The following is a 54,362-nucleotide window of genomic DNA, read 5'->3' on the forward strand; positions in this document are numbered from 1 at the left end:
CGCACCCGTCCGGGCCGCCGCAACACCCGGCCCCGGACGAACATCCGCCCCAAGCACGAGGACGCCGCCGAGGGCCTCGTCCTCACCGTCGACCGGGGCCGCCTGACCTGTCTCGTCGAGGACCGTGTGGTCCTGGCGATGAAGGCCCGCGAGCTGGGCCGCAAAGCGGCGGTGGTCGGCGACCGGGTGGCCCTGGTGGGCGACCTGTCGGGCAAGAAGGACACCCTCGCGCGGATCGTGCGCATCGAGGAGCGGACCTCGGTCCTGCGCCGCACCGCGGACGACGACGATCCGTTCGAGCGGGTGGTCGTCGCCAACGCCGACCAGCTGGCCGTCGTCACCGCCCTCGCCGACCCCGAGCCCCGCCCCCGGCTGATCGACCGCTGTCTGGTCGCGGCCTACGACGGTGGTCTGGATCCGCTGCTGGTGCTGACCAAGTCGGACCTCGCGCCCCCCGAGAAGCTGCTGGAGCTGTACGGCGACCTGGACATCCCCTACGTCGTCACCAGTCGCGCCGAGCTGGAGAGCGGCGTCGCCGTCGACCGGGTGCGGGAGCAGCTCGACGGCAAGATCACGGCGTTCGTCGGGCACTCCGGTGTCGGCAAGACGACCCTGGTGAACGCCCTGGTGCCCGAGGAGCAGCGGCGTTCGACGGGGCATGTGAACGCGGTGACGGGCCGCGGCCGGCACACCACCACCTCGGCACTGGCGCTGCCGCTGTCGGGCAACGACGGCTGGGTCATCGACACGCCGGGCGTGCGGTCCTTCGGACTCAACCACGTGGATCCGTCCCGGGTCATCCACGCCTTCCCCGACCTGGAGCCGGGCACCGAGGGCTGCCCGCGCGCGTGCAGCCACGACGAGCCGGACTGCGCGCTGGACGCGTGGGTGGCCGCGGGGCACGCGGACCCGGCCCGGTTGTACTCGCTGCGGCGGCTGCTGGCCACGCGCGAGCGCAAGGAAGGCGACTGACCTCCGCGTTGTTTGTCCTGGCGTGCGGACGGTAAGTGCATAATCGCACCCAAGCCGGACGCGAGCCCGGCCCGGCCTGACGAGCACGCTGAGACTGATGAAGCGGTCACTGAACGTGGGATACGGGAGGACGACTCATGGCGTGGCTGCTGGTCATCGTGGCCGGGTTGCTCGAGACCGGCTTCGCGGTGTGTCTGAAGCTGTCGCACGGCTTCACCCGGCTCTGGCCCACGGTCGCCTTCTGCATCTTCGCCCTCGGCAGCTTCGGACTGCTGACCCTGGCGCTGAGACGGCTCGACGTGGGTCCCGCCTACGCGGTGTGGACCGGGATCGGGGCGGCGGGAACGGCCATCTACGGCATGGTGTTCCTGGGTGACCTGGTGTCGACGCTGAAGATCGTGTCGATCAGTCTCGTCATCGTCGGGGTGATCGGGCTGCAGCTGTCGGGATCGGCACACTGACGTCCCGTCAGACCTCCTGTCTCCGAAGGGCGCTGCGGACCAGATCGGCGACTCCGCCGTCGCCGGGCGGCGCGGCCACGCACGACAGGGCGAGCCGGACGGCGAGTTCACAGGAGCGGGCCAGGTCGGCGGAGTCGGACTTGGGCGTGCCGGGCCCGGCCAGGAGGCTGACGGCGCGGTCGCGGACGAGGGCGACGAAGTCACCGGGGGTGGGCAGCGGCCCGTCGGCGCGGCGCTGTGCCGGTACCGCCGAGGCGGACGGCACGGCGGTCAGGGCCGGGGCGGGCAGCCGCTCACTCCAGCAGCCGGTGAGCATGGCCCGTACGAGGACGTTGTCCCGGGCGGCCGACGCGGTCCACTCGGCGGTGGCGGTGAGCCGGTCACGCGGGTCGCTGTGCCCGGTGAGCGCCCGCTCCACCCCCGCGAGGTACCCGTCGGCCTCTCTGCGCACGAGCGCCCGGGCGAGACCGTCCTTGCTGCCGAACTCGTTGTAGAGGGTCTGCCGGGACACTCCGGCCGCCGCGGCCACGTCCACCATCCGGACGGCGGACCACGGGCGGCGCACCAGCGCCGTGTAGGCGGCGTCCAGTAGGGATTCCCGCGCTGCAGGCATCTTCGCCTCCCCTTGGGGCGAGCGGATCTGCGCCCAGATTTGACGCGCGTGGAACCACTGTCAAGGGTTCGCGAGCGCACCCGGGGGCGCGTTTCGGCCTTGTGGCGCGGGGCGTTGGGGCGAGAGTGGGCCGGCCCTCCACCCGTGCTCCTTCCACGCTGCTAGAGGCTGCGGGCGGTGATGTCGCCCTGGGAGGTGGTGGCGTGGATGGTCAGACCGGCGGCGGCGCCGTCGGTGTTGCTGAGCGCGTTGTGGATGCGGCCGTGGGCGGTGCCGGCGTCCAGGGTCGCGGAGACGCCGCGGGCGGCGCCGACGGTGATGTCGCCGGCGAGCAGGGTGAGGCGGGCGCCGGCGGTCTCGTCGAGCTTGACCTGGCCCTGCGCCGCCTCGAAGGCGACGTCGCCGAGCCGTCCGACGCCGCGCAGTTCACCGGCGGAGGCCTTGCCCGCCAGGTGTGAGCCCGCGGGCAGTTGCACGGTGACCTCGACGGCGCCGGAGTTCCCGAGCATCCGGTTCTTCGCCCCGGGGGCCGTGATGCGCAGGACGCCGTCGTCGTAGCGGACGTCGATCCGCTCGGCGGCCCGCACGTCACGGCTCCTGGCGGCGTCCGCGGGCAGGACCTCGACGGTGGTGTCGGCCCGGTCGGCGGCGATGAGCCGGATGCGCCCGGCGGGGACGTCCAGGACGGCGGAGACGGGGGCGGGGGTGTCGAACTTCTGCATGGTGCTTCTCCTTCGTTCGGTGCGCGCGGCGCGCTGTTTCCGATGATGGAAAAGCTACGTTGCATTCACGGAACAGGCAACGCTTTTGTTGCATGCAATGACGATAGATGCAGCTCAGAATGCATAAATCATTGCAACGGCTATGCCAACGAACGCAACACCGCACGCCACTCCGTTGCAATGAAGTGACGATGAACGCTATGGTGTGACCACCGCGCACCAAGAAGGAGGCCACGATGCCGGGAGGCAGACTCACTCAGCAGGAACGCCAGCAGATCGCGCTGGGGCTGGCCGACGGCCTCGCCTACGCGGAGATCGCCCGGCGCCTGGACCGCCCGACGTCGACAGTCACGCGCGAGGTCATGCGCAACGGCGGCCCCACGGCCTACCGCGCCGACCTGGCCCACCGCGCCACGGAACGCCGCACGCAGCGCCGCAGGCGGACCGTTCCCCGCGACCCGACGGCGCCCCCGCAGACCGACGGGCGGGACGCGGAGGCCCTCCGCGAGTACGAGGAGACGTTCACCACCGTCCTCATGGGGTCGGGCATGCCCAAGATGATGTCCAGGGTGATGGCCTGTCTCTGCATGACCGACTCGGGAAGCCTCACCGCGTCCGAACTCGCCCAGCGGCTCCAGGTCAGCCCGGCCTCCGTGTCCAAGGCGATCACGTTTCTCGACAGCCAGGGCTTCGTCCGCAGGGAGACGGGCGAAGGCCGCCGCGAGCGCTACGTCGTGGACGACGACGTCTGGTACCAGTCGATGCTGGCCAGCGCACGCGCCATCACACAGGTCGTCGGGGTGGCACGGCAGGGCGTGGGCGTGCTGGGCCCCGGCACCCCGGCCGCGGACCGCCTCGAGAACGTGGCCCGTTTCCTCGACTTCGTCTCGGAGAGCACGGCCCGCGCCGCGGAACAGGCACGCGACATCCTGCACACCAGGTCCCAGGCCGCTTCCCACGACACCCCCACCGCCGCAAACCCCCGGTAGCCCCACCCCCACCACGGCAGATAGGTTCGTCGCATGCCCGACTACCTCGACGACCTGCGTCTCGCCCACGTCCTCGCCGACGCCGCCGACGCCGCGACGACGGACCGGTTCAAGGCCCTCGACCTCAAGGTCGAGACCAAACCGGACATGACTCCGGTGAGTGAGGCGGACAAGGCCGCAGAGGAACTCATCCGCGGCCAGCTCCAGCGCGCCCGGCCCAGAGACGCGATCCTGGGCGAGGAGTACGGCGTCGAGGGCACCGGCCCCCGCCGCTGGGTGATCGACCCGATCGACGGCACCAAGAACTACGTGCGGGGCGTGCCCGTGTGGGCCACGCTCATCTCGCTGATGGAGGCCGGCGAAGGCGGCTTCCAGCCCGTCGTCGGGGTCGTCTCCGCCCCCGCCCTCGGCCGGCGCTGGTGGGCGGCGAAGGGCCACGGCGCGTTCTCCGGCCGCAGCCTCACCAAGGCGACCCGGCTGCAGGTCTCCCGTGTCTCCAAGCTCTCCGACGCGTCCTTGGCGTACTCCTCGCTCAGCGGCTGGGAGGAGCAGGGGCGGCTGGACGGCTTCCTGGACCTGACCCGCGAGGTGTGGCGCACGCGCGCGTACGGCGACTTCTGGCCGTACATGATGGTCGCCGAAGGCGCCGTCGACATGTGCGCCGAGCCGGAGCTGTCCCTGTGGGACATGGCCGCCCCGGCCATCGTCGTCACCGAGGCGGGCGGCACCTTCACCGGCCTCGACGCCCGCCCGGGCCCCCACAGCGGCAACGCGGCAGCATCGAACGGCCTGCTGCACGACGAGTTGCTGGGATACCTCAATCAGCGCTACTGAGCCCCCCGTTGTTACCGAGCGCCCCCTTGTTGACCCTCCCTTTACCTGCCACCCTGAGAGTCCCCCCCACTTGTGAATTTGTGAAATTCCGAACGAACGGCGGGGAGACTCCCAGGAGGTGGCTCCATCCATGCTCGTCCGTGACGCCATGAGCACTGTCGTCCTCACGATCGGCCCGACCCACACCCTGCGCCAGGCGGCGGCGCTGATGTCCGCGCGCAAGGTGGGGGCGGCGGTGGTCCACGACCCCGACGCCGGCGGCATCGGCATCCTCACCGAACGCGACATCCTCAACTCCGTGGGCCTGGGCCAGGACCCGGACACGGAACGCGCCCACGCCCACACCACCAACAACGTCGTCTTCGCCGCTCCCGCCTGGACGCTGGAGGAGGCGGCGGCCGCCATGGCGCACGGCGGCTTCCGGCACCTCATCGTGCTGGACGGCGACGAACCCGCGGGCATCGTCTCGGTCCGCGACATCATCCGCTGCTGGGCACCGGCACGCCAGCGGGTCCCGGCCTGACGCAAGGGACGGGCCGGGCCCCGAAGAGGGCCCGGCCCGTCCGCCACCGCAAGCGGTCCAGCGCTGGAGTTCAGCCGCGCAGGGCCTGGACCGCGACCTCCAGCCGCTTGCCGTAGTCTCCGTCGGCCCGACGGAAGTTGTCGATCGCCCGCTCGACGATGTCGTCGCGCGAGACCTTGGCGATGAATCCGGCCAGGTTGGCGACCAGGCGTTCCTTCTCGTCCTCGCTCATCAGGCGGTAGAGGTTGCCCGCCTGCACGAAGTCGTCGTCCTCGGCGTGGACCGGAGCCGGATGGTTGCCCGTCGCGCCGTTCACAGCCGTCGCGGACCACAGCGGACGGTCCGTCTGGTGCGGGCCGCCGAAGCTGTTCGGCTCGTAGTTCTTCGCCCCCTGGTGGCGGCCGTCGTAGAGGTGGCCGTCCCGGGAGTGGGTGCGTGCCACGGTGGCGTGCGGACGGTTCACCGGCAGGTGGTCGGCGTTGATGCCGACGCGGTAGCGGTGGGCGTCGCCGTAGGCGAAGAGGCGGCCCTGGAGCATCTTGTCCGGGGACGGCCCGATGCCCGGCACGAAGTGGGCGGGGCTGAAGATCGACTGCTCGACCTCGGCGAAGACGTTCTGCGGGTTGCGGTTGAGCTCCAGCCGGCCGATCTCGATCACCGGGTAGTCCGCGTGCGGCCAGACCTTGGTCAGGTCGAACGGGTTGAAGCGATATGTCGCCGCTTCGGCCACCGGCATGATCTGCACACCGACGGTCCAGCTCGGGTACTCGCCGCGCTCGATGGCCTGGCGCAGGTCGCGCTGGTGGGAGTCGGGGTCCTCACCCGCGAGCCGGGCGGCCTCGGCACTGGTCAGGTTCCTGATGCCCTGGTCGGTCTTGAAGTGGTACTTCACCCAGAAGGCCTCGCCGGCCGCGTTGCTCCACTGGAAGGTGTGCGAGCCGAAGCCGTCCATGTGACGGTACGAGGCGGGAATGCCCCGGTCACCGAAGAGCCAGGTCACCTGGTGCGTGGACTCGGGCGACAGGCTCCAGAAGTCCCAGACGTTGTCCGCCTCCGTCGAGCCGGTGTACGGGTCCCGCTTCTGGGTGTGGATGAAGTCCGGGAACTTGATGGCGTCCTTGATGAAGAAGACCGGGGTGTTGTTGCCGACGAGGTCGTAGTTGCCCTCCTCGGTGTAGAACTTCAGCGCGAAGCCGCGCGGGTCACGGACGGCGTCCGCCGCGCCCAGGTTGCCGGCCACCGTCGAGAAGCGCAGGAACACCTCGGTCTGCTTGCCGACCTCGGAGAGGAACGCGGCACGCGTGTACGGGGTGACGTCGGCGGTCACCGTGAAGGTGCCGTACGCCCCCGCGCCACGGGCGTGCACCACGCGCTCCGGGATGCGCTCACGGTTGAAGTGGGCCAGCTTCTCGAGCAGCAGCTGGTCCTGGACGAGCACCGGGCCGCCGACGCCCGCGGTCTCGCTGTTCTGGTTGTCGGCGACCGGAGCCCCGGCCTCCGTCGTCAGCGGTCCCTGTGTCACGTGCGCCTCCTGCACCATTCCTGACCGGTCCTGTCCACCGGCCGAAGTCGTTCTCGATCCTACAATGGACAATGTCTAAAGCAAGTCAACCTCTAAACTCACACCTGTTCGGGACCTGGTCCCCTTTGCTGTTAGGCTGGTGGCCATGAGTGACCTTCTGGAACGGCTGCGCGGACGCGGATGGCGGATGACCGCGCAGCGGCGTGTCGTGGCTGAGGTCCTCGACGGCGAACACGTCCATCTGACGGCCGACGAGGTCCATGCCCGGGCCGTCGCCAAGCTGCCCGAGATCTCCCGGGCGACCGTCTACAACACGCTGGGTGAACTCGTGACCCTCGGCGAGGTGCTCGAGGTCTCCACGGACCAGCGCGCCAAGCGGTACGACCCGAACGCCCACCAGCCGCACCACCACCTGGTCTGCGCGCAGTGCGGCGCGATCCGGGACGTCCACCCGACCGGCAATCCGCTGGCGGACCTCCCCGACACCGAGCGCTTCGGCTTCACCGTCTCGGACGTCGAGGTGACGTACCGCGGCGTCTGCCCGAACTGCGCGGCCGCCTGACCGCACGGAACGCGCAGAGAGCCCCGGCACCGATGGGTGCCGGGGCTCTCTGCTGCCGTGCCGTACGCCGGCGGGGCCTTAGGAGATCCCATGGCTCAGGGCCCTCGGGGCACGGGGACACGGGGACGCTCGAGCGCTCAAAACGCACCGAGGGCCGGAACCCTTTCGGATTCCGGCCCTCGGCCTTCAGTAGCGGGGACAGGATTTGAACCTGCGACCTCTGGGTTATGAGCCCAGCGAGCTACCGAGCTGCTCCACCCCGCGTCGGTGAATGCAACGTTACGTCACCGCAGAGGACGGATGCAAATCCATTCCCAGCGCCCCACCCGGGCCACCTCCCGCCCCCCTCCTCGGACCGGCCCCTCAGCCCCTGCCCGGGCCGGCTCCTGCACCCGGGTCAGCCGGCTCTCGCCCGGCCCATCTCCCGCACCCCCACCCGGGCCGCTCCCCGTCGCCGTCGCCCTACCCGGGCCGCTCCCCGTCACCCGTCACCCCACCCAGGCCGCTCCCCGTCGCCCGTCACCCCACCCGGCCCGCCCCGTCGCCGACACCCGGGCCCGGCTCCTGCGCGCCGCGAGGGCGTCGAGCGCGCTCGCGGCGCGGGCGGACGGACCTGGCCCGGCGGCAGGCCGCGGCGGGATGGCAGAGTCGCGCCGACAGCCTCGCCGCCCTGCAGTGTTCCCCAGCCCCCGTGCCTCCGTGCCCCAGGCCCCCAGGCCCCCAGGCCCCCAGGCCCCCAGGCCTCCAGGCCGAGGCAGCGGTCACGCGGACAGTTCCTGCCGCAGCGCGTCCCGCAGGCGCTCCGCCCTCTCGGCGACCGACGCCGGCCCCATCGACATGGCCCGGTCCGCCCAGCGCTGTCCCTCCGCCAGCTCGCCCCGACGCGCGTAGACCAGGGCCAGCCGCAGCGCCGCCCGCCCGTGACCGGCGTCGGCGGCCCGCGTCCACCACACCGCCGCCTCGGGCTCGCTCCCTTCCCTGGCCAGCAGCAGCCCGAGGTTGAACGCGCCGTTGCGGGACCCGGCCTCGGCGGCCTCCCGGTACCACCGCGCCGCCTCCACGACATCGCCCCGGGCCGCCGCCAGCATGCCGACCCGCACCTGCGCCCGCCGGTGCCCCTGGGACGCCGCCCGCTCGTACCACTCCTCGCACTCGCTCCGCCGGTGCACCGGCTCCCCGAGCTCGTGCGCGGGCTCCGGCGGGCGCCGCGCGTCGAGCACCGTCGCCAGGCGGTACGCGGCCTCGGCGCTCCCGCCCCCGGCCGCGCACCGCAGGTGCCGCTCCGCCTCCTGCTCGTCGCCCTCGCGCAGTCGCGCCATGCCGACCTGCAGCGCCGCCTCGGTGTGCCCCGCGGCGGCGGCTCGCTCGTACCAGCCCAGCGCGGCCTGCTCCTCGCCCCGCCCGGCGTGCAGGATGCCGAGGTTGAAGGCGGCGTCGACGCTCCCGGCCTCGGCGGCCTTGGAGAACCACGGCTCCGCGCCCGTCTCGTCGCCGCCCCGCAGCAGCAGGATCGCCAGCGCGTTCGCCGCCTCGCGGTGCCCGGCGTAGGCCGCGCGCCGGTACCACTGCTCGGCCTGCGGCGTGCGCCCCTGCTCGGCGCAGAGCAGCCCGAGGTTGTACGCGCCGTTCACGTCCCCCGCGTCCATGGCGGCCCGGTACCAGCGCTCGGCGGTCTGGGTCTCGCCCCGCTCGGCGTGCAGCGCCCCCAGCGCGTTCGCCGCGTTGCCGTCGCCGTCCTGGGCGGCGCGCAGCCACCACACGGCGGCGTTCTCGGTGTCTCCCGCGTCGCGCAGCAGGAAGCCGAGCGCGCACGCTGCACGCGCCTCGCCGTCCTTGGCGGACGTCAGGTACCAGCGTCCGGCCTCCTTGAGCTCGCCGCGCCTCTCCAGGATCGTCCCGAGGTGCAGCGCGGCCCGCCGGTGGCCGCGCGCGGCGGCCTGCCGGTACCACTGCTCGGCCTCCTCGGGCGCCTGGACACCGTTGTCGCCGCCGGCCTCGCGCGCCGCCTTCCGGTCCAGCGCCCGCGCGAGCCGGTACGCCGCCTCCCGGTGCCCACGCTCGGCCGCGGTCCGCATCCATCGCTCGGCCGCGGCGTCACCGCGGTGCTCCAGCAGATCGGCGAGCGCGTAGGCGCCCAGGGTGTGGCCCTGTTCGGCGGACTGGCGCAGCCAGTACTCGGCGGCGGGCTCGTCGCCGCGCTCGCGGTGGTGCCGCCCAAGGGCGTGCGCGGCCGCCGTGGAACCGGCGACGGCGGCGATCCGCCACCAGCCGGCCGCCTCGTCGGCGTACCCCCGCTGATGCAGGAGGACCCCCAGGTTGTTGGCGGCCGCCCGGTCGCCCGCGGCGGTGGCGGCACGCAGATGAGGCTCGGCACCGTCGAGGTCACCACGGCGCAGCAACATGGCCCCGAGGACACTCATCGCCTCGACGTCGCCGGCCTCCGCGGCGAGCCGCTGACGCAGCTCCTCGGCCGCCTCGTCGGCGATCTCCCCGGTCTCGTCCGGGGTCTCGGTGTCCTCCCGGCTGGAAGGCTGCACAAAACGCCCTGTCTCGAACAGAGTTGCCTTGTCCCCCATAACGTCCATCGTCGCACCACCTGCAACCTGGGTACACCTGGTATACCGCAGCCAGTGAGGTCACTTCAGCGTTTTGTCGACATGCCCACAGAGAGACAAGTCAAACACAGATCGGCCAACTCCCCCCGGCGGCGCGGCCACAGCCGACGCCAGCACATGCGTTCACACATCACGAAGGCCCGGATTCCTCTGTGGAATCCGGGCCTTCGGTGTCGCTCCGTCACTCGGACATCGCGACTTCAGTAGCGGGGACAGGATTTGAACCTGCGACCTCTGGGTTATGAGCCCAGCGAGCTACCGAGCTGCTCCACCCCGCGCCGTTGTGTTCACCACCGTATCACGGCGCGGGGTGGGCATTTGACCAGGCCAGGGGCCTAGCTGCTGGGCTTGGGACTCGGACTGCCGCTGGGGCTGCCGCTCGGCTTGCCGCCGGGCTTGCTCTCGCCGCCCCCGGCACCGCCCGACCGGCTCGCCTCGGACTGCGCGTCCTCGGCCCGCCGCAGCGCGTCCTCAAGGTCCTTCTGCGCCTTGCCGTACGCCTCCCAGTCGTTCTTCTTCAGGGCCTCCTGACCCGCGTCGAACGCCTTCTGGGCGTCCTCCAAGGCCTGTTGGACCGTTGGGTTGTCGGACGTCGGCGGTGGCGTCGTATCGCCCTTGTCCGGTGGCTCGGTGGTCGGGCCGTCCGCTCCGAAGACCTTGTTGAGGGCTTCGTCGAGGGTGTTCTCGAACGCCGTCTGGCCTCCGTAGGTGACCAGCACCTTGCGCAGCAGCGGGTACTTCAGCCCGCCACCGCGGACGTAGACCGGCTCCACGTACAGCAGTCCGCCGTCGAGCGGCACCGTGAGGAGGTTGCCGTACTCGACCTCGGAGTCGCCGCCTCTCAGGAGCCTGATGGACTCGGCGATGTCCTCTTGCGAGTTGAACTGGCTCTGGACCTGCTTGGGTCCGTTGACCGTGGTGTTGGTCGGCAGTTTCAGGATTCTGATCTTGCCGTAGTCGCCGGCGCCCGCCTCGGCGTCGACCGCCATGAACGCGCTGAGGTTGTCACGTCCGTTGGGCGTGAAGGTCGTCGTCAGCGAGAACGCCTGCGCCTGCTGGTCCGGCATCTTCATGCTCAGGTAGTACGGCGGCACCGCGCTGCCCGACCGGTTCGTCGGGTCGTCCGGCACCTGCCACACCTCGCTGCCGCTCAGGAACGTCGTCGCGTCCTTCACGTGGTAGCGCGTGAGCAGCTCCCGCTGGACCTTGAACAGGTCCTGCGGGTAGCGCAGGTGGTCCATCAGGTCCTTGGAGATCGCGCCCTTGGGCTCGACCGTGTCCGGGAAGGCCTTCATCCAGGTCTTCAGGACCGGGTCCTTGGTGTCCCACTGGTAGAGCTTGACCTTGCCGGAGTAGGCGTCGACGGTCGCCTTCACCGAGTTGCGGATGTAGTTGACCTGGTTCTGCTGGGCCACCACCGCGCGGTTGTCGTTGGTGGCGGTCAGCGAGTCGGCCGTGGTGTCGCCGAGGGTCGTACGCGAGGAGTACGGGTAACCGTTCGTCGTCGTGTACGCGTCGACGATCCACTGGATGCGCCCGTTGACCACCGCCGGATAGGCGTCGCCGTCGATCGTCAGCCAGGGGGCGACCGCCTCGACGCGCTCCTTGGGCGTGCGGTTGTACAGGATCCGCGAACCGTCACCGATGGCACCGGAGTACAGGATCTGCGGCTCGCCGAACGCCACCGCGTACGCGGCCCGGTTGACCGGGTTGGAGAGATCGACCCCGCTGTCGCCCTTGTAGCTGGTGGTCTTCTCGCCGTTGTCGTCGGAGTAGTCGATCTCCTTCTGGGGACCGCCGACGATCGAGTACGTGGTCGTCTTCTCGCCGTAGTAGACCCGCTGCTCGTACGTACCGAGGTCGCCCTTGGACGGCAGGTCGGACTCCGTGAAGTTCGGCCGGCCCTGGGCGTCGGCGCTGGTGCCCTCGGCGGCGACCACTCCGTATCCGTGGGTGTAACGGAAGTGGTTGTTGATCCAGTTCTTCTTCGGAATGCCCGCGAGGTTGATCTCACGCAGACCGAGGACCGTGTCCTGGTCCTTGCCGTCCTTGGGGTAACGGTCGACGTCCAGATTGGTCGGGAACGCGTAGTAGTTCCTGATCTGCTGGAGCTGCTGGAACGTCGGCGAGACGATGTTCGGGTCCATGATCCGGATGCTCGCCGTGGCGGGGACCTCGTCGCGCAGCGTCGTCTTGTCCTCGGTCTTGCTCGTGCCCGAGTAGTCCGTGACCTTGGTGCCGTCGATGCCGTACGCCTGGCGCGTGGCCTCGAGGTTCTTCTCGACGTACGGCGCTTCCTTGGCCTGCTCGTTCGGCTGGACCTGGAACTTCTGCACGATCGCGGGGTACAGCCCGCCGATGAGGATCGCGGAGAGCACCATCAGGCCGAAGCCGATCACGGGCAGCTGCCAGGTGCGCCGCCAGATGGTGGCGAAGAACAGCAGCGCGCAGATGACGGCGATGCAGAACAGGATCGTCTTGGCCGGCAGGTAGGCGTTGGCGTCGACGTACCTCAGGCCCGTCCAGTTGTCGGTCGCCCTGAAGTCACTGGACTTGACCGCCAGTCCGTACCGGTCGAGCCAGTACGCGACCGCCTTGAGGGCGACGAAGATGCCGATGAGCACCGACAGGTGCCCGGTGGCCGCGGCCGTGGCGCGGGCGCCGGGGCTCGTGACGCGCAGCCCGCCGTACAGGTAGTGCGTGAGCGCGGCGGCGATCACGGACAGGATCGCGGCGGCGAAGCCGAAGCCGAGCAGGAACCGGTACCAGGGCAGGTCGAAGGCATAGAAGGAGACGTCCAGGTTGAACTGGGGGTCCTTCTCCCCGAAGGGCACGCCGTTGACCCACATCAGCCACGTCCGCCACTGGCCGGAGGCGGAGGCGCCGGCGATCAGGCCCACGAGGGCGGTGATCCCGAGCAGCAGCCACTTCTTGTAGGGCGCGATGCTCATCCGGTAGCGGTCGAGGTTCTGCTGCTCCATCGACATGGCGCTCAGCGGCGGCCGCAGCCGGTGCGCCAGCCAGATGTTGAAGCCGACGGCGAGGGCCATGAGCAGGCCGAAGACGAAGAAGAGCCCGATCTTGGTCCACAGGGTGGTGGTGAAGACCGAGGAGTAGTTCACCGAGCGGTACCAGAGCCAGTCCGTCCAGAAGCCCGCGAACATGGTGAACGCCATGCCGAGAACGGCCAGGACGCCCAGCGTCATGAGCAGGGTCCGGACACGCCGGGACGGGCGGCCCACTCTCATCCGCGGCCCTGTCGGGCCTCCGCCGCGGTCCGGCATCTGGAAAGCCAAGGTGCGCACCTCGAAGTTCGCTGTTGATCGGTCAGGCCCGCGTCTTCACGGACCGTGCGTGGCCCCCGTGATCGTGGGCCCCCACCTATGCAACTTACTCACCGTTTACTCGGTTCCCGATTCCGGCCGGGAACGAGGCAGGATTGTGACCATGTCCAACACTCCCATGGCTGCGAACCCGCTCACCCGGGCCGTTCTCGAGATCGACGAGTACGTCTCCGGCCTCGGCTGGGACCAGTCAGCCCGCCTTTTCGCCCTCGTCGACACCGCACGGCTTCGGGCCGATGAGCCCTCGCTCGCCGACCGGCTCGGTCTGGGGGACGAGTCGGAGCATTCCGGCCTGACCCCGATCGAGCAGGACGAAGTGCCAACGGGCAAGCCGCTCGACGAGTTCCTCGCCACCATCGCCTGGCCCGACGCGGTGGCCGGCTGCGCCCTCGCCGTGGAGCGCCTGATGCTGCCGCCGTCCGCGGAGGCCCAGGTTCCGAAGGGTCTGAGCGAGGCCGAGCTCACGAAGTGGGTGGCCGACCACCCGGACCGCCAGGAGGTCCGCATGACGGTCGCGGTGCTGCGCGACGGCGCGCGTGAGTCGGCCCTGCGGCTGCGCGAGAAGGACTCCCCCACCGAGGTCCTGACCGGCTCCGACCTGGTCCCGGGGCTGGCGGAGGCGCTGGCGGCGACGTTCGAGGAGTAGCCCCCCAGGGTCCAGGAGTGGTCCCGCGGGACCGTGCGGTGTGCCGCCCCGGTCTTCGGTCCGGGGCTACTTACCGCACTTCGGCAGGTCGGCGGTGTCGCCGCCGCGGATGTCCTTCAGGGCACCGAGGGCGTCCTTGATCGTGCCCACCTTGACCAGGGTGAGGCCGTCGGGGGTGTCCTTGGCGGCGGCCGCGCAGTTGTCGGCGGGCGTCAGGAAGTACTGCGCGCCCTTGGCCCGCGCGCCCACGGTCTTCATCTCGATGCCTCCGATCGGCCCGACCTTGCCGGCGTCGTCGATCGTGCCGGTGCCGGCCACGAACTTGCCTCCGGTCAGGCTGCCCGGGGTGAGCTTGTCGTAGATGCCGAGCGCGAACATCAGCCCGGCGCTCGGACCGCCGACGTCCGCGAGCTTGATGTCGATGGTGAACGGGAAGGTGTGGTCGGTGCCCGCGGAGATCCCCACGATGGCGCGCTTCTCACCGGTGTCGTCGGACGTCGTGGTGGTCATGGTCACGTCCTGCGACCCGGTCGGCGTCCGCTTCTCCTTCTCCGCGGCGGTCTGCTCCTTGGCGGGGATGATCGTGAAGCGGACCTGCTGACCCGGCTTGTGCCGGGTGACGAGCTTGGCGACGTCGGCCGGTTCCTTCACCGCCGTGCCGTCGACGGCCTTGATCACGTCCCCGGCGTGCAGCTTGCCCTCCGCGGGGGATCCCTTGACGACCGTGGAGACGATCACCCAGGACTTCACGGGGACGTCCAGCTGCTTCAGGGCGGCGACCTTGGCGCTCTCCTGGGACTGGCTGAACTCCTCGGCGTTCTCCTGGGTGGACTGCTCCTCGGTCTTGCCGTCCGGATAGAGCGTCTCGTGCGGCACGACCTTGTTGTCGTGGGCGAGCCAGCCGTAGACGGCCTCGACCAGGTTCATCCGGTAGTCGGCGCTCGTCACCCGGACCGTCGTCATGTTCAGGTGGCCACTGGTCGCGTAGGTCTTCCTGCCCGCGATCTGCAGCACCGGCTCACCGTCGTGATCGCCCAGCGTGTTCACCGTCGGCCCCGGTGACATCTCCGAGTACGGCACGGGGATGAACACTCCCGCGCACAGGAGCGCGATCAGCATCAGGGTGGAGGCGAGCATCGTCGCGGTGCGGCGTGGCATGAGTCGACAGTACGGGACGGTCCTGTCAGCGCACCGTCAGGGCCGCCCGTCCGGGGCGACCCTGACCTGCACAACGCGTGTGACCTGCTGTTTCCTCGGCCGTCAGGCCCGCGTTCGGGGCTTCTCCATGGCCTCGCGGAAGCGGGCGTAGCCGATGAGCTCGGGCCCGTCGTTGCGGACCTTGCGGGTCCGGTTGGCCCAACTGCCCCAGAGCCCCGCGCCGATGGCAGCCACAAGCGGAATCAGCAACCAGGCGAGCGCCGCCATGCCGACCTCCAACCCCTTCGAGCATCCGCAACTGACTGATCAGCAGATTAACCATCCGCAGTGACAACGCTCACGCCAGGGGTGCGGTTACGCAACCGGAGGCCGGCCTCCGGAACCGGCACGCGGGCTGACGGGCTCAGAAGGCGGACCCACCGGCTCAGGCCGGCGGACTTACGGGGGCGGAAGGCGGACTCCAGGGGCAGCGGGCGGACTCAGGGGGTCAGCAGGCGCCGACCCACTCCTCGGTGCCGTCGGAGAACTTCTGGTGCTTCCAGATGGGCACTTCGTGCTTGAGGTCGTCGATCAGCTTGCGGCAGGCCTCGAAGGCCTCTCCGCGGTGCGGGCAGGAGACGGCGACGACGACGGCGAGGTCCCCGACCCGCAGGTCGCCCACACGGTGCACGGCCGCGAGGGCCCGCACCGGGAACTCGGCGGCGACCTTCTCGGCGACGCGCCGCATCTCGGCCTCGGCGCTGGGGTGGCACGTATACCCCAGCTCGTCCACGTCGGCGCCTCCGTCGTGGTTCCGCACGGTCCCCACGAAGAGCGCGGTGCCGCCGGACGCGTCATCCCCGACGGCCCGGAACACCTCGTCCAGGGAGAGGGCCGAGTCCCGGATCCCGATCAGCTTGATCGGATCCTGCGCGGCCTGCTCACCGGGGTGATCGTTCGTGGTTGCCATGGGTCCATCGTGCCGCACGCGACCGGCAGCGCGGAATAGAGCTATCGACCGGCACGCGCGCGTACGCGTTTGGAGCCTCCTACAGGGGCGGCACCTGCGGTGCCTCCCCGCAGGCACATCACGCTGCCGAAGCGTCCCTCGGATCCGCCTGAGCGGAGGGGGGTCCTCAGATCCGCCGCCGGGCCTTGCGTGCCCGCCGCACCACAGCGGCCGCACCGAGCAGCGCCACCGTCGCGCCGGCGGCACCCGCGGCCGTCGCGTCCTTGCGGCCCAGCCGCCGTCCGGCGACCGTGTGCCGGCCGGAGACCTCCTCCAGGAGTTGCGCCAGCACCTCCTCGTTGGTGTACCGCGGCCGCCACCCGGCGTCGTGCAGCCTGCTGCCGCTCACCACCCAGGGGTACATCGTGTACGCCAGGTCCCCCGCGGGCGACGGCGTGAGCCCGATGCGGTGCAGCCGCGCCGCCGCACCCAGCGCGACCGCCGACGGCAGCTCCATCCGCCGGATCCCGCTGAGCTCCTCGACCTCCTCCTGCTCCAGCCAGCCGTCGCAGCCGACGGTCAGCTCGCCGTCGACCTTCTCCAGAACGGCGTACTCCAGCGCGCTGCACAGGTCGTCGACGTGGCAGAACTGCCATGCCGGCCGCGACCCGGCGACGACGAGGAGCCGAGGAGATTCGAAGTACCTGGTCAGCGCCGTGTCGGTGCCTCCGACCAGCACGGCCGGCCGGACCACGGTGACATTGAGCCCGGGGTGCGCCCGGGGCGCGCGCCGCGCGAGCCGTTCGATCTCCAGCAGGTCGCCGACGCCCGTCGCCTCGGCCGTGGCGCGCAGCTCGGCATCCTCGGACAACGGCAGCTCGTTGTCGGGCAGCGCCCCGTAGACCATCGCCGAGGTGCACAGCACGACCCGGTGCACTCCGGCGGCGGCCGCCGCCGTCAGAACCGTCTGCGTCCCCCGTACGTTGTAGGCCGTTCGGGCGGCTGCGTCGGTTTCCAGGTCGAGGTCGAGCGCCAGGTGCACCACCACGTCGGCCCCGCGCAGTTTGTCCGCGATGGCCGGGTCCCGCACGTCCAGGATGTGCCACTGGGCCGCAGCGCACTCGCCGCGCCGCTCGTCGATGGCGAGGACCTGCTTGACCTCGTCGGATGCGGCCAGCCGCTCCGTGAGCAGGGCTCCTACGCCGTACGCGGCGCCGGTGACCGCGACGACGGGGCCGCGCGCCGCGGGACTCGCGGAACTGGTTGACTGGTTTCGCGCTGCGCGAACCTGCGGATCTGGGGAACTCACCGGGCGTCTCCAGCGGTTGTCTTCAGTACGAGCGCGTCCGACGCGTGCGTACCAGGTGGCATCCATCCTGCCGCAGGCCGTCACCCGGCGAAGCACCGAGGCCCGATCCGCCCCGGGTGTCTACGCTGGGTGGTGTTGTCGGGCAGCCGTGCCGCCGGAAAGAACCGGCGGCCCTACCAGCCGAGGAATCCCGTGAGTGACACCCCATTCGGATTCGGCCTTCCGCCGGAGGAGCCGGACGACGGCGACGAGGGCAAGAAGAAGGACCAGCAGAGCGGTGGTGGTCAGGGACCGGCCAACCCGTTCGGTTTCGGCGGCCTGCCCGGAGCCGGTGGCTTCGGCCAGGGCCCCGGTGGCCCTGGCGGCCCCGGTGCGGACAATCCGTTCGCAGCCATGTTCGGGTCGCTGAACCCCACCGACCTGGGCGCCGCGTTCCAGCAGCTGGGCCAGATGCTCTCCTACGAGGGCGGCCCGGTGAACTGGGACATGGCCAAGCAGATCGCCCGCCAGACGGTCTCCCAGGGCAGTCCCGACGGCACCAAGGACGCCAGTGTCGGCCCCGCCGACCGCAAGGCCGTCGAGGAAGCCGTCCGCCTGGCCGACCTGTGGCTCGACGACGCCACGTCTCTGCCCTCCGGCGCCGCTTCCGCGGTGGCCTGGAGCCGCGCGGAGTGGGTCGAGGCCACCCTGCCCGCCTGGAAGGAACTGGTCGACCCGGTGGCCGAGCGCGTCGGCACCGCCATGGGCGACGTCCTGCCGGAGGAGATGCAGGCCATGGCCGGCCCGCTGATCGGCATGATGCGCTCGATGGGCGGCGCCATGTTCGGCACGCAGATCGGGCAGGCCGTCGGTGTGCTCGCCGGTGAGGTCGTCGGCTCGTCCGACGTCGGCCTGCCGCTCGGGCCGGCCGGAAAGGCCGCGCTGCTGCCGGTCAACATCGAGACCTTCGGCAAGGACCTGAGCGTCCCGCAGGAGGAGGTGCGGCTGTATCTCGCCCTGCGCGAGGCCGCCCACCAGCGCCTCTTCGCGCACGTGCCGTGGCTGCGCTCGCACCTGTTCGGCGCGGTCGACGGCTACGCCCGCGGGATCAAGGTCGACACGGCCAAGCTGGAGGACGTGGTCGGCCAGTTCGACCCGCAGAACCCGGAGCAGCTGCAGGAGGCCCTCCAGCAGGGCATGTTCCAGCCGGAGGACACGCCCGAGCAGAAGGCCGCCCTGGCCCGTCTGGAGACGGCTCTGGCGCTCGTGGAGGGCTGGGTCGACGCGGTGGTCCACGCCGCCGCGAAGCCCCGCCTGGCGTCCGCCGACGCGCTCCGCGAGACGCTGCGCCGCCGCCGCGCCTCGGGCGGTCCGGCCGAGCAGACGTTCGCCACGCTGATCGGCCTGGAGCTGCGTCCGCGCCGCCTGCGGGACGCCTCCCGTCTGTGGGCCTCGCTCACGGACGCGCGCGGGGTCGACGGCCGGGACGCCCTGTGGCACCACCCGGACATGCTGCCGACCGCGAGCGACCTGGACGACCCGGACGGTTTCGTGCACCGGGAGCAGATCGACTTCTCCGAGCTGGACAAGATGCTCGGCGAGGCGGCGGACAAGCCCGACCTCAAGAAGAAGGACGAGGGCGAAGGCGAGAACAAGGGCGACGACGCCGGGTGAGCCTGTACGACGACGTGGTCCTCGTGCTGAAGGGGTACGAGGACCAGCCCGAGCTGCGCCAGGCCTATCTGGATCACCTGGCGGACCACCCGGACGGCCTGTGGAAGGCCTGTCACGCGGGGCACATCACGGCGAGTGCCCTGGTGATCGATCCCGAGGGCGGCCGGGTGCTGCTGACCCTGCACAAGAAGCTCCGGATGTGGCTGCAGATGGGCGGCCACTGCGAGCCGGGCGACGCCTCCCTCGCCGAGGCGGCCCTGCGTGAGGCGACGGAGGAGTCCGGTGTCCCGGGTCTCTCCCTGCTGCCCGGCGGCCCGGTGCGCCTGGACCGGCACTCGATCCCGCCGCCGTGCCACTGCCACTTCGACGTCCAGTACGCGGTCGTGGCCCCACCGGACGCCCCGCACGCGATCAGCGACGAGTCACTGGACGTGCGCTGGTTCGGCTACGACGAGGTGGCCGAGGTGGCGGACGAGTCGGTCGTGCAACTGCTGACGGCGACCCGCGCGAGGCTCGCGAAGTGAGTCACAGGTAGGACATGAGGCAAAGGTAGGGGGCGGCCGCAATGGCGGCCGCCCCCTACCTTTCCTGGTGACGGCGGGTGCGCCCCTTCAGGGGCGCGGGGAACTGCACAACCGGCCACGGACGACCCGCAAACAGGGCCTTGCCGCACCCACTCCGGCCCCTCCGCCGACCCCGCGAAGCGCTCAGCTCCAGACGTTGCCCTGGTTCTGCCCCCGCGCTCCCTGCTGGCCCATGCCGTACTGCGCGGCGAGACCCGAGCCGATCTGGGCGTTCTGCGGCGGCAGCAGTTCACTCGGCTGGACCAGCGCGTAGCCGGTGCCCATGAAGCTCAGCTCCCAGCCCTCACCCGTGCTGCCGCGCCGCCTCCACACCCCGGAGGAGTGCGTCTGGGCCTGCATCTGCACCCTCAGGCTCGTCGACCAGGCGACGATCGCGTCGGCGTCGCAGTTGACGTACTTGTCCGGCGTCACCTGCACCAGCAGCGGCATGCCGGAGGTCATCAGGGCGACCTTGCCCCGGCCCGAGATGTTGAGCTGGTACTTCCCGGAGCCGGAGATGCCGTAGAGGCTGTCCACGGCGATGACCTCGTGGTGGAGGGAGGAGTCCATCGCCAGCACATAGCTGCTGTCGACGGTGAGGCCGTCCTGGTCCACCTCCATGACGTGGACGTGCTGCTTGAGGTTGGCGAGGTAGACCGTGCCCTGCCCGTGGCAGCGCATGAGGTCCAGCCCCTCCCCGGTCTGAGCACGCGCGCGGGACTGCTGGTTGCTCTGGTACTCGGCGTCGAACTCGACGAGTCCCTGGTAGGCGACCATGGTGCCCTTGCGGGCCAGGACGTCGTCGTGGCCCTCCAGGGCGACACGCAGCATCTGCTTGTTCTGCAGGCTCCAGCGCTCCTGGGTCTGCTGCTCGTTGTAGGCGAAAATCGGGCTCTGCATGACGTGTGGCTCCCCCTCAGCCCCGGAACCGGAGGCGGTCGGTGCTGTCCTCGCTGGGCTGGACGACGACGATGCCCTGACCGGAGAAGGCCATCTGGTAGGCCTCGCCGCTGCCGCGGCCGATCAGCGACTGCGCCCGGAAGCTGCGCTTGCCCTTCACCTTGAGGTTCGGGGACCAGGCGACGAGCGCGTCGGGGTCGACGTAGGTCTCGTCCTCGCCGCCTCCGCAGTCCACGACGATGGGCTTGCCCCGGGAGGTCAGCGCGACCCAGCCCTGCCCGGAGATCTTGGTGTTCCACAGACCCTGCCCGGCGAACTTCGCCAGGCCCTTGACGCGCTCCACGCCCCATGCCAGGTGGGCGTCGAAGGCGAGCAGATTGGTGGCGTTGACCGAGATTCCGTCGCCGTTGAGGTTGATCACGACGACGTTCGCCCCGTAGTCGGCGAGGTAGAGCAGGCCGTCGCCGGAGCACTTCATCAGGGGCGCGCCCTCACCGGTGAGCCAGTCCTTGGCGATCTGGCGCACGGCCGGCGGGTTGGGCTCGTACTGCACGAAACCCTCGTAGGCGACCATCGACCCCACGCGCGCGAGGAGGTCGTTTCCGGTCTGCATGGCGACCTTCAGCATGTGGTTGCCGTGGTTCTCCATGCGGGCGGTGACGGGTGCGGGGGCGTGGCCCGCGAGTTGCTGTGTCATGACGGGCTCCCTCAGACCTCGTACGGCTGGACGACGATGAAGTTGCCGGGCGCTCCCCGGAACTGGAGGTTGACGCTCTCCCCCGTGTCACCGGGGTAGGCGTTGCGGCGCATGCGCACCTGGCTGGAGACGACGACCTGGGCGGCGGCCGACCAGGCGACCACGGCGTTGCAGTCGGCGAACGTGGTGGGCGTGACGGGCAGGACCACGGGCGTGCCGTGCGTCTTGACGACGATGGTGCCGGTGCCCTGGAACTGCATGGTGAACAGCGCTCCGCCGGGGATGCCGTGGCCCTCGATGCGTCGCACCTCGTAGGTGAGGCTCTCGTCGAAGGCGAGGACGTTCTCGGCCGACACGCAGACGGCGTCGCCCTGCAGTTCGAGGGGGTGCAGCATGGTCGAGTTCTCGGCGAGGAACACCTGCCCCTGCCCCGTGCAGCGCATCAGCTGCATCTCCTGGCCGGTCGCGTTGCCCACGATCCGGCCGGAGAACCCGGCGCCCTTGTAGCTGAAGTCGACCTTGCCCTGGTAGAGCACCATGCTGCCCTGCCGGGCCAGCACCGGCTGTCCGCCGATGCCGAGATCGACGCGGACGAGCTTCTTGTTCTGCTGCGTCCAGCGCTGCCCGGTGGGGGTCTCCTTGAACTGCTGGAGCGCGGCGGACACTCCGGGACCCTGGGGGGCGCCTTGCGGAGCGCCCTGGGGGGCGGCGTGGGGTGCCTGTCCGTAGGGCGGCTGCTGGCCGTAGCCGGGCGAAGGTGTGGGCTGGCCGTAGCCCGGGGGCGGTGTGGGCTGGCCGTAGCCGGGGGGCGGAGCCGGGGCGTGCGGCGCCTGGGGCTGGCCGTAGCCGGGAGGCGGCGGGGCGGTCTGGCCGGGGACCTGGCCGTGGTGCGGCGGCTGCTGGCCCGGCTGGCCGTACGGTGCGGGCGCCGGGGCCGGAGGCGGCACCGGAGAGCCGCCGGGCGGCGTGTGCAGGGGCGCGACGATGGTCGGGGCGGCGTGCACCTGGGGTGCGGGCGCCGGGGGCGGCGTGTGGCCGGGCGGCGGTGCGAAGCCCTGCGCGGCGGGCTGGGGCGTGGGGGCCGGGGGTGCCGGCCGGGCGGGAGGCGCGGTGGGTTCCGGAGCGGCCGGGACGCCGAACGCGGGCGGGGCGAAGCCGGGTGCGGCACCGGCCTGCGGCTGCTGCGGGGCGGGAGCCGGTGCCTCCTCCTCGGCGACCTCGCCGCCGAAGTTCTTCAGCAGCGCGTCGAGGCCCCCGTCGAAGCCCTGGCCGACGGCGGCGAACCGCCAGACGTCCTTGAGGTAGAAGTCGCCCAGCATCACGGCCCGTTCGGTGGAGAACTCCGAGCCGTTGAAGGAGTAGCGCGCCACCTCCTCGCCGCCCGCGACGATGCGGATGTACCCGGAGGCGATCTGCGACATCTGTCCGGCGCCGTCGATCGTCGCCGTGAAGGACAGCTTCTGGATCTGCGACGGGATCCGGTCGAGCGTCACCCGGAAGGACTCCGTGTCGCCCGCCTGGGCACCCAGGAGCTGAATGGACTCCTCGGGGGACTTCGGCTGGTTGAAGAAGACGAAGTACCGGTCGTCCGAGAGCCGTTCGTCGGCGTCGAGGCCGAAGCAGCTGATGTCGAAGGTCAGTCCGGGGCCGGTGATCTGTACACCTACGTACAGATCCGTGCCCGCGGTGAGGTCACTGATCCTGGCCTTGTGGCCGCGTTGGAATTCCCTGGCCATGCGTAACGACCGTCCCCCATCCAGAACGTGAGTGCGTCGCGCCAGGCTAACGGCAAACTCGGACACCGGACGAGGTCGGTACAGAGCCGGTACACAACGTCCGCACGGCCGTATCGGCTGTTCGCTCGCGGAAAGCGGTCGGTCACCCGGCGGGGGCCCCGCCCCGCGCGCCGGGCACATGGGGCAACCGCTCGGCGGCGACCACGCCTTCGAGGTATCCCCGGGCCCGTTCCGTACGCGGATAGGCCTTGAGGAGTTCCCAGAAGCGAGGCCCGTGTCCGGGAACGAGCAGATGCGCGAGTTCGTGGACGAGGACGTAGTCGACGACGTACTCGGGCATCCCCTGGAGGCGGTGCGAGAGGCGGATGCTGCCCTCGGAGGGGGTGCAGGAGCCCCAGCGCGTGTTCTGGTTGGTCACCCAGCGCACCGACGCGGGCCGGGCCCGGCCGTCGAAGTACTGGTCCGAAAGACGCCGGGCCCGCTCGGCCAGCTCGGCGTCGCCGAGGGCTCGCTTGCTCTCCTGGGCGGCCAGTTTGTCGAGCATGACGGTCACCCAGCGCTGCTCCTCCGCCTCGGACATCCGGGCGGGGATGAGCACCACGGTGCGATCGCCCTCGCGGTACGCGGAGACCGTTCTGCGTCGGCGGGTACTCCTGCGGACCTCGATCGCGCTCGCCCTCGAGCCGCTCGGCGGCTGGCTCGTCGTGCTGCGCTGTGCGGTTCCGGCGCGGTGCAGTGGGTCGGCGGGCACGCCCCGACGTTACCCGCTGCACACGGGGAAGTCCCGACTCCTGGACGGTTCGGTGCCGCCACTCCCGCCCGGCCGCCGGATTTGTACGACCTGGCGTGTAGGGGCCGGTGAGTACCGGCTGACGCGCATGAGCTGGTGTGTTGGAGCGGGCGTGGACGCCCCCCGGGGTCCGTACGGCGCGGACGGGTCCGTACGGCACGAGGGGGTCCGTGCGGCACGAGCGCCGGATCCGTGCCGCCGGACGCCGTATCCCGGTTACTGGATGTCGGATCCAGGCCGCCGGGCGGCGGATCCGTGCGGCCGGGCCCCGGCACGTTTTCGACCTGGCCCCGGCACGCTTTCGACCTGGCCCCGCGAGCGGTACGACGAGTACGACCAGTACGACGAATACCCCACACCTGTGGACAACTTTCAGCAGCGCGCGGCGGGGTTGGGCATGCTGGATCTCGTCGGCGAAGCGACGGCGGGGCCGGTCCAAGGACCAGGGGCCGTGCCCGCGATCGCGACCGTCGGCATACGGGGACGATCTACGGCATACGGGGGCCTGTCATGCATCCGATGGTGAAACCCGCGCTCAAGCGCGGCTGGCGCGACCTGAAGACCGTGCAATTCGGGATGGCACCGGCACACGCGATGACGCTCGGCCCGATGGACCTGGCGTCGGGCAGCTTCCTGGACCTGCTGAACGGCACGCGCGGGCTTGAGCTGCTGCGCGAGGAGGGTCGCCGCATGGACCTGCCCGACGGTCATGTCGACAGACTGGTGCAGGGGCTCGCGCGGGCCGGGCTGCTGGACGACGCCCGCGGGGGCGGGCCCGCCGCCGACGCCCTGCGGAAGAAGAAGGGCGTCCTCGACCGGCTGCGTCCCGATCTGGCCTCCCTCTCCCTGACGACCTCGGCCCCGGGCGAAGCCATGGGGCGGCTGGCCGCGCGGCGCTCGCAGCGCGTGCAGGTCCGAGGGGCGGGCCGGGTGGGTGCCGTGCTGGCCTCGCTGCTGGCCGGCGCGGGCGTGGGCCGGGTGGACGTGATGGACGGGGGCTGCGTGGAGCCGTGGGACGTCGCGCCGGGCGGCCATCCGGTGGACGCCGTCGGCGACCGCAGGGACGAATCGGCCCGCCGCGCCGTGCGCAGAGCGGCCCCGGACCGGCCGCCGCGCCGCACGACGGCAGTGGGGTCCTCCGAGGAAGACGAGCCGGGATTCTCCCTTGTCGTTCTCGCGCCCCGGGACGATGTCGCCGTGTACGCGCCGGACCCGGCCGCCGCCGAGCCGCTGATGGCAGCCGGGACGCCCCATCTGTACGCCGGGGTCGTGGAGGGCACCGGCGTCGTCGGTCCTCTCGTCCTGCCCGGCGAGACGGGGTGTGCGGGATGTCTCCACGAGGGCCGTACCGATCTCGACCCGGCCTGGCCGCGTCTGGTCGCCCAGTGGCGCTCCGGCAGGCAGCGGCAGGTCCGGCCATGTGATCTGACACTGGCTACGACCGTGGCCGGGCTGGCGGCCGCCCATGCGCTCGCTTTCCTCGACGACCGGGTCCCCTCCAGCGCCGGGGCACGCTGGGAGTGCTCCGTCCCTGGTCTGGACTGGCGTGCGCGGCCGCTCCGGGCGCATCCGGGGTGCTCGTGTGCAGCTGCGGAGAGAGGAAATGGGGAGCACCTCTCGGAGGACGGGGGGTCGCACGAGACAATGGCTGTGCAACGGCCGTCGGAGCAGTGCCGTGAGGCAGAGGCGGAGCGGCCGGCTGGGACTTGGAGGGCGCATGTCTGATCTTCCCCGGAAGGCGGTTACCCGGACCGCCAAGCTCGCCGCGCTCCCGCTCGGCATCGCCGGGCGGGCGACCTGGGGATTCGGCAAGCGGATCGTCGGCGAGTCCGCCGAGCTCGTCGGCCGCGAACTGCAACAGCGCACGGCGGAGCAGCTGTTCAAGGTGCTCGGTGAGCTCAAGGGCGGTGCGATGAAGTTCGGCCAGGCGCTGTCCGTCTTCGAGTCGGCGCTGCCGGAGGAGGTGGCCGGCCCTTACCGGGCCGCGCTGACCAAGCTCCAGGAGGCGGCGCCGCCCATGCCGACCCGGACCGTGCACACAGTGCTGGAGGAGCGGCTCGGCGAGGGCTGGCAGGAGCTGTTCCTGGAGTTCGAGGACAAGCCCGCCGCCGCGGCCTCGATCGGCCAGGTCCACCGGGGGGTGTGGCACGACGGCCGCGAGGTGGCGGTCAAGGTGCAGTACCCGGGCGCGGGCGAGGCCCTGCTGTCGGACCTGAACCAGCTGAGTCGCTTCTCGCGCCTGCTCGGCCCCCTGATCCCCGGCATGGACATCAAGCCGTTGATCGCGGAGCTGAAGGACCGCGTCTCGGAGGAGCTGGACTACGGCCTGGAGGCCCAGGCCCAGCAGGCCCACGCGGAGGAGTTCGCGGACGACCCGGACGTGCTCGTGCCGCAGGTGGTCCATCAGTCGGACCAGGTCCTGGTGACCGAGTGGATCGACGGCATCCCGCTGTCGGAGATCATCTCGGACGGCACCCAGCAGCAACGCGACCGTGCCGGTCAGCTCCTGGCCCGGTTCCTGTTCTCCGGCCCCGCCCGCACAGGGCTGCTGCACGCCGATCCCCACCCGGGCAACTTCCGGCTCCTGCCCGGTGGCCCGGACGGTGAGGACGACTGGCGCCTCGGCGTGCTGGACTTCGGCACGGTCGACCGGCTCCCCGGGGGCCTGCCGGCCACCATCGGCGAGTCACTGCGGATGACCCTCGACGGGGAGGCCGAGGCGGTCTACGAGCTCCTCTGCGCGGAGGGGTTCGTCAAGGAGACCATAGAGCTGGACCCGGACGCCGTCATGGACTACCTGCTGCCGATCATCGAGCCGGCCCAGGTCGAGGAGTTCACCTTCACGCGGGGCTGGATGCGCAGCCAGGCGGCACGGGTCGCCGACCCCCGCTCCCCTGCCTACCAGCTCGGCAAGCGGCTCAACCTGCCTCCGTCCTATCTGCTGATCCACCGTGTGACGCTGAGCACGATCGGCGTGCTGTGCCAGCTGGGGGCGGCGGTGCGGCTCCGCGAGGAACTGGAGGAGTGGCTGCCGGGGTTCGTTCCGGAGGACCCGGCCGATGGCGAGGAGGCAGTGGCGCAGGCGTGAGCCCAGGTCGTGGGGTTCACCACCAGCCGGAGTCCAGGCGCCCCTCGATGGACCGGAGGTTCTCCCGGGAGCAGGCTTCGCAGAAGTGGCGAGGTGCGCCGTCCTCCAGGGAGTAGGTCCAGGTGAGGGGCGGACCTTCGGTCAGGACCTCGGCCGAGGTGCCACAGCGGGCACAGACGAAGCGCCGCGGCTTCGCGGCGGACCCGTCGTCACCGCCTTCTGAAGCGCTCGTCATCACTGCCTCCTGAGGGACGCGCGTCATCCGGCGACGATAGCTCCGTGCCCGGCGACACGCCGGGCACAACGCCCGCGCTCCCTCGTCGCACCGCTGCGGCGTGGGCCCACGCCCGCCCCTGGTCTCACGGTGCGGTACCGGTCGACCCTTCCCCGGCGAGCGGCGCCCCGGTTCGACGGAAGTGCTGCGTCCACCGGTCGGTACAACGCGACGCGTCCCTCATGCGCTCATGCGCTACTCAACGCGCCGCGGGGACCGGCCCGTTCGGTACGGACCGGCCCCCGCGGTGAGAGTTCGGCGGCGGCAGCCCGGCGTCCGGGCCGGGCAGCCCCGCTTCAGTGCGGCGGATTACTGCATGACCGCCATGGCGAGCGCGCGGCGGGCACGCAGCGAGGCGCGCTCCGCCCTGCGCTGCATGCGGCGGGCGGCCACCAGGCGCACGGCCAGGCGGTCCCTCTCCGCCTCCTGCAGTCGCTCGCGCATATGCGCGCGAGCCATGGCTTCTGGAATGAGTTGCATCTCTCGGGTCCTGTTCTGACGCGAGTCCTTCGCGCCGCTGATGGTGAAGTCTTGGGTTGCGGAGCCGGCGGGCTCGTACGTGGACGGCTTCATCGGGGCCTGCTTCTGGGGGTCGTGCGTGAGGGGGCGGTCGATCGTTCCTGCGGTGTTCATGCCGTGACCGGGTTCTTGCGCGGGCGGCCACGCGGCCGCTTCCGGGCGACGACGACACCCTGGACGAACAGCTCGCCACCCCAGACGCCCCAGGGCTCACGCCGCTCCTTGGCGCCGGCGAGGCAGGCCTCGACCAGCGGGCAGGTGCGGCAGAGGGACTTGGCGTACTCGACGTCCGCGGGCGACTCGGCGAAGAAGACCTCCGGGTCGTAGGAACGGCACGGGACGGGTACGCCGAGGTTCTCGATGGCGTCGTCGAGCGCGGTGAGCGCGGTGAGCGGGGTCAAGGCGGGGTCCTCCGTGGAGCCGGGCTTGGGGATCGTGTCGGAAGGCGGTACGGACGGGGCGTGCGCTTCGAGTTGCACGGTTCGTCTTCCTCGTCTGCTCGTGCCGGCCTGTTGGCCGAAGGGTGGTGGTACCGGGTTCTTTTCTTGTCCCGAGGCTCCTTCGGTCTGTCATCCCTGTTCAGGGACAAACAGAAGGGCCGCGGATCCCGGATGGGGTTCCGCGGCCCTGAAGGCGCCGGCCTGATCGATGATCAGGCTGGATCACTCCAGGGTTCTGGCCCACGGAAGGCCCACATCTGGTGGTGCTGCGTCGTCTGCTTCCGGAATCCGGCACCGGTCGCCGTAAAGGCATAGGCCTGTGCCTGTGCCGCTACTGCCGCTTCCAGTGCCTTGGTCGGTCGCTCATTGCGCTCACGAACGGGAAGGCCCGCGGGAGCAACGGAGGAGGACGCCGGACGGACGGCACGAATGCCGGACAGACCGGTGCCCAGGTTCGAAACGCCGAGCATGCACGCGGAGACGGCCGAGCGATCGGTCATTTTCACGGTGCTGACGGAGCTGGTGTTGATGCTGATCACTGGACTCGCCTCCTCTCGGCGTCTCGGGGGACTGGATGAACCAGTCCGACGGATATGCAAGTACAACACGGAATCAGGGCCTCCGAGAAGGCCGCTGCTCTCGTGCCTAAGAACCTATGGGGATTGCTGGGGCATGCGCAAACTATTTTTTCGACGAGTTCGTGTCAGTCCCGATCCGTGCTCCCCGCGCCTGACTGGCCTGCGCAGATGGCCAGTACGTCGGCCCCGTAACGGGTGAGCTTGCGCATCCCCACGCCCGGGATGCGGGCGAGCTCGCGCTCGTCGTCGGGGGCGGACTCGGCGATGGCCATCAGAGTCCTGTCCGTGAACACGCAAAAGGCGGGCTGGCCGCTGCTGCGCGCCTGGTCGGCGCGCCACTCCCGCAGCCGCTCGAACAGTCCCTCGTTCATGTCGGAGGGGCAGTCGTCGCAGCGCATCAGCTTCATCTCGCCGGCGTCGGTCAGCGTGCGGCCGCAGACCCGGCAGCGGGCGGGAACTCGCTGCACCCTCCTCGGGGCGGAACCCCTGGTTCCGGGAATTCCGCGCTCGATGCCGCCCGCCCCGCCGGCTGTGGCGCGCCCCATGGTCGGTGTCGAACCAGGACGCAGTCCGTCGAGGAATCGGCTCGGACGGCGATTGGGGCGGCCCCCGGGTGAGCGGGAGAGCGCCCAGGAGACATGGAGGCGCTCGCGCGCGCGGGTGACACCGACATACAGCAGGCGGCGCTCCTCCTCGATCTGCTCGTCGGTCTTCGCGTAGGTGATCGGCATCATGCCCTCGGCCACGCCCACCAGGAAGACGACGTCCCACTCCAGACCCTTGGCCGAGTGCAGGGAGGCGAGGGTGACGCCCTGCACGGTGGGGGCGTGCTGGGCATTGGCCCGTTCGTCGAGTTCGGCGACGAGGTCCGCCAGGGTGGCGCCCGGCTTGGCGGCGGCGAAGTCCTGGGCGAGGTGCACCAGGGCGGCCAGGGACTCCCAGCGTTCCCTGACCGCGCCCGAGCCTGCCGGTGGCTGGCTCGTCCAGCCCTCTCCCGACAGCACGGCACGTACCTGGGAAGGGAGGTCGACGGCGTCGTCGAGAAGAGAGTCGTTGCCGCCGAAGCGAGCCGCGCCGCGCAGGGCGATGCCCGCCTTGCGCACCTCGGGGCGGTCGAAGAACCGCTCGGCGCCGCGCAGCTGGTAGGGCACGGCGGCGTCGGCGAGGGCCTGCTCGTAGGTCTCGGACTGGGCGTTCGTCCGGAACAGGATGGCGATCTCGGAGGCCGGGACCCCCGAGTCGATGAGTTCGCGGATGCGGCGGGCCGCGCCTTCCGCCTCGGCGGGCTCGTCGGTGTACTCGGTGTAGACCGGCTCGGGTCCCGCGGCGCGCTGGGAGACGAGCTCCAGACGGTGGTCGGCGGCCCGGCCCCGGGCCTGGGCGAGGAGGCCGTTGGCGAGGTGGACGACCTGCGGGGTGGAGCGGTAGTCACGGACGAGCTTGACGACGGTGGCACCGGGGTGGCGGGTGCGGAAGTCGAGCAGGTGGTCCGGGGTGGCTCCGGTGAACGAGTAGATCGTCTGGCTGGCGTCCCCGACCACGCACAGGCTGTCCCGTTCCCCCAGCCACAGTTCCAGCAGACGCTGCTGGAGGGGGCTGACGTCCTGGTACTCGTCGACCACGAAGTGCTGGTACTGGGCGCGGATCTGCTCCGCGATGTCGTGACGGTCCTGCAGGACGGCCACGGTCAGCAGCAGCACGTCCTCGAAGTCGATGACGGACCGCTCGCGCTTGACGTCCTCGTAGGCGGCGTAGAGCTGGGCGATCTCGGCCGGGTCGCGAGGGGACTCGCGGCCCGCCTTGGCGGCGGCGGGCGCGTAGTCGGCGGGGACGGTCTGGGTGACCTTGGACCATTCGATCTCGGCGGTGACGTCCCGCAGCTCGCCGCGGTCGAGCCGGATGCGGCAGGCGGCCGCAGCGTCGGCGACGAGCTGGATCTTGCGGTCGACGAGCCGGGGCATGGAGCCGCCGACCGCTTTCGGCCAGAAGTACTGGAGCTGGCGCAGGGCGGCCGAGTGGAACGTACGGGCCTGGACGCCGGCCGCGCCGAGCTGGCGCAGCCGGCCGCGCATCTCTCCGGCGGCACGGTTGGTGAAGGTGACGGCGAGGACGCTGGACGGGTGCAGGATGCCTGCGCGTACTCCGTAGGCGATGCGGTGGGTGATCGCCCGGGTCTTGCCCGTGCCCGCGCCCGCCAGGACGCACACCGGACCGTGCAGGGCCGTGGCCACCTCGCGCTGCTCGGGGTCGAGCCCCTCGAGCACGGCGTCGGCGGAGTCCGGTACCTGCGGGAACAGGGTGGAGTGCGTTGCTGCTGTCACACGGCCATGCTGCCAGGTCGCGCGAGACGGCAGCGTCGGTTGTCCACAGGCGGGCACTGATAGTCGTACGAATGCGGCAGGCGTCACGTCGGGCCGGGCCCCGTGTCCGGGAATGGCGGACCCTTCCCATACGTTCTGTCACTGCGAGCACCCACCCCGAGCCACCTGAGGAGCACGAGAGACATGCTGGGCACTGTGACGATGTACAGCACCACGTGGTGCGGCTACTGCCGCCGGCTGAAGAGCCAGATGGACCGCGAGGGCATCGCGTACACCGAGATCAACATCGAGCAGGACCCGGAGTCCGCGGCGTTCGTCGAGAAGGCGAATGGCGGAAACCAGACGGTGCCCACCGTTCTGTTCGCGGACGGCTCGACGCTCACCAACCCCTCGCTTGCCCAGGTGAAGCAGAAGATCGGCGCCTAGTCGCCGTGCACCCGTGCGCGGAAGGCGGCCCCTGAGACAGCTCAGGGGCCGCCTTCTCGCGTCCGGCCCTCACCACGGTCCTTCGCGGCCGCGGTCAGATGACACTCCGCGTAGGGAGCGGCTTGCCGTACCAGAGTTCGATCAGGCGGGCCGCGATGGAGATGCCGTAGGGCGGGAGCACCTCGCCCGACTCGAAGGCGGCGTGCAGCTCCTCGCGGGAGAACCAGCGGGCCTCGTGGATCTCGTCGCCGTCGACCTCGATCTCGGTGGAGGTGGCGTGGGCCATGAAGCCCAGCATGAGGCTGGACGGGAAGGGCCAGGGCTGGCTGGCGACGTACTCGACCTGGCCGACGCTGACGCCGACCTCCTCGAGGACCTCGCGCCGCACCGACTGCTCGATGGACTCGCCGGGCTCGACGAAGCCCGCCAGCGTCGAGAAGCGGCCCTCGGGCCAGTGGACCTGGCGGCCGAGCAGGAGGCGGTCGTCCTCGTCGGTCACGGCCATGATCACGGCAGGGTCCGTGCGCGGGTAGTGCTCCGCGCCGCAGGCCGGGCAGCGGCGGATGTGCCCGGCGGCGGCGATGACGGTGCGCTCGCCGCAGCGCGAGCAGAAGCGGTGCGTGCGCTGCCAGTTCTCCAGGCCCACCGCGTGCACCATGAGGCCCACGTCGCGGGCCGACAGCAGTGCGCCCGCCTCGCGCAGGCCGGCCGGACGCGCGGACTGGTCCATCCGTCCGGGCAGGGCGTCCTTCTGGAGGGCGAAGTAGCTGACGCCGTCCTCGTCGATGCCGAGGAAGTAGCGGTGTGCCTCGGTGAGGGGGGCCTCGAAGGAGGGGGTCATGACGAGTTCGGTGCGCCCGTCGGCCGTCTCGTCGATGAGGACCTGTCCGCCGGAGACCACGAAGCAGCGCGTCGTCGGGTGGCTCCACGCCGCCGCGAGCCAGGCCTCGTCGAGCCGGTGGTGGGCGGCCCGGTCGATGCCGCTCGGGGCGGTGAGCGAGATGGGGCGGTCGGCGTTGTGGTCGGTCCAGGTGGTCACGGGTGTTTCCAACTCCCCGGTGCAACGGTCGGGTTCGGCGGGCGGTTCAGTGGGACGTACGGCGGGCGGCGACCGGGTCCGGCGGGCTCGATCGGTGCGGGGCGGCGCTTCCAGTGTGCCCCGCACGCCTGACCGGACCGGCCGGAACGGGGCGCTCAGGGCGCATGGCGCCAGTTCTCGGCGAGGTCACCCCACAGGTACGCGGTGGTCTCGACGCCCTTGAGGAGCAGGTCGAGCTCGACTTTCTCGTTCGGGGCGTGCCAGCCGTCGGAGGGGACGGAGATGCCCAGGAACAGCACCGGGGCGCCGAGGACGTCCTGAAGGTCGGCAGCCGGGCCGGAGCCGCCCTCGCGCGTGAAGCGGACCGGCTGCTCGAAGGCACGGCCCATGGCGCGGGTGACCGACCGGAGGGCGGGGTGGTCCAGCGGCGTCAGGCACGGGCGGGTGGCCCCGCTGAACGTGATGTCGCAGCGGATCCCGGGCGGCACCTGCTGCTCCGCCCAGGCGCGGACGGCCTTCTCGACATGGCCGGGGTCCTGGCCCGCCACCAGGCGGAAGGACAGCTTCACCAGGGCGGAGGAGGGAATGATCGTCTTGCTGCCGGGGCCCTGGTAGCCGCCGCCGATGCCGTTGACCTCGGCGGTGGGGCGGGCCCAGATCCGCTCCAGGGTGGTGTACCCGGCCTCCCCCTGGGCGGCGTACGACTTGGCCGTGCGCAGCCACTGCTGCTCGTCGAAGGGCAGCTCGGCGAGGAGCTCGCGCTCGCGGTCGGTGAGTTCGACGACGCCGTCGTAGAAGCCGGGGATCGCCACGCGCGCGTGCTCGTCGTGCAGGGCGGCGACCAGGCGGGCGGCGGCCGTGGCCGGGTTGGGCACCGCGCCGCCGAACGAGCCGGAGTGGATGTCCTGGTCGGGGCCGTGCAGGCGTATCTCGCACTCGGCGAGGCCGCGCATGCCGGTGCACACCGTGGGGGTGTCCTCCGCCCACATGCCGGTGTCGGAGACGATCACGGCGTCGGCGGCGAGCCGCTCGGCGTACTGCTCGACCAGGTCCCGGAAGTGCGGGGAGCCGGACTCCTCCTCGCCCTCGATCAGCAGCTTCAGGTGCACCGCCGGGGTGGTGCGGCCGGTGGCGGCGAGGTGGGCGCGCACGCCGAGGGTGTGGAAGAAGACCTGCCCCTTGTCGTCGGCCGCCCCGCGCGCGTAGAGGCGGTTCCCGCGCACGACCGGCTCGAAGGGTTCGCTGTCCCAGCCGTCCTCGCGGGCGGCGGGCTGCACGTCATGGTGGCCGTAGACCAGCACCGTGGGCGCCTGCGGATCGTCGCAGGGCCACTCGGCGAAGACCGCGGGGGCGCCCGGGGTCTGCCAGACCTCGGCCGTCGGGAATCCGGTCTCCTTCAGCTTGGCGGCGAGCCAGTCGGCGCTGCGTCGTACGTCGGGCGCGTGGTCCGGCTGGGCGGACACCGACGGGATGCGCAGCCACTCGGCGAGGTCGTCGAGGAAGGCGGCGCGGTGCTGCTGGATGTACGTACGGACGACGCTGTCCGGGGTCTGGCTCATGGTCACGAGCCTATCGGCCCGCGCCGACGTCCTCGGAGTGCGGTTCCTCACCGGCCTCCGCCCCCCTCCGCGCACCGGTCTCCCCGCCGGACGGGTCCTCCAGCAGCAGCCGCTCCAGGGCGGCGAGGTCCGGCAGCTCGGGCCGGACGACCTCCCCGCTGCGCACGTACAGGAATGCCGCCGTGACCGACTCCGGCGGGACGCCCCGCTGCTCGGCCCAGGCCAGGCGGTAGACGGCGAGCTGCAGCGGGTCGGCGGTACGGGAGCGGTTGGTCTTCCAGTCGACGATCTCGTACGTCGCGTCCTGCCCTTCGCCCTCCTTGTAGACGGCGTCGATGCGGCCCCGGACGATCCGGCCGGCGATCTCGAGCTGGAAGGGGGCCTCCACCCGGTAGGGCGTGCGGTGCGCGTACGGGGTGCGCTCGAAGGCTTCCTTGAGGGCTTCCAGGTCCCTTTCGTCGGCGATCTCGGCGTCGCCGCCGGGCAGCTCCTCCGGCTCCAGCAGGGGCAGCATGAGCTCTTCGAAGCGGGCCTCCACCCAGGCGTGGAAGCGGGTGCCGCGGCGGGCCGCGGGCTGGGGCGGGCGGGGCATGGGACGCGCCAGCTCCTGGGCGAAGCCGTCCGGGTCGGCGGCGAGGCGCAGCAGCTGGGAGGCCGACAGCGACGCGGGGAGGGGGACGTCGGTGACGCCGTCGCGGGCCCGCAGGAGCTCGCCGGTGAGGGCGTCGAGATCGCGGTCCCAGGAGGCGACGGTACGGGCCTCCTCCGGGGTGAGGCGCTCATGGTCCCGGCTCCGGTTCCGGGGAGCCGGGTGCCCGGGGGTCCTGGGGTGCGGGCGGGCGGCCTGGGGCTCCGGCGGGGCGGCCTGATGGGGGACGGTGGGGCGGGTCGCGCCCCGGGCGTCACCACCGGCCGGGTCTGCGTCGTGGGCGTTCTCGCGGGGGGCCTCCTCGAAGGAACCGCCCTCGTCGAAGGGGTCCTCACCGTACGGGTCAGGACCGTCGAAGGGCTCCTCGCCGAAGGAACCCGGACCGTCGAACGGGCCCTCGCCGAGCGAGGCCGGATCGTCGAACGGGTCGGGCTCTCCGTACGCGTCCCCGCCGAACGCGTCGGGCTCGCCGAACGGGTCGGGTGCGTCGTACGGGTCGGGTGCGTCGTACGGAGGCTCTTCGTGGGCCGGCGCGTCGTCCTCGGGGGGTGCCGGCCACTCCGGGTCGTCGGCGGCGTCCGGGTCGTGCGTGGCCGCGGGACGCCCGTCCTCCTGGGAGGCCAGGTCCGCCAGGTGGGCCAGGACGGTCTCGGCGGCCGCGCGGCGGCGGGCCAGGGCCGCCTCGTCCAGGGGCAGGGGCCACACCTGGTCGGCCGTCGCCCGGTGCAGGGCCGGGTTCTCCTCGTCCTCGGCGGGTTCGTCCGCCCAGGCCTCGATCTCGCCGTACCCGGCCTCGCAGTGCTCGTAGAGAGCCTGGAGGAACGCGGACGGCCCGCGGCGCTTCTTCTGGGTCGGACCCCACCAGTGGCCGGAGCCCAGGAGGAGGGAGCGTGGGCGGGTGAAGGTGACGTAACCGAGGCGGAGTTCCTCGGTGTGCTGGTGGTCCTTCATGGCCTCGTGGAAGGCCTTCAGGCCCTTGGCGTCCCAGGAGGCCACGTCGGGGAGGGTGTCGGCGTCGCCGCGCAGCCCGTGCGGCAGGACCTTGCCCTGGGAGGTCCACTTCTCGCGGCCCTGGCTGCTGGGGAAAGTGCCGGTGACCAGGCCGGGGACGACCACGACGTCCCACTCCAGGCCCTTGGACTTGTGCGCGGTGAGCACCTTGACGGTGTTCTCCCCGCCGGGCAGGGCGTTGTCGAGCCCCTTCTCGTACTGGGCGGCGGTGCGCAGGAAGCCGAGGAAGGCCAGCAGGGTCGCCTCGTGGTCGCCGGCGGCGAAGGAGGCGGCGACATCGAGGAAGTTGGACAGGGTCTCGCGGCGGCGGGCGGCCAGGGCGTGCGGGGACGCCGACAGTTCCACCTCCAGGCCGGTGACGGCGAGGACGCGGTGCAGGACGTCCATCAGCGGGTCGGCCAGGGAGCGGCGCAGCTCGCGCAGTTCGGTGGCCAGCCGGGCGAAGCGCACGCGCGCGTCGGACGAGAACGGCAGTCCGTCGTCGTCCCCGCGGCCGTCCAGCGGGGTTTCCAGGAACGTGTCGAGGGCGTCGGCGAGGGAGATCACCTCGGAGGGGTCGACCCCTTCGACGGCCTCGGCGAGACGGCGGTCCTGGTCGTCGTCGTCCGCCACGCGCGCGTGGGCCACGAGGAACCGTGCGCGCCGCCCCAGCAGGGCGAGGTCGCGCGGGCCGATGCGCCAGCGGGGGCCGGTGAGCAGGCGCACCAGGGAGGCGTTGGCGCCGGGGTCCTGGAGGACCTCGCAGACGGCGACGAGGTCGGCGATCTCGGGCAGGTGCAGCAGCCCGGACAGGCCGACGACCTCGACCGGGATGTCCCGGGCGACCAGGGCGCCCTGGATCTCCGCGAAATCGGTGGCCGTGCGGCACAGGACGGCGATCTCGCCCGGTGCCGTACCGGTCCGCACGAGGTGGGCGACGGAGTCGGCGGCCCAGTCGATCTCCTCGGCGTGGGTGCGCAGCAGGGCACAGCGGACCGTGCCGTCGCGCTCGGCGCCGGGGGCGGGGCGGAGGGCCTCCACGCCCGCGTGCAGCGCGCGCAGGGGTTCCGCGAGGCCGTTGGCGAGGTCGAGGAGGCGGCCGCCGCTGCGGCGGTTCTCGCTGAGCGCCTGGCGGGTCGCGGGGCGGCCGTCGGCGTGGGCGAAGTGCTCGGGGAAGTCGTCGAGGTTGGCGACGGAGGCACCGCGCCAGCCGTAGATCGCCTGGCAGGGGTCGCCGACCGCGGTGACCGGGTGGCCGGTGCCCTCGCCGAAGAGGCCTGCCAGGAGGACGCGTTGGGCGACGGACGTGTCCTGGTACTCGTCGAGCAGGACCACCCGGAACTCCTCGCGCAGGAGGCGGCCCACCTCGGGGATCCCGGCGAGGCGGGCCGACAGGGCGATCTGGTCACCGAAGTCGATCAGGTCCCGCTCGCGTTTGGCGGCCCGGTAGCGGGTGACCAGTTCGGCCAGTTCCCGCCGGGCGGCGGCCGCTTCGGGGACCTTGCGCAGATCGGCGTTGCTGAGCTTGGCGCCCCGCAGGGTCAGCAGCAGCCGGGCGTCGTACGCGCGCAGGGCCTCGGGGCGTACGAGGTGCTCGGCGAGTTCGGCGTCCAGGGCGAGGAGGTCGCCGACCAGGTCGGGAAAGGAGCGGGTCAGGGCCGGGTAGGGCCCGGGGGCCTCGCGCAGGACGCGTGCGGCGAGCTGGAAGCGGGTGGCGTCGGCGAGCAGCCGGGACGTGGGCTCGAGACCGATGCGCAGGCCGTGGTCGGTCAGCAGACGGCCCGCGAAGGCGTGGTAGGTGGAGATCACCGGCTCGCCCGGCGGGTTGTCCGGGTCGATGGCGTCCGGGTCGGTGACGCCGGCCTTGACGAGCGCCTTGCGGACGCGCTCGGCGAGTTCGGCGGCGGCCTTGTTGGTGAAGGTGAGGCCGAGCACCTGCTCGGGGGCGACCTGGCCGGTGCCGACCAGCCACACCACGCGGGCCGCCATCACCGTCGTCTTGCCCGAGCCGGCTCCGGCGACGATCACCTGTGGGGCGGGCGGCGCGGTGATGCAGGCCGTCTGCTCCGGGGTGAACGGGATGCCGAGGAGCTCCTTGAGCTGTTCGGGATCGGTGATACGGGCGGGCACATCGAAAGGCTAGCGGCGGCCACTGACAGTGGGTGACCGAACCGGCCTCCGGGACAGGAGAAGCGCTGGTCAGCACAGGTGGTGCGATACCTCACTCGACGACGTGACGCCCCTCCTGGCGCGCGCTGCACGAGGCCCGGAACGCGCAGTGCGTGCAGTGCTGCCCGGCGGTCGGTGTGAAGCGTTCGTCGAGGACCTTCCCGGCGGCGGTGGCGAGCAGGTCGCCCACCCACTCCCCCTCCAGCGGCTCCTGGGCCTGCACCTTGGGCAGGCCCTCGCCGCCGTCCCGCTTGGCGGCTCCCTGCCGGAGGTGGACGAGTTCGGCGCCGCCCGGCTCGGGACGCACACCGTCGAAGGCGTCGTCGACGGCACCCTCGCGGACGGCCAGCTGGTAGACGGCGAGCTGCGGGTGGCGCTCCACCTCCTTGGAACTGGGCGCCTGTTTGCCGGTCTTGAAGTCCACCACGTAGGCGCGGCCGTCGCCGTCCGCCTCGACCCGGTCCATCTGGCCGCGGATGCGCACCCGGTAGTCGCCCGCCTCGAGGGTGACGTCGAAGTCGTGCTCGCTGGCGACGGGGGTGCGTCCGGTGCGGTTCATGACGTGCCACTGCAGGAAGCGTTCGAGCGCCACGCGCGCGTTGTCCTTCTCCTGGGCCGACTTCCACGGCGCGTCGAAGGCCAGCGCGTTCCACACGGAGTCGAGGCGTTCCATGAGGACGGTGAGGTCGGCCGGGGTGTGCCCGGAGGCGACCTCGTCGGCGAGGACGTGCACCACGTTGCCGAAGCCCTGGGCGGTGGTCGCGGGCGCGTCGGCCTTCACCTCGCGTCCGAGGAACCACTGCAGGGCGCAGGTGTTGGCCAGTTGGTCGAGGGCGCTGCCGGAGAGCACGACGGGCTGGTCGCGGTCGCGCAGCGGCACCTTGGACTCGGTCGGCTCGAACATGCCCCACCAGCGGTAGGGGTGCGCGGACGGCACCAGGGGGCGGCCGTCCTCGTCGGCGAGGGCGGCGAGCCGGGCCAGACGACGGGCGGCGGCCTCCCGGAGCGCGTCGGAGACGCGCGGGTCGACGGTGGTGGCGCGCAGTTCGGCGACGAGCGCCGCGACGGACAGCGGGCGGCGCGGGCGGCCCGTGACGTCCTTCGGTTCGACGCCGAGCTCGGTCAGGAAGCGGGAGGGCTGGTCGCCGTCGTCCGCGGGGGCCTTGACCGCGGTGACCACGAGGCGTTCACGCGCGCGTGTGGCGGCCACGTAGAACAGGCGGCGCTCCTCGGCGAGCAGTGCGCCGGGGGTGAGCGGTTCGGCGAGTCCGTCGCGGCCGATGCGGTCGGCCTCCAGGAGGGAGCCGCGGCGGCGCAGGTCGGGCCACAGGCCCTCCTGGACGCCGGCGACGACCACCAGGCGCCACTCCAGACCTTTGGATCGGTGCGCGGTCATCAGGCGGACGGCGTCGGGGCGTACGGCACGCCGTGTGAGGGTGTCGGCGGCGATGTCCTCGGCGTCGATCTCCGCCAGGAAGTTCAGGGTGCCCCGGCCGCCGGTGCGCTCCTCGGCGCGGGCGGCGGTGGCGAACAGGGCGCACACGGCGTCCAGGTCGCGGTCCGCGTTGCGCCCGGCGGCGCCGCCGCGGCGGGCGGCCCGCTCCAGGCGCGTGGGCCAGGGCGTGCCCTCCCACAGGTCCCACAGCGCCTCCTCGGCCGTGCCGCCGCCGGCCAGGCGCTCGCGGGCCTTGCGGAGCAGCGCGCCGAGGCGCTGGGCGCCACGCGCGTACGTGGGGTCGTGCACGGCGAGCCGCTCCGGCTCGGCGAGAGCCTGTGCGAGCAGTACGTCGGAGGGGGGCGGCAGCGGGTTGCCGGCGGCGCGCTCCTCGTCGCGCAGGGCGCGCCCGAGGCGGCGCAGGTCGGCGGCGTCCATGCTCGCGAGGGGGGACGTCAGGAGGGTGAGGGCGGTTTCGGTGTCCAGCCAGCAGGTGCTGCCCTGGGGGTGCGCGGGAGGCACACCCTCGGGGGACCCGGAGCCGTCGGTCTCCTGCGGCCCACGAGGATCGCCACGCGGGCCGTCACCGGCCTCGGTCTCCTGCGGCCCACGAGAAGCGTCACGCAGCCCGTCACCGGCCTCGGCCTCCTGCGGCCCACGAGAAGCGTCACGCAGCCCGTCACCGGCCTCGGCCTCCTGCGGCCCACGAGAAGCGTCACGCGGCCCGTCACCGGCCTCGGTCTCAGTCTCCTGTGGACCGGCGGGATCGGCCTCCCGGGCCCCGGTGGAGGACCCCGCCTCGGCCTCGGCCACCGCCCGCAACGCCGTCAGCAGCGGTGCCACCGCCGGTTCGTGCCGCAGGGGCAGATCGTCACCGTCGACGTCCACGGGGACGCCCGCCGCCGAGAGGGCGCGGCGGAGCGTCGGGATGGTGCGGGACCCGGCACGCACCAGGACGGCCATGTCCCGCCACGGGACGCCGTCTGCCAGATGGGCCCTGCGGAGGATGTCGGCGATGTTGTCCAGCTCCGTCCCGGCCGTCGGGTAGGTGTACGCCTCGACGCGGCCGCCGTCCCGCACGGGGGCCAGTTCGCGGTGGGCGCGGACCTTCTCGGCGGGCAGGCGGGTCAGGGGCATGCGCTGGGTGAGCAGCCGGGTGGCGGCGAGCAGGCCCGCGCCGGAGCGGCGGGACGTGCGCAGCACCGCGACGGGGGCGGGGCGGCCGTCCGCGCGCGGGAAGGCGTGCGGGAAGTCCAGGATGCCGTTCACGTCGGCGCCGCGGAACGCGTAGATCGACTGGTCGGGGTCGCCGAAGGCCACGAGCGTGCGCCCGCCGCCGGCCAGGGCGTGCAGCAGCCGTACCTGGGCGGGGTCCGTGTCCTGGTACTCGTCGACGTAGACGGCGTCGTACCGGGCGGCGAGCCAGGCGGCGACCTCGCGACGGCGGGCGAGGAGCACCGCGCGGTGGACGAGTTCCGCGTAGTCGATCACGCCCTGGAGGTCGAGCACGTCGAGGTATTCGGCGAGGAAGGCGGCCGCGGCGCGCCAGTCGGGCCGTCCCGTGCGGCGGGCGAAGGCGTCCAGGGCGTCGGGGCCGAGGCCCAGCTCACGGCTGCGCGCGAGGACCGCGCGGACCTCGTCGGCGAAACCGCGGGTGGTCAGGCAGGCGCGCAGTTCGTCGGGCCAGCGCACGTGTGCGAGCCCGAGGCGTTCCAGGTCGATCTGCCCCGCGAGCAGTTCCCGCACCGAGACGTCCTGCTCGGGGCCGGACAGCAGCCGCAGGGGCTCCACGAACAGGTCGCTGTCCTGGTGGGCGCGGACCAGGGCGTAGCAGAACGAGTGGAAGGTGGTCGCCCTGGGAGCACGGGCCGCCCCGGTCCGCAGGGCCATGCGGTCCCGCAGTTCGACGGCGGCCTTGCGGCTGAACGTCAGCACCAGGATGCGCTCGGGATCCCCGCCGCGGGCGATCCGCTCGGTCACGGACTCGACCAGCGTCGTGGTCTTGCCGGTGCCCGGACCTGCGAGGACGAGCAGCGGACCGGACGTGTGGTCAACCACGGAGCGCTGTGCGGCGTCCAGGAGAGGGGGGTCCACCCGAGCGGGAGGGGTACGTACCAGTCGGTAAGCGCCACTGTTCCCCCGCCGCACCCGGGGGTGCGACAGGCCGCTGGTGGAGGAAGAGGAGCTCACGTGGTTCGCCGGTTCTGGTGGAAGTGCTGGGTGGCGGGCCACCGCGCGTGGCGGGCGGTGACCGCGGGGTGACGGGGGCGCGCACAGCCGACGCTACGCCGCCGGGTGAGGCGGAAGCAGGGCTTCCCCTTCTTCCCGCTGGCCCCTCGCGACGCTCGTGGCACGCATGCCCCTCGCCTCACGAACGTACGTCATGGCCCCGGTGTGCCCCGATTCCCCCGTACGGATCACGGGTCACACGGGAGACCGTCCGATGGCGGAAGCTGTCAGGTGTGACCCTCCGCGCGATCACCGCCGTCCCACCGCGCCCGTCTCATGTCGATGCGCGGCAGGTGGCCCTCGGCGGCGCGGCTCGCGGCCTTCAGGGGTGTGCCCTCCGCCCGGTAGTGGGCGAGAGCCCGCTGTTCGTGGCCCGGCAGCAGGACGCCGTCCGCGCGGACGACCCGCCACCACGGAGCGGCTCCCCCGTAGAGCGCCATCACACGGCCGACCTGGCGCGGACCGCCCTGCTCCAGCCACTCGGCGACGTCCCCGTAGGTCATGACACGGCCGGGCGGGATCAGGTCGGCGACGTCGAGGACCCGCTCGGCGTACTCGGGCAGCGCTTGCGCGGGCTCGTCCTCGTACCGGCCCCCCTCAGGGCTCCTCTGCTCACTCATCCGCCCCATCCTGCCCCACCCCACCGACAACGGGCCGGGCGCGCTCCCGGGCGTTTCCCGCGCGCGGCGGGAGCGCGTCGGGCAGACTGTCCGCCCCCGCATGTGCACCCTGAATGCCCCGTGTGCCGGTGCGGCATGCCACCATCGTGCGGGCGGTGACCGGTGATACGAGACCAAGAAGAGACGATGAAGCAGCAGGGCGCGCACCCCGAGGACACGGAGGGCACCCCTGACGCTGCGTCGCGCCCGGGCACTCCGGAGGACCGTCGCAGAACGGCCGCGAAGAAGACCCGCGCACCCGCGCGGGAGCCGGAGTTCGCGCACATCGACGAGGTGGAGGGCGACGAACCGCTGCTCCCCGCGCGCGTGCACCGTCCCTCCGACCTGATGCGCCTGCTGGTGGGGGTGCTCGCGGTCGCGCTCCTGATCGGGATCGCCGCGTTCGCGCACGGCACCACCTCGGGCCTCGAGCAGGACATCAACAAGGGCACCGGGCAGGCGCCCGACCTGCTCATCAAGATCGCGGGGCTGGCCTCCAGCATCGCGATCCTGCTGGTGCCGGTGGCCTTCGCCATCGAGCGCCTGATCAAACGGGACGGACTGCGGATCGCCGACGGCGTACTGGCCGCGGTCCTCGCCCACGGTGTGACCCTCGCCACGGACCTGTGGGTGGCCCGGGCCGCGCCCGACTCGATCCAGGAGGCGCTGACCCAGCCCTCCCCCGGCGACATCCACGCGCTGACCGACCCCGTGCACGGGTACCTGGCGCCGGTCATCGCCTACATGACGGCCGTCGGCATGTCCCGCAGACCGCGCTGGCGCGCGGTGCTGTGGGTCGTGCTGCTCCTCGACGCCTTCTCCATGCTCGTCACCGGGTACACGACGCCGTTCTCGATCATCCTGACCGTGCTGATCGGCTGGACCGTGGCCTACGGCACGCTGTACGCCGTCGGCTCGCCCAATGTCCGGCCCACCGGGCAGACCCTGATGGCCGGCCTGCGGACCGTCGGCTTCCGCCCGGTCAGCGCCTCGCGCGAGGACACCTCCGACAACCCGGACACCGGCGACCGGGGCCGCCGCTACTTCGTCACCCTGGAGGACGGCCCGCCCCTCGACGTGACGGTCGTCGACCGCGAGCAGCAGGCGCAGGGCTTCTTCTACCGCGCCTGGCGCAACCTCACCCTGCGCGGCTTCGCCACCCGCAGCAGCCTCCAGTCGCTGCGGCAGGCCCTGGAGCAGGAGGCGCTGCTGGCGTACGCGGCGATCGCGGCCGGCGCCAACGCGCCCAAGCTGATCGCCACCTCCGAGCTCGGCCCCGACGCGGTGATGCTCGTCTACGAGCACAGCGGCGGACGCACCCTCGACTCGCTGCCGGACGAGGAGATCACCGACGATCTGCTGCGCGACACCTGCCACCAGGTGAAGGCACTGCAGTCGCGGCGCATCGCGCATCGCAGGCTGGTGGGGGACGCCATCCTGGTGGATCGTTCCGGCAAGGTGATCCTCACCGATCTGCGCGTCGGCGAGATCGCGGCCGGCGACCTGCTGCTGCGCATGGACACCTCCCAGCTGCTGGTGACGCTCGGCCTCCGGGTGGGCGCCGAGCGGGCGGTGGCCTCGGCGGTGGGCGTGCTCGGCCCCGACGCGGTGGCGGACTGTCTGCCGATGCTCCAGCCCATCGCGCTCAGCCGCTCCACGCGCGCGACGCTGCGCAGGCTGGCCCGCGAGCGGGCCCAGCGCGAGCGCGACGCGGTCCTGGAGGCCTCCCGGCAGGCCAAACAGGCCCGCATGGAGGAGGAGACGGAAGAGTCCGCGCCCGTCCTGGAGAAGCCCGGCAAGAAGAGCGACAAGAAGGCCGTACGGGCGGAGCAGCGGGCCGAGAAGCGGGCGATCGACGAGGCGCTGGAGGAGGCGCGCGAGGAGGACCTGCTCACGCAGATCCGGCACGCGGTGCTGCGGATCAGGCCGCAGGCACCCGTCGAGCCGGCCCGGCTGGAGCGGGTGCGTCCGCGCACGCTGATCAGTTTCATGGCCGGCGCGATCGGCGCGTACTTCCTGCTGACGCAGCTCACCCACATCGAGTTCGGGCCGCTCATCGCGAACGCCGAGTGGGGCTGGGTCGCCGCGGCCGTGCTGTTCTCGATGTGCAGCTACGTCGCGGCGGCGATGGCCCTGCTGGGCTTCGTCCCCGAGCGGGTGCCGTTCCTGCGGACGGTGGCGGCGCAGGTCGCCGGATCGTTCGTGAAGATCGTCGCTCCGGCGGCGGTGGGCGGCGTCGCGCTGAACACCCGCTTCCTGCAGCGCGCGGGGGTGCGGCCGGGCCTCGCGGTGGCGAGTGTCGGCGCGTCCCAGCTGTTCGGGCTCGGCTGCCACATCCTGATGCTGCTGTCCTTCGGCTATCTGACCGGCACCGAGAAGACGCCGTCGCTGTCACCCTCCCGGACGGTCATCGCCGGCCTGCTGACGGTGGCGGTGCTGGTGCTCGTGGTGACGTCGGTGCCGTTCCTGCGGAAGTTCGTCTCCACGCGCGTGCGGTCCCTGTTCGCCGGTGTCGTGCCGCGCATGCTGGACGTGCTCCAGCGGCCGCAGAAGCTGGTCACCGGCATCGGCGGCATGCTGCTGCTGACCGCCTGCTTCGTGATGTGCCTGGACGCCTCGATCCGCGCGTTCGGCGACGAGTCCACCTCGATCAGCATCGCCAGCGTCGCCGTCGTCTTCCTCGCGGGCAACGCCCTCGGGTCCGCGGCGCCGACCCCGGGCGGTGTGGGCGCGGTCGAGGCCACCCTGACGGTCGGTCTGATCGCCGTCGGCCTCCCGAAGGAGGTGGCGGCACCGGCGGTCCTGCTGTTCCGTCTGCTGACGCTGTGGCTGCCCGTCCTGCCGGGCTGGCTGGCCTTCAACCACCTCACCCGCAAGCAGGCCCTCTGAGCAGGGCGGGACGGTACCGGTCAGCGGCCCCCCAGGTCGGCGGTGAAGCGGCTCTCACGCCTCACTGAACCCTCCTCCCTCGTACGGCACGCGCCCCGCGCGCCCGGTCCTGGGCCGCCGCAGGATGGAACCATGCCAACCCTCCTCCGGCTGCGCGCCACCGTCCTGACCGCCTCCGCCGTGTTGCTGTCCACCGTGCTGGCGGGGTGCGGCGACGACGCCAAGGACGAGGACGTGACCCGGCAGGAACTGAGCTGGAAGGCCTGCCCGGCCCCGGACGAGGCCCAGGGCGGCGGCCCGGCGCCCACGCCCCTGCCGGACGACGGAGAGTGGGAGTGCGCCACGATGAAGGCCCCGCTCGACTGGAGCGACCCCAAGGGCGACACCATCGGCCTCGAACTGATCAGGGTCAGGACCACCGGCACCGGGAACGAACGCATCGGCTCGCTCGTCTTCAACTTCGGCGGCCCCGGCGGCTCGGGCGTCGCCACGCTGCCCGCCTTCGCCAAGGACTACGAGAAACTGCGCACGCGCTACGACCTGGTCAGCTTCGACCCTCGGGGTGTCGGCCGCAGCGACCCGGTGATCTGTGAGAACGACCAGCAGCTCGACGCCTACTTCCAGCAGGACGGCACCCCCGACGACGCCGCCGAACGCACGCAGCTGCTGGACAGCACCAAGGAGTTCAACGACGCCTGCGAGCAGAATTCGAAGAAGGTCCTCCCCTACGTGCGCACCACCGACGCGGCCCGGGACCTGGACCTGATGCGCCAGGTCCTCGGCGACGACAAGCTGCACTACTTCGGCATCTCCTACGGCACCGAACTGGGCGGCGTCTACGCCCACCTGTTCCCCGAGCGGGTCGGCCGTGCCGTGTTCGACGCCGTCGTCAACCCCACGCAGGACCCCGAACAGAGCTCGCTGGGGCAGACCAAGGGCTTCCAGCTCGCGCTCGACAACTTCGCCGAGGACTGTGTGTCGAAGGCCGAGGAGTGCCCGATCGGCGACAGCGCGCAGGACGTGAAGGACCGTATCGCGCGGCTGCTCAGCGACCTCGACCGCAAACCGATCCCGGGCATCTTCCCGCGCCAGCTGACCCAGACGGCCGCGACCAGCGGCATCTTGCAGGCCCTGTACTCCCAGGACTTCTGGGAGTTCCTCACCGACGGCCTGGAGGAGGCCTACGACGGCGACGGCAGCACCCTGATGCTGCTGTCCGACTCGATGAACGGCCGCAGCGAGAACGGCGAGTACGACAACTCGACCGCCGCTTTCACCGCCATCAGCTGCGCCGACGCCAAACCTCGCTACGACGCCGCCTATGTCGAGCAGCGGCTGCCGCAGTTCCGGGCCGCGTCACCCCTGTTCGGCGACTCCCTGGCCTGGGGCATGATCGGCTGCACCGACTGGGCCGTGCCGGGCGCGGCCGACCACCCCGACGTCAGCGCTCCGGGCGCGGCGCCCATCTTGGTCGTCGGCAACACCGGCGACCCGGCCACGCCGTACGAGGGCGCGAGGGCGATGGTGGACGCGCTGGGCAAGGGCGTCGGCGTCGAGCTCACGTACCGGGGGCAGGGCCACGGCGCCTACGACAGCAAGAACCGGTGCGTGCAGGGCGCGGTGAACGGCTATCTGCTGGACGGGAAGGTGCCGCCGACGGGGACCGTCTGCACCTGACATCCCCAGCCATTTCGGCAAACTCGCAGGTCAAAGGGTTATCCACAGGCTGGAACGGCCGGAGCGGGATCTGCCTACCATGGCCTGACCGCCATCCGCGGCACGGAGCGGAGGGCCGGCGAGGGGGGATGGGCAATGACACGCTTGGTTCGGTGGACCGCTCTGGCGGCCGCCTCGGTCCTGCTGGCCGCGGGCTGCGGGGGCGGTCCGTCCGACGACGACAGGAGCGGGCTGTCCTGGGGACGCTGCGAGGCCACCGCCGACGGGCCCGCACCGAGCGCTGAATGGCAGTGCGCGACCCTGAAGGTGCCGTTGGACTGGTCGAAACCGGACGGCGAGACGATCGGGCTGGGACTGATCCGCGCCAAGGCCCGCGGCGACGACCGCGTCGGGTCGCTGTTGTTCAACTTCGGCGGACCGGGTGCCTCCGGCGTGTCCATGATGCCGTCGTACGCCCCGGCCGTCTCCTCACTCCGTGAGCGGTACGACCTGGTGAGCTGGGACCCACGCGGCGTCGGCGCCAGCGAGGGGGTGCGCTGCCGGGGCGACAAGGCGATCCAGGCGGCCGAGTCGGTGGACCTCACCCCGGACACCCCCGGCGAGGAGAAGGCGTACCTGCGGGACGCCGCCGACTTCGGCAAGGGCTGCCGGAGAGACGCCGGAAAGCTCATGGCCCATGTCTCGACCGCCGACTCGGCCCGTGACATGGACCGCATCCGGGAGGCCCTCGGCGACCCCAGGATGAACTACTTCGGCATCTCCTACGGCACCGAGCTGGGCGGCACCTACGCGCACCTGTTCCCGAAGAAGGTGGGGCGCATGACGCTGGACGCGGTCGTGGACCCCGGGGCGGACACCGTGGGCCACGCCGAGAACCAGGCCCGGGGCTTCCAGCGGGCGCTGGACAACTACCTCGTGTCCACCGGCCAGGAGCCCGAGGAGGGCTCGCGGAAGATCGCGGCCCTGTTGCGGCGGATCGACGCCCGCCCTCTTCCTACGAGCGCGCCCGGGCGGAAACTGACCCAGTCCCTCGCCATCACCGGCATCATCCTGCCGCTCTACAGCAAGGACAGCTGGCCGACGCTGACCGCCGCCCTCGACGCGGCCGAACGGGGCGACGGCTCCGAGCTGCTGACCCTCGCCGACCGCTACAACGAACGCGACCCGTCGGGGCGCTACGGCACGACGACCCATGCACAACGGGTCATATCGTGCCTGGACGACAGGCAGCGGCCGACCGTGGCGGAGACGAAGCGGCTGCTGCCCCGGTTCGAGAAGATCTCCCCGGTCTTCGGGGCGTTCCTCGGGTGGGACACGGCCGGCTGGTGCCACGACTGGCCGGTGCCCGGACAGCACGACACCCCTCAGGTGAGCGCCCCGGGGGCGGCCCCGGTTCTGGTGGTCGGCAACACCGGCGACCCCGCCACCCCGTACGAGGGTGCGCGCAGGATGGCCGGGGAACTGGGCAAGGGCGTCGGGGTGCTGCTGACCTGGCGGGGCGAGGGGCATGGCGCCTACGGCAGTGGGAGCGACTGCGTCGACTCCACGGTGAACGCGTATCTGCTGGAGGGTGCGGTGCCGAAGGACGGCAAGGTCTGCTCATGACGACGGCGGGGGCTTCGGGCACTCGTGGTGCCGGAAGCCCCCGCCGATCGGCAAGGGAGGCCGGGAACGGCTCAGTACACCGGCTTGGACGGCTCGATCTGGTTGACCCAGCCGATCACGCCGCCGCCGACGTGCACCGCGTCCGAGAAGCCCGCGGACTTCAGCACCGCGAGGACTTCCGCACTGCGGACACCCGTCTTGCAGTGCAGGACGATCTTCTTGTCCTGCGGGAGGCTCTCCAGGGCGGTGCCCATGAGGAACTCGTTCTTCGGGATCAGCCGGGCGCCCGGGATGGAGACGATCTCGTACTCGTTCGGCTCGCGGACGTCGATGATGTCGATGCTCTCGCCGTCGTCGATCCACTCCTTGAGCTGCTTGGGAGTGATCGTGGAGTCGGCGGCCGCCGCCTGGGCCTCCTCGGAAACGACGCCGCAGAAGGCCTCGTAGTCGATGAGCTCGGTGACGGTCGGGTTCTCGCCGCAGACCGCGCAGTTCGGGTCCTTGCGGACCTTGACCTGGCGGTACTGCATCTCCAGGGCGTCGTAGATCATCAGTCGGCCGACCAGCGGGTCGCCGATGCCGGCGAGGAGCTTGATGGCCTCGTTGACCTGGATGGAGCCGATGGACGCGCACAGCACGCCCAGCACGCCGCCCTCGGCGCAGGAGGGGACCATGCCGGGGGGCGGGGGCTCCGGGTACAGGCAGCGGTAGCACGGGCCGTGCTCCGACCAGAAGACGGACGCCTGGCCGTCGAAGCGGTAGATCGAGCCCCAGACGTACGGCTTGTTCAGCAGCACGCAGGCATCGTTGACCAGGTAGCGCGTCGCGAAGTTGTCCGTGCCGTCGACGATCAGGTCGTACTGGCTGAAGATCTCCATCACGTTGTCGGCCTCGAGCCGCTCCTCGTGAAGGATCACGTTCACGTACGGGTTGATGCCCTTGACACTGTCGCGCGCGGACTCGGCCTTGGGGCGGCCGATGTCGGCCTGGCTGTGGATGATCTGGCGCTGCAGGTTCGACTCGTCGACCTCGTCGAACTCCACGATGCCGAGCGTGCCGACGCCCGCGGCGGCCAGGTACATCAGCGCCGGCGAGCCCAGGCCGCCGGCGCCCACACACAGCACCTTGGCGTTCTTCAGCCGCTTCTGCCCGTCCATCCCCACATCGGGGATGATCAGGTGGCGGGAGTACCTGCGGACCTCGTCTACGGTGAGCTCGGAAGCCGGCTCGACCAGGGGTGGCAGCGACACGGGGGCTCCGTTGGTCGGTCGATCACTACGGTTGTTCTCCCCGTAACAGTGCCATGCCCTTTTTCATTCCGAGACACCTGTTCCGATACGCGAGACGAATTCGTCCCAGTAGCCGGGCATGGCCTCCCAGGGATCGGTGCGGCCGCCGCGGTCCGTGCGGTCGGTGATCCACACCGTCGCGGCGCCTCGCCGGCGGGCGATGCCCAGCGCCTCGGCCAGGTGGGGGCGGGGCACGCCGTGGACGAAGTGGCAGAAGCGCTCGGGAGCGTGGTCGGCGGTCCACTCGGCCACCTGCGACCAGCGGTAGTCGCTCCAGGGTCCGGAGAAGGTGACCAGCTGGTCGGCGAGCTCGACGTAGCCGGGGTGCGGGTGGATGCCGTGCCCGAGGACGATGTGGGCAGCGTCACGGATGACGCGGAGCGTGGCGACCGTGCGGCGGACCTCGGGCAGCCCGGCGTGGTCGGCGGGGCAGCGCTCCAGGAGGAAGCCGTCGACCTGGTACCAGTCCACGAACCGGTGGGCGTCCGAGATCAGCTCACCGAAGTTCCGGGTGCCGTAGCGGGTGTCGAGATGGCCGAGGACGCGGGTGCCCGCGTTGCGCAGCCGGCCGGCCGCCGCCAGGCAGTGCGGGTCGGGGCGCGTGCCGGGGCCGTCGTCCACATTGAGGACCGCCCAGTGCAGCGGGGTGCCGGGGCGGGTCAGCTCGCCCCATTCGGTCGGGGCGAGGAGGGGGTGCGCATAGCCCGGGACGCCGACGCCGAGACGGAGTTCCGTGTTCGCGGTGTGCCGCCGGGATCTGGTCAGATGCGGCATGCCGCCTCCATCCAGATGTCGGCGAGGGACTCCTCCAGTCCGATCCGGGGACGCCAGCCGAGCCGGTCGCGCGCGGTGCGCACGTCGGCCTGCTGCCAGCTGCCGCAGCCGTCCGGGTACGGGTACGCGACGGGGGGCGCGTGGTCCGGGTCGGGGCGTGGGTGGCCGATGGCCGTGCGCAGGGCGCCGGGCGGACCGTCGAGTTCGTGCAGGGCGCCGCCGTATCCGGCGACGCGGGCGAGGACGGCGGCGGCGTCGCGCAGGCGCACGGCGCGTCCGGAGCCGATGTTGATGACGCCCTGCGCCGCGGACAGCGAGGCGGCGTGGACGGCGCGGGCCACGTCGCGGACGTCGACGAAGTCGCGCTGGGCGCCGAGGCCGCCGAGTTTCAGCTCGCCGTCGCCGGACTGCATGGCGCGGCGCATGGCCTCGGCGAGGCGGCCCAGCGGGGAGCCCGCGGGGGTGCCGGGTCCGGCCGGGGAGAAGACGCGCAGGACGACGGCGTCCAGACCGGAGCCGAGGACCAGTTCGGTGGCGGCGAGTTTGCTCACGCCGTACGGGCCGCCGGGCCGGGGCACCGCGTCCTCGGCGGTGGAGGAGCCGGGCTGGCTCGGCCCGTACTCCGCGCTGCAGCCGATCTGCACCAGCCGGGCACCGCAGCCGCTGCGGCGCAGGGCCTCGCAGACGGTGGCGACGGCGACGGTGTTGTGGCGGGTGAGTTCGCGTGCCCCGCCGCGGGTGGCGCCGGCGCAGTTGACGACGACGCCCGGGTGGACGGCGTCGAGGAAGCGGGTGAGGGCGCCGGGACTGCCCGAGGCGAGGTCGAAGCGGACGTCGGCGTCGTCACCGCGGCCGAGGGCGGTGAGCTGCACGGCGGGGTCGGCGAGCAGGCGGTCGGCGACGAAGCGCCCGATGTAGCCGTTGGCTCCGATCAGCAGGACTCTCATCGTGTGGCTCCCGGGGTCGCCGGGGTTCCTGGGTGGGTGATCATGCGGGTTCTCCTCGAGGCAAAGGCAAAAGAGGGGGGAAGGAAGGCGGGTGAGGGACGGGAGGTGTCCGTGGCCGTGAGGCCGGTGTCGGTGGTGGTCACACGGCGGGCTCCGGGGGTGCGTGCGCCGAGGCCCGGGTGAGCTTGCGGACCGTGTGGACCAGGAGGGCCAGGGCCGCGGCCGTGCAGACGAGGGCGGGGACGCTGCCGACGCCCCAGGTGGTGACGAGCTGTTCGACGGGGGTGGCCAGGAAGCCGAGGCCGGGGAGTCGGGAGGCGAAGACGGCGGCGAGGACGACCGCCTCTGCCGTGGCCGTCGCGGCGAGGACCACCGCGGGGGCGTAGGTGAAGCCGTGGGTGGTGAGGAGACGGGCCAGGAACAGGAGGGCACCCAGGGCGAGGGCCTGGGCGTAGGCCGCGGGTTCGCCGAGTACGGCCGAGCAGAGCGTCAGGAGACCCGCCAGGGCACCGAGGAACAGGGCGAACGTGCCCAGCAGGAGCGGGCGTACCGCGGTGGCGAAGTCCTCCAGGCCACGGCTGGACGCGAGTCTGCGGCGGGCGCGCGCGGTGATGAGGTGCGCGGTCCAGGCGGCGGGCGCGCAGGCCAGGGCGAGGGCCAGGACCGGCGCGACGGTGAGGGGCCAGGGACCGCCGGGCGTGCCGGTGGGCAGGGCGTCGGGGCCTCCGGCGAGGGCGCCGCGGAGCAGGCCGTCGCCCAGGAGGGAGTAGCCGACGAGCCACAGGGTCCATGGGGTGGTCCTGCCGGGGGCTGCGCCGGGTCGCGGCCCGGGCCGGTCCGGGCCGGTCCTGCTCAAGGGGCCCCGGCGCAGGGCCGCGCGGAGGGCCAGGGCGACGGCGAGGGCACCGGCCACACCGGCGAACAGGCGCGACTGCCCCCGGGTGAGCTGCAGCGCTGCCACGGCGGCTGCGCACAGCGCACCGGGCAGGAGGGTCAGGAAGACCCAGTCGGCACGCACCCGGGGCGGGGCGGGCGGTGGCGGCGGGGGTGTGTCGCCGTCCCGTGAGACCCGGGCGTACATCTCCTCGGCGAGGGAGAAGACGTCGCGGTGGCGGAAGCGGGCGGCGGTCCGGTCGGTGACGCCGTGAGCCTCCAGGCCCGCGGCGATCTCCAGGGGGTCCACCGCGCGCTCGCAGAGCTCACGGTGACGGTGCATCAGCGCCTTGACCGGGTCGCCGGCACCCCGGCGCAGGGTGGACACCTTGCGCTCGGCGAACGTCTCCCGGCTCGCGGGCCCGTTGCCCTCGGCGGCGGACACTGCCGCCTCGCCTGCTGCGACCGCCTCAGGAGCGGTCGGGTCCAGTTCCTCCAGGCCGCTCATCACGCACCCTCCGGGGCGGGGACGGGAGTGGTGGCGCGCACGGGCCCGCCCGCCGCCCAGCCGGGGCCGCCGCGGGCGGCGAGGCGGGGTGACGCGGCGGCCCAGCGGACGGGTACGCGGGCCTCGGCGGGAACCGCAAACGGCAGCGGCGCCCCCGCTCCGTCGAGGAGGACACGGCGGACGGGTGCGTGCGAGACGATCTCCAGATAAATGCCGTGAAATGCCTCGATGTTCTGCTCGACCGTGAACAGTTCGAGCGCGCGGGCACGGGCGGCGGCGCCCAGGCGCGCACGGCGCTGCGGGTCGCGCAGCAGCGCCACGCACGCCTCGGCGAGCGCCTGCGGATTGCGCGGCGGTACGACCAGGCCCGTGCCGCCGATGATCTCCACGACCGCGCCGACGTCCGTGGACACCGTGGCGCGCCCGCAGAGCATCGCCTCGACGAGGCCGACGGGGAAGCCCTCGACCACGCTGGACAGGACGGTCACGGCACCCGAGGCGTAGGCGTCGGCGACGAGCGGGAGTTCGGGTCCGCCGATCTCCTCGAAGGACACCGGGTTGTCACCGGCGATGTGGGGGCCCTCCGCCTCGTCCGGGAAGAGGTGGGCGGCCAGCGCCCTGCAGTGACCGAGGTAGGCCGCGCCCTCGGGGCCGGCGGGGGCGCCCACGACGCGCAGACGCGTTCTCGGCTCTCGCTTGCGCACCTGCGCGAAGGCGTGCAGTAGCGAGACCAGGTCCTTGGCGGGCTCGACGCGGCCGACCCAGAGGAGCGTGTCCGGGTCCGCGCGGTCCGGCGACTCGCCCACGGCGGCGAAGGGCCGGGCGTCCATGCCGGGGTAGACCGTGCGGAGCTTGGCGCGGTCGGCGCCGCAGCGCTCCTGCCAGCGGCGGGTGTGGGTGTTGCCGGCGGTGACACATTCGGCCCGCGCGTAGGCCTCGGCGGTGAGCCGGCCCTGGAAGGCGGCCACCAGGGACCGTACGGCGGGCGGGGCGTCGGGAGCGGTGAGGTAGTGCGTCCGCAGGCGCACGCCGTACTCGGTCACCATCAGGGGGACCCCGGTGAAGTGCCGGGCGAGCAGCCCGGGCAGGGCCGCCGCGCCACCGGACGCGGCATGGCAGAGGTCGACCGCGCCGAGTCCGTCGTCCTCGTACCAGTCGAGGGAGAGGGGGCGCAGGGCGCGTTCCAGGTGGGCCGCGACGGCGAGCAGGTCCGGTACGCGCGCCTCGCGCGCGGCGCGGTGGGCGCCGGGCGCGCGGCAGGCGCGTTCCAGGGTGCGCACGGCGGCCTCCGAGCGGAGGGCGCCCGCCAGCCCGCCTTCCTCACGGGCGAGTTCCGCAAGCCCGTACAGAGCGGTGGCGAAACGGTCCGCCTCGGGGGCGGGCGCACCTTCGGAGAGGCTCCCGACCGCTTCCGAGGCACCCTCGGGGGGCCCGCACAGCACGGCGGCCAGCTCGGCGAAGCACTCGGTGAACCGCCGGCGCGCACGGCGCCCGAGCGCCACCTCGTCGTCCTCGGCCAGCCACAGGGGCGCGGTGCGCACCCTGCGGACGTTCGGTGACAGCGGGACCCAGCCCTCGTCCTCCTGGTGCTCGCTGCGGCTGAGCGCGTAGACGTCGAACTCGTGCTGGGCGAGCCCGCGCACCAGCCGGTCGCACCAGAGCCTGGCGTCACCGCTCACATACGGATACCCACCCTCCGTAAGCAGTCCGATGCGCACGAGTGCACCCCCGATCTCCCGTATGGGGAGCCGCCGTTGTCCGGCGGCTCGCAGCGGGACGAACGTATGCGGACAAGGCGGTGGTGGGGGGGGGGGGGGGGGGGCGGCGCTCACCACCGCGGCGCCCAGGCGTACGAAAAAAAGAACGGGGCCCACGGCCCCGAGACCGC

General features: G+C 72.0%; 43 protein-coding genes and 2 tRNA genes (1 of these 45 only partly in view). 15 read left to right on the plus strand and 30 right to left on the minus strand.

The features are described 5' to 3' along the window. Positions 1–972: the 3' portion of a ribosome small subunit-dependent GTPase A gene (gene rsgA / locus ACFV20_RS26055; protein ID WP_385660203.1), read on the plus strand. It extends 39 nt beyond the left edge of the window; only the last 972 of its 1,011 coding nucleotides appear in the window; the start codon falls outside the window, past its left edge; the stop codon is at positions 970–972. A gap of 137 nt (positions 973–1,109) precedes the next feature. Beyond that, the gene (locus ACFV20_RS26060; RefSeq protein WP_385660205.1) at positions 1,110–1,433 is read left to right on the plus strand and encodes a DMT family transporter; all 324 of its coding nucleotides are present in this window, start codon (positions 1,110–1,112) and stop codon (positions 1,431–1,433) included. A gap of 7 nt (positions 1,434–1,440) precedes the next feature. Here the strand turns inward: ACFV20_RS26060 and ACFV20_RS26065 are convergent, their stop codons facing one another. Both ACFV20_RS26065 and ACFV20_RS26070 read right to left on the minus strand, forming a co-directional pair. Beyond that, a complete protein-coding gene (locus tag ACFV20_RS26065) occupies positions 1,441–2,046 on the minus strand; it encodes a TetR/AcrR family transcriptional regulator (RefSeq protein WP_385660207.1) in 606 nt (201 codons plus the stop codon). 161 nt (positions 2,047–2,207) lie between these two features. After that, positions 2,208–2,768 carry a DUF4097 family beta strand repeat-containing protein gene (locus tag ACFV20_RS26070; RefSeq protein ID WP_385660209.1) on the minus strand — a complete coding sequence of 187 codons (561 nt, stop codon included), beginning with the start codon at positions 2,766–2,768 and terminating at the stop codon, positions 2,208–2,210. A 236-nt stretch (positions 2,769–3,004) separates the two neighbouring features. Between ACFV20_RS26070 and ACFV20_RS26075 the strand changes: the two genes are divergently transcribed. The 3 genes from ACFV20_RS26075 to ACFV20_RS26085 all read left to right on the plus strand — a co-directional run bounded on the left by ACFV20_RS26075 (position 3,005) and on the right by ACFV20_RS26085 (position 5,114). Beyond that, positions 3,005–3,757 (plus strand): helix-turn-helix domain-containing protein, encoded by a 753-nt coding sequence (locus ACFV20_RS26075; protein ID WP_385660211.1) that lies wholly within the window; start codon positions 3,005–3,007, stop codon positions 3,755–3,757. A 33-nt stretch (positions 3,758–3,790) separates the two neighbouring features. Next, a complete protein-coding gene (gene hisN, locus ACFV20_RS26080) occupies positions 3,791–4,591 on the plus strand; it encodes a histidinol-phosphatase (RefSeq protein ID WP_366711890.1) in 801 nt (266 codons plus the stop codon). A gap of 130 nt (positions 4,592–4,721) precedes the next feature. Beyond that, entirely contained in the window at positions 4,722–5,114 is a 393-nt protein-coding gene (locus tag ACFV20_RS26085) for a cyclic nucleotide-binding/CBS domain-containing protein (protein ID WP_385660214.1), read from the plus strand. A 70-nt stretch (positions 5,115–5,184) separates the two neighbouring features. Here the strand turns inward: ACFV20_RS26085 and ACFV20_RS26090 are convergent, their stop codons facing one another. After that, positions 5,185–6,636: a catalase gene (locus tag ACFV20_RS26090; protein WP_385660216.1), complete on the minus strand. Its 1,452-nt coding sequence runs from the start codon at positions 6,634–6,636 to the stop codon at positions 5,185–5,187. A 145-nt stretch (positions 6,637–6,781) separates the two neighbouring features. Here ACFV20_RS26090 and ACFV20_RS26095 point away from each other — a divergent pair, with 145 nt between their 5' ends. Then, positions 6,782–7,198, plus strand: coding sequence for a Fur family transcriptional regulator (locus ACFV20_RS26095; RefSeq protein ID WP_062928973.1), 417 nt, complete (start codon positions 6,782–6,784; stop codon positions 7,196–7,198). A 190-nt stretch (positions 7,199–7,388) separates the two neighbouring features. Here ACFV20_RS26095 and ACFV20_RS26100 read toward each other — a convergent pair. From ACFV20_RS26100 to ACFV20_RS26115, 4 genes are all read right to left on the minus strand, one after another. Further along, a tRNA-Met gene (locus tag ACFV20_RS26100) sits at positions 7,389–7,462 on the minus strand. Positions 7,463–7,959: 497 nt separating this feature from the next. Then, positions 7,960–9,783, minus strand: a complete 1,824-nt coding sequence (locus ACFV20_RS26105; protein WP_385660219.1) for a tetratricopeptide repeat protein — start codon at positions 9,781–9,783, stop codon at positions 7,960–7,962. 234 nt (positions 9,784–10,017) lie between these two features. Then, positions 10,018–10,091, minus strand: a tRNA-Met gene (locus ACFV20_RS26110). A 57-nt stretch (positions 10,092–10,148) separates the two neighbouring features. Next, positions 10,149–13,097, minus strand: coding sequence for a UPF0182 family protein (locus ACFV20_RS26115; RefSeq protein ID WP_385660309.1), 2,949 nt, complete (start codon positions 13,095–13,097; stop codon positions 10,149–10,151). Between the two features lie 163 nt (positions 13,098–13,260). On the opposite strand from ACFV20_RS26115, the gene ACFV20_RS26120 reads away from it, so the two are divergent. Then, positions 13,261–13,803, plus strand: a complete 543-nt coding sequence (locus ACFV20_RS26120; protein ID WP_385660220.1) for a PPA1309 family protein — start codon at positions 13,261–13,263, stop codon at positions 13,801–13,803. A gap of 66 nt (positions 13,804–13,869) precedes the next feature. Here the strand turns inward: ACFV20_RS26120 and ACFV20_RS26125 are convergent, their stop codons facing one another. The 4 genes from ACFV20_RS26125 to ACFV20_RS26140 form a co-directional block, all read right to left on the minus strand. After that, on the minus strand, positions 13,870–14,961 hold the full coding sequence (locus tag ACFV20_RS26125) for a PDZ domain-containing protein (protein ID WP_385660222.1): 1,092 nt from the start codon (positions 14,959–14,961) through the stop codon (positions 13,870–13,872). A 102-nt stretch (positions 14,962–15,063) separates the two neighbouring features. Further along, positions 15,064–15,228 (minus strand): hypothetical protein, encoded by a 165-nt coding sequence (locus ACFV20_RS26130; protein WP_385660225.1) that lies wholly within the window; start codon positions 15,226–15,228, stop codon positions 15,064–15,066. Positions 15,229–15,448: 220 nt separating this feature from the next. Then, the gene (locus tag ACFV20_RS26135; protein ID WP_385660227.1) at positions 15,449–15,910 is read right to left on the minus strand and encodes a molybdenum cofactor biosynthesis protein MoaE; all 462 of its coding nucleotides are present in this window, start codon (positions 15,908–15,910) and stop codon (positions 15,449–15,451) included. A 166-nt stretch (positions 15,911–16,076) separates the two neighbouring features. Then, on the minus strand, positions 16,077–17,198 hold the full coding sequence (locus ACFV20_RS26140) for an SDR family oxidoreductase (protein ID WP_385660229.1): 1,122 nt from the start codon (positions 17,196–17,198) through the stop codon (positions 16,077–16,079). A gap of 192 nt (positions 17,199–17,390) precedes the next feature. On the opposite strand from ACFV20_RS26140, the gene ACFV20_RS26145 reads away from it, so the two are divergent. Both ACFV20_RS26145 and ACFV20_RS26150 read left to right on the plus strand, forming a co-directional pair. Continuing rightward, entirely contained in the window at positions 17,391–18,851 is a 1,461-nt protein-coding gene (locus ACFV20_RS26145) for a zinc-dependent metalloprotease (protein ID WP_385660231.1), read from the plus strand. Beyond that, on the plus strand, positions 18,848–19,375 hold the full coding sequence (locus tag ACFV20_RS26150; RefSeq protein ID WP_385660233.1) for an NUDIX hydrolase: 528 nt from the start codon (positions 18,848–18,850) through the stop codon (positions 19,373–19,375). Before ACFV20_RS26145 ends, ACFV20_RS26150 begins: the two co-directional genes overlap by 4 nt. A gap of 183 nt (positions 19,376–19,558) precedes the next feature. Here the strand turns inward: ACFV20_RS26150 and ACFV20_RS26155 are convergent, their stop codons facing one another. The 4 genes from ACFV20_RS26155 to ACFV20_RS26170 form a co-directional block, all read right to left on the minus strand. Then, a complete protein-coding gene (locus ACFV20_RS26155) occupies positions 19,559–20,314 on the minus strand; it encodes an AIM24 family protein (RefSeq protein ID WP_385660235.1) in 756 nt (251 codons plus the stop codon). 16 nt (positions 20,315–20,330) lie between these two features. Further along, complete coding sequence (locus ACFV20_RS26160; RefSeq protein WP_385660237.1) at positions 20,331–21,011, minus strand: AIM24 family protein; 681 nt, start codon at positions 21,009–21,011, stop codon at positions 20,331–20,333. Between the two features lie 11 nt (positions 21,012–21,022). Beyond that, positions 21,023–22,747: a TerD family protein gene (locus tag ACFV20_RS26165; protein WP_385660239.1), complete on the minus strand. Its 1,725-nt coding sequence runs from the start codon at positions 22,745–22,747 to the stop codon at positions 21,023–21,025. 142 nt (positions 22,748–22,889) lie between these two features. Then, positions 22,890–23,498: a M48 family metallopeptidase gene (locus ACFV20_RS26170; RefSeq protein ID WP_385660241.1), complete on the minus strand. Its 609-nt coding sequence runs from the start codon at positions 23,496–23,498 to the stop codon at positions 22,890–22,892. Between the two features lie 549 nt (positions 23,499–24,047). Here ACFV20_RS26170 and ACFV20_RS26175 point away from each other — a divergent pair. Then, entirely contained in the window at positions 24,048–25,262 is a 1,215-nt protein-coding gene (locus tag ACFV20_RS26175) for a ThiF family adenylyltransferase (RefSeq protein ID WP_385660243.1), read from the plus strand. Then, the gene (locus ACFV20_RS26180; RefSeq protein ID WP_385660245.1) at positions 25,255–26,625 is read left to right on the plus strand and encodes an ABC1 kinase family protein; all 1,371 of its coding nucleotides are present in this window, start codon (positions 25,255–25,257) and stop codon (positions 26,623–26,625) included. Before ACFV20_RS26175 ends, ACFV20_RS26180 begins: the two co-directional genes overlap by 8 nt. A 16-nt stretch (positions 26,626–26,641) precedes the next feature. On the opposite strand, the gene ACFV20_RS26185 is transcribed toward ACFV20_RS26180, so the two are convergent. From ACFV20_RS26185 to ACFV20_RS26205, 5 genes are all read right to left on the minus strand, one after another. Then, positions 26,642–26,860 (minus strand): hypothetical protein, encoded by a 219-nt coding sequence (locus ACFV20_RS26185; RefSeq protein ID WP_385660247.1) that lies wholly within the window; start codon positions 26,858–26,860, stop codon positions 26,642–26,644. Positions 26,861–27,208: 348 nt separating this feature from the next. After that, positions 27,209–27,532, minus strand: coding sequence for a hypothetical protein (locus ACFV20_RS26190; RefSeq protein WP_234850635.1), 324 nt, complete (start codon positions 27,530–27,532; stop codon positions 27,209–27,211). Beyond that, positions 27,529–27,897: a WhiB family transcriptional regulator gene (locus ACFV20_RS26195; RefSeq protein ID WP_033313877.1), complete on the minus strand. Its 369-nt coding sequence runs from the start codon at positions 27,895–27,897 to the stop codon at positions 27,529–27,531. The genes ACFV20_RS26190 and ACFV20_RS26195 overlap by 4 nt, the downstream gene beginning before the upstream one ends. 173 nt (positions 27,898–28,070) lie before the next feature. Further along, positions 28,071–28,397: a hypothetical protein gene (locus ACFV20_RS26200; protein ID WP_385660250.1), complete on the minus strand. Its 327-nt coding sequence runs from the start codon at positions 28,395–28,397 to the stop codon at positions 28,071–28,073. 164 nt (positions 28,398–28,561) lie between these two features. Continuing rightward, positions 28,562–30,757: an ATP-dependent DNA helicase UvrD2 gene (locus tag ACFV20_RS26205; RefSeq protein WP_385660252.1), complete on the minus strand. Its 2,196-nt coding sequence runs from the start codon at positions 30,755–30,757 to the stop codon at positions 28,562–28,564. A gap of 183 nt (positions 30,758–30,940) precedes the next feature. On the opposite strand from ACFV20_RS26205, the gene ACFV20_RS26210 reads away from it, so the two are divergent. After that, a complete protein-coding gene (locus ACFV20_RS26210; protein ID WP_385660254.1) occupies positions 30,941–31,183 on the plus strand; it encodes a mycoredoxin in 243 nt (80 codons plus the stop codon). A gap of 94 nt (positions 31,184–31,277) precedes the next feature. On the opposite strand, the gene nudC is transcribed toward ACFV20_RS26210, so the two are convergent. The 5 genes from nudC to ACFV20_RS26235 all read right to left on the minus strand — a co-directional run bounded on the left by nudC (position 31,278) and on the right by ACFV20_RS26235 (position 41,873). Then, complete coding sequence (nudC, locus tag ACFV20_RS26215) at positions 31,278–32,222, minus strand: NAD(+) diphosphatase (protein ID WP_385660256.1); 945 nt, start codon at positions 32,220–32,222, stop codon at positions 31,278–31,280. Between the two features lie 155 nt (positions 32,223–32,377). Beyond that, positions 32,378–33,781 carry a dipeptidase gene (locus ACFV20_RS26220; protein WP_385660258.1) on the minus strand — a complete coding sequence of 468 codons (1,404 nt, stop codon included), beginning with the start codon at positions 33,779–33,781 and terminating at the stop codon, positions 32,378–32,380. A gap of 10 nt (positions 33,782–33,791) precedes the next feature. Continuing rightward, positions 33,792–37,550 carry a UvrD-helicase domain-containing protein gene (locus tag ACFV20_RS26225; RefSeq protein WP_385660260.1) on the minus strand — a complete coding sequence of 1,253 codons (3,759 nt, stop codon included), beginning with the start codon at positions 37,548–37,550 and terminating at the stop codon, positions 33,792–33,794. 91 nt (positions 37,551–37,641) lie between these two features. Continuing rightward, entirely contained in the window at positions 37,642–41,214 is a 3,573-nt protein-coding gene (locus tag ACFV20_RS26230; RefSeq protein WP_385660262.1) for a UvrD-helicase domain-containing protein, read from the minus strand. A 266-nt stretch (positions 41,215–41,480) separates the two neighbouring features. Continuing rightward, on the minus strand, positions 41,481–41,873 hold the full coding sequence (locus tag ACFV20_RS26235) for an MGMT family protein (RefSeq protein WP_385660265.1): 393 nt from the start codon (positions 41,871–41,873) through the stop codon (positions 41,481–41,483). A 186-nt stretch (positions 41,874–42,059) separates the two neighbouring features. Here ACFV20_RS26235 and ACFV20_RS26240 point away from each other — a divergent pair, with 186 nt between their 5' ends. The 3 genes from ACFV20_RS26240 to ACFV20_RS26250 all read left to right on the plus strand — a co-directional run bounded on the left by ACFV20_RS26240 (position 42,060) and on the right by ACFV20_RS26250 (position 48,083). Next, positions 42,060–44,801 (plus strand): lysylphosphatidylglycerol synthase domain-containing protein, encoded by a 2,742-nt coding sequence (locus ACFV20_RS26240; protein WP_385660267.1) that lies wholly within the window; start codon positions 42,060–42,062, stop codon positions 44,799–44,801. A 132-nt stretch (positions 44,802–44,933) separates the two neighbouring features. Then, positions 44,934–46,478, plus strand: a complete 1,545-nt coding sequence (locus ACFV20_RS26245) for an alpha/beta hydrolase (protein ID WP_385660269.1) — start codon at positions 44,934–44,936, stop codon at positions 46,476–46,478. Positions 46,479–46,613: 135 nt separating this feature from the next. Continuing rightward, the gene (locus ACFV20_RS26250; RefSeq protein WP_385660271.1) at positions 46,614–48,083 is read left to right on the plus strand and encodes an alpha/beta hydrolase; all 1,470 of its coding nucleotides are present in this window, start codon (positions 46,614–46,616) and stop codon (positions 48,081–48,083) included. Positions 48,084–48,154: 71 nt separating this feature from the next. Here ACFV20_RS26250 and moeZ read toward each other — a convergent pair whose 3' ends face one another. The 5 genes from moeZ to ACFV20_RS26275 form a co-directional block, all read right to left on the minus strand. Next, the gene (gene moeZ, locus ACFV20_RS26255) at positions 48,155–49,333 is read right to left on the minus strand and encodes an adenylyltransferase/sulfurtransferase MoeZ (RefSeq protein ID WP_030854826.1); all 1,179 of its coding nucleotides are present in this window, start codon (positions 49,331–49,333) and stop codon (positions 48,155–48,157) included. A gap of 63 nt (positions 49,334–49,396) precedes the next feature. Next, entirely contained in the window at positions 49,397–50,146 is a 750-nt protein-coding gene (locus ACFV20_RS26260; RefSeq protein WP_385660274.1) for a spherulation-specific family 4 protein, read from the minus strand. Next, complete coding sequence (locus ACFV20_RS26265) at positions 50,134–51,093, minus strand: NAD(P)-dependent oxidoreductase (protein ID WP_010047687.1); 960 nt, start codon at positions 51,091–51,093, stop codon at positions 50,134–50,136. The genes ACFV20_RS26260 and ACFV20_RS26265 overlap by 13 nt, the downstream gene beginning before the upstream one ends. 139 nt (positions 51,094–51,232) lie before the next feature. Continuing rightward, the gene (locus ACFV20_RS26270; protein WP_385660276.1) at positions 51,233–52,474 is read right to left on the minus strand and encodes a hypothetical protein; all 1,242 of its coding nucleotides are present in this window, start codon (positions 52,472–52,474) and stop codon (positions 51,233–51,235) included. Then, on the minus strand, positions 52,474–54,192 hold the full coding sequence (locus ACFV20_RS26275) for a DUF3492 domain-containing protein (RefSeq protein WP_385660278.1): 1,719 nt from the start codon (positions 54,190–54,192) through the stop codon (positions 52,474–52,476). The genes ACFV20_RS26270 and ACFV20_RS26275 overlap by 1 nt, the downstream gene beginning before the upstream one ends. Positions 54,193–54,362 lie beyond the last annotated feature (170 nt).

The organism is Streptomyces sp. NPDC059696 (assembly GCF_042733745.1).
Classification (GTDB): Bacteria; Actinomycetota; Actinomycetes; order Streptomycetales; family Streptomycetaceae; genus Streptomyces.

Excerpts from the sequence above, each read along its gene's own strand:
- ACFV20_RS26175 (WP_385660243.1), top strand. The coding sequence starts at position 24,048 with ATGCATCCGATGGTGAAACCCGCGCTCAAGCGCGGCTGGCGCGACCTG.
- ACFV20_RS26160 (WP_385660237.1), bottom strand. The coding sequence starts at position 21,011 with ATGACACAGCAACTCGCGGGCCACGCCCCCGCACCCGTCACCGCCCGC.
- ACFV20_RS26075 (WP_385660211.1), top strand. The coding sequence starts at position 3,005 with ATGCCGGGAGGCAGACTCACTCAGCAGGAACGCCAGCAGATCGCGCTG.
- ACFV20_RS26060 (WP_385660205.1), top strand. The coding sequence starts at position 1,110 with ATGGCGTGGCTGCTGGTCATCGTGGCCGGGTTGCTCGAGACCGGCTTC.
- ACFV20_RS26085 (WP_385660214.1), top strand. The coding sequence starts at position 4,722 with ATGCTCGTCCGTGACGCCATGAGCACTGTCGTCCTCACGATCGGCCCG.
- ACFV20_RS26265 (WP_010047687.1), bottom strand. The coding sequence starts at position 51,093 with ATGAGAGTCCTGCTGATCGGAGCCAACGGCTACATCGGGCGCTTCGTC.
- ACFV20_RS26190 (WP_234850635.1), bottom strand. The coding sequence starts at position 27,532 with ATGAACACCGCAGGAACGATCGACCGCCCCCTCACGCACGACCCCCAG.
- ACFV20_RS26115 (WP_385660309.1), bottom strand. The coding sequence starts at position 13,097 with ATGCCGGACCGCGGCGGAGGCCCGACAGGGCCGCGGATGAGAGTGGGC.
- ACFV20_RS26105 (WP_385660219.1), bottom strand. The coding sequence starts at position 9,783 with ATGGACGTTATGGGGGACAAGGCAACTCTGTTCGAGACAGGGCGTTTT.
- ACFV20_RS26250 (WP_385660271.1), top strand. The coding sequence starts at position 46,614 with ATGACACGCTTGGTTCGGTGGACCGCTCTGGCGGCCGCCTCGGTCCTG.
- ACFV20_RS26260 (WP_385660274.1), bottom strand. The coding sequence starts at position 50,146 with ATGCCGCATCTGACCAGATCCCGGCGGCACACCGCGAACACGGAACTC.
- ACFV20_RS26155 (WP_385660235.1), bottom strand. The coding sequence starts at position 20,314 with ATGCAGAGCCCGATTTTCGCCTACAACGAGCAGCAGACCCAGGAGCGC.
- ACFV20_RS26135 (WP_385660227.1), bottom strand. The coding sequence starts at position 15,910 with ATGGCAACCACGAACGATCACCCCGGTGAGCAGGCCGCGCAGGATCCG.
- ACFV20_RS26245 (WP_385660269.1), top strand. The coding sequence starts at position 44,934 with ATGCCAACCCTCCTCCGGCTGCGCGCCACCGTCCTGACCGCCTCCGCC.
- ACFV20_RS26210 (WP_385660254.1), top strand. The coding sequence starts at position 30,941 with ATGCTGGGCACTGTGACGATGTACAGCACCACGTGGTGCGGCTACTGC.
- ACFV20_RS26070 (WP_385660209.1), bottom strand. The coding sequence starts at position 2,768 with ATGCAGAAGTTCGACACCCCCGCCCCCGTCTCCGCCGTCCTGGACGTC.
- ACFV20_RS26130 (WP_385660225.1), bottom strand. The coding sequence starts at position 15,228 with ATGGCGGCGCTCGCCTGGTTGCTGATTCCGCTTGTGGCTGCCATCGGC.
- ACFV20_RS26120 (WP_385660220.1), top strand. The coding sequence starts at position 13,261 with ATGTCCAACACTCCCATGGCTGCGAACCCGCTCACCCGGGCCGTTCTC.
- ACFV20_RS26165 (WP_385660239.1), bottom strand. The coding sequence starts at position 22,747 with ATGGCCAGGGAATTCCAACGCGGCCACAAGGCCAGGATCAGTGACCTC.
- ACFV20_RS26095 (WP_062928973.1), top strand. The coding sequence starts at position 6,782 with ATGAGTGACCTTCTGGAACGGCTGCGCGGACGCGGATGGCGGATGACC.
- ACFV20_RS26125 (WP_385660222.1), bottom strand. The coding sequence starts at position 14,961 with ATGCCACGCCGCACCGCGACGATGCTCGCCTCCACCCTGATGCTGATC.
- ACFV20_RS26185 (WP_385660247.1), bottom strand. The coding sequence starts at position 26,860 with ATGACGAGCGCTTCAGAAGGCGGTGACGACGGGTCCGCCGCGAAGCCG.
- ACFV20_RS26270 (WP_385660276.1), bottom strand. The coding sequence starts at position 52,474 with ATGAGCGGCCTGGAGGAACTGGACCCGACCGCTCCTGAGGCGGTCGCA.
- ACFV20_RS26180 (WP_385660245.1), top strand. The coding sequence starts at position 25,255 with ATGTCTGATCTTCCCCGGAAGGCGGTTACCCGGACCGCCAAGCTCGCC.
- ACFV20_RS26065 (WP_385660207.1), bottom strand. The coding sequence starts at position 2,046 with ATGCCTGCAGCGCGGGAATCCCTACTGGACGCCGCCTACACGGCGCTG.
- ACFV20_RS26220 (WP_385660258.1), bottom strand. The coding sequence starts at position 33,781 with ATGAGCCAGACCCCGGACAGCGTCGTCCGTACGTACATCCAGCAGCAC.
- hisN (WP_366711890.1), top strand. The coding sequence starts at position 3,791 with ATGCCCGACTACCTCGACGACCTGCGTCTCGCCCACGTCCTCGCCGAC.
- ACFV20_RS26240 (WP_385660267.1), top strand. The coding sequence starts at position 42,060 with ATGAAGCAGCAGGGCGCGCACCCCGAGGACACGGAGGGCACCCCTGAC.
- ACFV20_RS26235 (WP_385660265.1), bottom strand. The coding sequence starts at position 41,873 with ATGAGTGAGCAGAGGAGCCCTGAGGGGGGCCGGTACGAGGACGAGCCC.